Here is a 57,123-nt window from a genome sequence, read left to right as displayed (position 1 = left end):
CGGTGATCCGCGGCTCGGAGCCGAAGGTCACCGGTGCGTCGCGAAGGATGGTGTCCCCGGCGTCGAGGTCGGCCGCAGCCTCCCGGCCGGTCGCCAATTGCAGGCTTGCGGACTGCGCGTTCTCCTGTACCGGTGAGAAGCGTACGCGGAAGGCGATGTCGGTGATCGCGTCGCCGTCGGTGTCCACACCCAGCTCGTAGACCGACTCGTGGTCGACGGCGTCGTCAGTGATCGGCGAGGTCGGGTTGATATTGATCACCAGGACCGTTTTGCTCGCGTCGCTTGGCTTCTGAAAGACGTAGAGGTCGGTGATGTGGCTCCTGGGATCCATGCTCGTGGGGCTGATGCCCAGGCCGGAGACGTGGTGTGCCATGGTCGCGACTCCCCTCAGGTGGCTGTGCAGACCGAGTTGCGCGGCGGTGCGGTGGATCCTTGGCGGTTCGTCGCGGGAAACGCAGCGCCTCGACATTGCCCCCCACTGGGAACGATCACCCGTTGGCAGCCTACGCCCAGGTCGTCGCATCCCTCATGGCTTGAGGAACGTCGAGAGCAACGATCAGCCTGTCGCCGGCAGCTGTCCATCCGTCATCCGACGTACTCGCAGTGGTAGGAGCCGACCCGGTCCGGCCGTTGACGGGGCGCCATGTCCGGCGGGTGCTACAGGCCCCGAACCGCTACCTCTGCAGTCGGGACATCCTGCCGAGCGACCGCAACATAGCCGACGATCCCCGGTTGGGGTAACCGGCGATCCTGGCGGCCATGGAAGCTCCCCCAGCCCCCGAGCAGCTTCATCACGGAGAACGTGGAAAACACATCCTTCTCGCAACCCCGGAACCAGAGCCCGCTACCAGCAGTGCCCCCCTCGGAGCTTGGCGACCAATTCTGCTCGTGATCACCGACATTCGCACTGCTCATCAGATGCGGATTTCGGCGTTTTTGCAGGAGCCAGTGCTCATGAAATCGCGTTCCCTACAAGGGCGCGCCGGGCCGGGATCGTCAGCTCCCTCCCCCGGGGAGTTCGGCGGGCGGCTCAGGGGACGGGCGGAGCCGGTCCGTGGGGTCGGTGACGACGAGCGTGGTGGCCATCTTGTCCCACAGCTCCTGCCGGTTGCGGTCCCACAGCAGCCAGAAGTACGGGATCAGCAGGGTGACGGCGGCGAGCAGGCCGATGATCCCCTTGGCGATGAATTCACGGAAGAACATCCGCCACCACCGGGCCGCGCGGGCCTCCGGAATGTAGATGACCCGCAGGTGCAGCAATTGCTTGGCCGGGGTCTGCCCCCGCGGGAAGACGAGAAAGGCCCAGATGAGCCAGCACGCCGCACAGGCCGCCGCAAATCTCCACCGGCCGGGCGCCGGGCGGCGGTCACTCCGCCTTCCCCAGCACCTCTCCCGCGGTGACCCGGCGCAGCGCGGCCGCAAGGTCCCGGCCGGTGGGCATCTGGTCGGGCGTGAGCAGCGACTGGACCATGAGGCCGGTGAGCAGAGCCTGGTAGAAGGGGCCGACGACGCGGGCGGCCTCCGCGTCGACCTCGGTGTCCGGCACCCCTTCGAAGATCGCGACGAGCCCCTCGCCGCCCTCCGGGAGCACCTCACCGATCGCCTCGCGCAGGGCCGCGTCACGCGGCAGCAGCCCCAGCACCTCGACCTGCGCGGCGATGAACTCCCGCTCCGTGGCGATCCGTTGCAGGAACAGGTCCCAGACCGCGGCGAACCGCTCCAGCGGCTCGGCGTCGGCCGGCACCGCCTCGCCGCCGGCCGGCACCTGGGCGACCCCGGTCCCCCACTCCTCGCTGGACGCGATGATCGCCTGGCGCATCAGGGCGTCCTTGGAGCCGTAGTGGTATCCGATGGAGGCGAGGTTGGCGCCGGACGCGGCCACGATGTCGCGGGCGGTGGTGCGCGCGTATCCCTTCTCCAGGAGACAGCGCTTGGCGCCCTCCAGAAGATCTTCACGGTGTCCCATAGGGGCAGCCTATCGCCACACATACGCTCGTACCAGACACCCGTTTTAGACGTACGTATACGCCCTCCCTACGCCCCCTGGATGCGCTCCTCACCGCGGCCCGTCCGGCCCCTCGCGGCCGCCCCCCGTACCGTCGCCCGGCCCCTCGCGGCCGCCCCCCGTACCGTCGCCCGGCCGCCCTTCCCGCCCACGCAGGTCGGACCGGCCGCTCTCGCCCTCCTCGGTGCCGATCTCCCGCTGCTCCTGCTCCTTGCCGCGCGCGGTGTCGCCGGTCTCGCCCGCCCGCGTACCGGCTCCGGCGCCCGCCATCGGCCCGCCGACCAGCCGGTCGCGCTCGCCGGGCATGGCGGTGGGAGGTGCGGCCTCGCCCGCCGCCCGGGGACCGGTCCGCGCCGCGGGACCACCCGGCTCGCCGATGCCCGGATCGACGGCGCCCGGATCGGGGGTGCCCGGCCGGGCCATCCCGTAATGGCGGTACAGCTCGGCCTCCTCGGAGGGGTCGAGATGGCCGTCGGCGTCGATCCGCGGCGCGTGCTTGATGGTCTCCTTGGCGTGCGGAACATGCAGTTCGTCGCCGGTCCGCCGGGCCCCGGCGAGCGGGATGAAGGTCTCCTTCATGCCGAACAGCCCGGTCCGCACCGTGATCCACTCGGGCTCGTTGGTGGCGTCGTCCCGGTAGACCTGCTGGACCTTGCCCACCTTCGCGCCGTCCGCGTCGACCACATGCAACCCGGTCAGACTCTGCGGGGCATCACCCAGGGGTGCGTTCATGGCGTCTCTCTCCTTCCGCACGCACCGGCGGGGGCACGCGCAGTTCCCATTGCGCGCCGCGAACATCTCGGCTGCGAATCGGGAGGACCGTCGGCCGACGGCCGAGGCGCCGCCACAACGGTTCGGACGGCCCCCGCGCGCCCACCCCCGGATACGCCATTCGGGTGAATGCCGGAGGGGTTCGACCACGCCGGACGCCCGCGCGCGGACCGCGCCGGCGCCCGTACGATGCGGGCACGCAAACGGGCCCGGCCCCCGCGAAGAGCGGGGCCCGGGCCCGTTGACCTGCGAAGACCTGGCGGTCAGTCGCCGAGGTTCACCGCGCGCACCGAGGTCGCGCCGATCTCGTCGGCGATCTCGCTGAGCACGTTCGGCGGAATGGTGTCGTCGACGGTCAGCGCGACCAGCGCCTCACCACCGACATCCGCCCGCGAGACCTGCATATTGCCGATGTTGATGCCCGCCTCGCCCAGGATCCGGCCGACGGTGCCGACGACACCGGGGCGGTCGCTGTAGCGCAGGAACGCCATGTGATCGGCGAGCGACAGGTCGATGGAGTGCTCACCGACCGCGACAATCTTCTGGATGTTCTTGTGGCCGGCCAGCGTGCCGGAGATCGACACCTCGTCGCCGCCCGCGAGGGTGCCGCGTACGGTCACCACATTGCGGTGCTCGGGCGACTCACTGCTGGTCGTCAGCCGCACCTCGACACCGCGCTCCTGCGCGAACAGCGGGGCGTTGACGTAGGACACCGTCTCGTCCACGACGTCCTCGAACACGCCCTTGAGCGCGGAGAGTTCGAGCACCTTGACGTCATGCTGGGTGATCTCGCCGTACACCTCGACATCGAGGCGCATGGCGACCTCGCCGGCCAGCGCGGTGAAGATCCGGCCGAGGCGCTCGGCCAGCGGCAGCCCGGGCTTGACGTCCTCGGCGATCACGCCGCCCTGGACGTTGACCGCGTCCGGCACCAGCTCGCCGGCCAGCGCCAGCCGCACCGACCTGGCGACCGCGATACCGGCCTTCTCCTGCGCCTCACCCGTCGACGCACCGAGGTGCGGGGTGGCGACGACCTGGTCGAACTCGAAGAGCGGGGAGTCCGTGCAGGGCTCGACGGCGTAGACGTCCAGACCCGCGCCGGCCACCCGGCCCTCCTTCAGCGCGGTGGCCAGCGCCGCCTCGTCGACGATGCCGCCACGCGCGGCATTGACGACGCGGACCGACGGCTTGACCTTGTGCAGCGCCTCGTCCCCGATGAGACCGACGGTCTCCGGCGTCTTGGGGAGGTGCACGGTGATGAAGTCCGAGACCTGGAGCAGCTCGTCCAGGGTCAGCAGCTTGACGCCCATCTGCGCGGCACGGGCCGGCTGGACGTAGGGGTCGTAGGCGACGACCTTCATGCCGAACGCCGACATCCGCTGGGCGACCAGGACGCCGATCCGGCCGAGGCCGACCACACCGAGGGTCTTCTCGCTGAGTTCGACGCCGGTGTACTTGCTGCGCTTCCACTCGCCGTTCTTCAGGGCGGTGTTCGCCTGGGGGATGTTGCGGGCCGTGGCGACCAGCAGACCGCAGGCCAGCTCGGCGGCGGTGACGATGTTGGAGGTCGGGGCGTTGACGACCATCACGCCGGCCTTGGTGGCGGCGGAGACATCGACGTTGTCCAGACCCACGCCCGCGCGGGCGACGACCCGCAGCTTCTTGGCGGCGGCGATGGCCTCGGCGTCGATCTTCGTCGCGCTGCGCACGAGGACGGCGTCGACGTCGGCGATGGCGGGGAGCAGCTCGGCGCGGTCCGCGCCGTTGCAGTGCCGGATGTCGAAGTCCGGGCCGAGGGCGTCGACGGTGGCGGGCGACAGCTCTTCGGCGATCAGTACGACAGGTTTCGAGCTCACGTGGTCTTCAGTCCTCACTTGTCCTTCGCGGACGGCCGTCCCGACGGCCGAAGGCGGTGAAGGGGGGATGCCGCGTGGAAGACGCACGACGCTGTGAGCCTGACGCGCTTGTGCTTGGCAGTGTAGTGGCGGTGGGGGGCGCGTCCTGTGCCGATGCGGAAGGATCACCCGTGCGTGGTTCTACGCGGCGGACAAGGCGCCGCGGGGCGCCATGGACGAGGGGGCCGCGGCATCGCCGCGACCCCCTGTCACCGGGCTTACGCCTCGTCGTCCACCCAGCTCATGAGCTTGCGGAGCTTCTTGCCGGTGGTCTCCAGCAGGTGGTCCTCGTCCGCCTTCTTGTACTCGTTGTACTTCGGCAGACCGGCGTTGTACTCGGCCATCCAGTTGTTGGCGAAGGTGCCGTCCTGGATCTCGGCGAGCACCTTCTTCATCTCGGCCTTGGTGTTCTCGTTGATGATCCGCGGGCCGGTGATGTAGTCGCCCCACTCAGCGGTCTCGGAGACCGACCAGCGCATCTTCTCCAGGCCGCCCTCGTACATGAGGTCCACGATCAGCTTCAGCTCGTGGAGGCACTCGAAGTACGCGATCTCGGGCTGGTAGCCCGCCTCGACCAGGGTCTCGAAACCGGCCTTGACCAGCGCCGAGGCACCACCGCAGAGCACGGCCTGCTCACCGAACAGGTCGGTCTCGGTCTCCTCGGTGAAGGTGGTCTTGATGACGCCGGCGCGGGTGCCGCCGATGCCCTTGGCGTAGGAGAGCGCCAGCTCGAAGGCCTTGCCCGAGGCGTCCTGCTCGACGCCCGCGATGCACGGCACGCCGCGGCCTTCCTCGTACTGGCGGCGGACCAGGTGGCCCGGGCCCTTGGGGGCCACCAGGGCGACGTCCACGTTGGCCGGCGGCTTGATGAAGCCGTAGCGGATGTTGAGACCGTGGCCGAAGAACAGCGCGTCGCCGTCCTTCAGGTGGTCCTTGATGGACTCCTCGTAGACCTTGGCCTGGATGGGGTCCGGCACCAGGATCATGATGACGTCGGCCTCGGCGGCCGCCTCGGCCGGAGTCACCACGCGCAGACCCTGCTCCTCGGCCTTGGCCTTGGACTTGGAGCCCTCGTGCAGACCGACCCGCACATCGACGCCCGAGTCACGCAGCGACAGCGCGTGGGCGTGGCCCTGGCTTCCGTAGCCGATGACCGCGACCTTGCGGTTCTGGATGATGGACAGGTCGGCATCGTCGTCGTAGAACAGCTCGGCCACTTCGGGTATCTCCTTGGATCTAGCGGGTGCCCACACAGTACGTCGGGCGGGGCGGGGAAGGGCGGTGGGTCTCGCCATGCGGTCCGGTCGGACCGCGGCGGTCAGGCCGTACGGTCCAGTGCGCGCAGCGAGCGGTCGGTGATGGACCGGGCGCCGCGGCCTATGGCGATGGTTCCGGACTGCACCAGTTCCTTGATGCCGTACGGCTCCAGCATCTTGAGCATCGCCTCCAGCTTTTCACTGGATCCGGTGGCCTCGATCGTGACGGCCTCGGGCGAGACGTCCACGGTCTTGGCGCGGAAGAGCTGGACGATCTCGACGATCTGCGAGCGGGTCTCGTTGTCGGCGCGGACCTTGACCAGGACCAGTTCGCGCTGAATGGCGGAGCCGGGCTCCAGCTCGACGATCTTCAGCACGTTGACGAGCTTGTTGAGCTGCTTGGTGACCTGCTCCAGCGGCAGCGACTCGACGCTGACGACGATGGTGATGCGGGAGATGTCGGGGTGCTCGGTGACCCCGACCGCGAGGGAGTCGATATTGAAGCCGCGGCGGGAGAACAGGGCGGCGATCCGGGCGAGGATGCCGGGGGTGTTCTCCACCAGGACGGAGAGCGTGTGCTTGGACATGGTCTTCTCTCTTCTTCCGTGCGTCCGTGACGTCCTGGGCTCAGTCGTCTTCGTTGTCGCCGAAGTCGGGACGCACGCCCCGGGCGGCCATGACCTCGTCGTTGGAGGTGCCGGCGGCGACCATCGGCCACACCTGGGCGTCCTCGTGGACGATGAAGTCGATCACGACCGGGCGGTCGTTGATGGCGTTGGCCTTGGCGATCACCGCGTCCAGCTCCGCCGGGTCCTCACAGCGCATCGCGACACAGCCCATGGCCTCGGACAGCTTCACGAAGTCCGGGACGCGGGTGCCGCCGCTGGCCTTGCCCGCCGTCACGAGCCCGTTGGACTCGGGGCCGGAGTGCAGCACGGTGTTGGAGTAGCGCTGGTTGTAGAACAGGGTCTGCCACTGGCGGACCATGCCCAGCGCGCCGTTGTTGATGATCGCGACCTTGATCGGGATGTTGTTCAGCGCGCAGGTGACCAGTTCCTGGTTGGTCATCTGGAAGCAGCCGTCGCCGTCGATCGCCCAGACCGTACGGTCCGGCTGCCCGGCCTTGGCGCCCATCGCGGCGGGGACGGCGTAGCCCATCGTCCCGGCGCCACCGGAGTTCAGCCAGGTGGAGGGCTGCTCGTAGCCGATGAAGTGGGCGGCCCACATCTGGTGCTGGCCGACGCCCGCTGCGTAGATGGTGTCGGCGGGGGCGAGCTTGCCGATCCGCTCGATGACCTGCTGCGGGGAGAGAGTGCCGTCCTCCGGCAGGTCGTAGCCGAGCGGGTAGGTGTCGCGCCAGCGGTTGAGGTCCTTCCACCAGGCGGTGTAGTCGCCCCGGTGGCCGGCGTCGTACTCGGCCTGGACCGCGACGATCAGGTCGGCGATGACCTCGCGGGCGTCACCGACGATCGGGACGTCCGCGGCACGGTTCTTGCCGATCTCCGCCGGATCGATGTCCGCGTGCACGACCTTGGCGTACGGCGCGAAGGAGTCCAGCTTGCCGGTGACGCGGTCGTCGAAACGGGCGCCGAGGGTGATCAGCAGGTCCGACTTCTGGAGCGCGGTGACGGCGGTGACCGCGCCATGCATCCCGGGCATGCCGACATGCTGCGGGTGGCTGTCGGGGAACGAACCCAGCGCCATCAGCGTGGTGGTGACGGGGGCACCGGTCAGTTCGGCGAGCACCTTGAGCTCGGCGGTGGCGCCGGCCTTCATCACGCCGCCGCCGACGTAGAGCACCGGGCGCTTGGACTCGACGATCAGCCGGGCGGCCTCGCGGATCTGCTTGGCGTGCGGCTTGGTCACCGGGCGGTAGCCGGGCAGGTCGGTCTGCGGCGGCCAGGTGAAGGTGGTCTGCGCCTGGAGCGCGTCCTTGGCGATGTCGACCAGGACCGGGCCGGGGCGGCCGGTGGCCGCGATGTGGAACGCCTCGGCGATCGTCCGGGGGATCTCGGTGGGGTCGGTGACCAGGAAGTTGTGCTTGGTGATCGGCATCGTGATGCCGCAGATGTCCGCCTCCTGGAAGGCGTCCGTGCCGATCGCCTTGGACGCGACCTGACCGGTGATCGCGACCAGCGGGACGGAGTCCATGTGGGCGTCGGCGATGGGGGTGACGAGGTTGGTGGCACCCGGGCCCGAGGTGGCCATGCAGACGCCGACCTTGCCGGTGGCCTGCGCGTATCCCGTGGCGGCGTGACCGGCGCCCTGCTCGTGGCGCACCAGGACGTGCCGGACCTTCGAGGAATCCATCATCGGGTCGTACGCCGGAAGGATCGCACCGCCGGGAATGCCGAACACCGTGTCGGCCCCGACCTCCTCGAGCGAACGGATGAGCGACTGCGCACCCGTCACGTGCTCGACGGCGGCGGGCTGCTGCGGTCCGCCGGCGGTACGGGCCCGCGGCTGCGGATGGTGGGACCCGGAGGCCTGCTCGGTCATCTGCGTCTCTTCTCGAAGCTGAGGGTTTTGACGGGATTTGTGAGGTTGCTGTGCAACAAAAAACCCCCCGTGCCAGGTGGCAAGCGAGGGGAGCGCGTCGGTGCGATGAACCGGGTTCGTCAGGACCCGGCTTCAGCCGACGCGCTTTCCAAGTACGAGAATTCGGGTGCGCATGGCACTGACCCTCCCCCCGCCGTGCACCGAGTGTCAAGTGGGTGGGACGGAGGTCTCACTATTTGAGCGCAATGGCGGATGCACAAGCGATTCCGGACCCGCCGGACCGCCCTGCCGGGCCGGCAGACCGCTGCCGGTGAGCACCACCGCGCGGCCCTTGCCCGCCAGGTCCGGTACCGGGTACTGGGCGTGCGTCAGGGACCGCCGCAGCCGGTGTTCGTCGAGCGGCCCGGAGAAGGCCGTGCCCATGCCGTGCGTACAGCCCATGGAGCGCAGGGCCAGGACCTGTTCGGGCAGATCGATGCCGTCCGCGACGGACTGCATGCCCAGGTCACCGGCGATCCGCAGCAGCCCTGCGGTGATCTTGTGCAGCCGGGCGGACTCCACCACACCGTCCACCAGCCCGCGGTCCAGCCGCAGTACGTCGACCGGGAGCCGGCGCAGCGCGCTGATGGCGGCGTACCCGCTGCCGAAGCCGTCGAGGGCGATCCGTACGCCCAGTCGGCGCAGCGCGATCAGCCGGCGCTCCAGATCGTCCAGCGGGAGTCGGGGATCGCTCTCGGACAGTTCCACGACGAGCGCGCGCGAGGGGAGGTTGTGCCGGGTGAGCAGCGACTCGACGCCCTTGGGGGACAGCGCGTGGTCCAGCAGCCGACGGGCGGAGAGCCGGACCGCGACCGGCACCGGATAGCCGGCCCGGTGGCGCGCCGCGGCCTGCTCGACGGCCTCCTCCAGTTGCCAGCGGTCCAGCTCGGCGGCGCGGTCACCGTCGTCGGTGAACCGGCCGCGGTCGCCGACCCGCAGGAATTCGGCCGGGGTGAAGAGAATCCCCTGGGCGGAGCGCCAGCGGGCGTGTGCCGCGACCGCGGTGACCTGTCCGGTGGCCAGCTCCACGACGGGCTGGTGCAGCAGCGCGAAGGCGCCGTCGCTCAGGGCCGTACGCAGCTTGCCGACGAGGTCGGCGCGGTGTGCGACCTCGTCCTGCATCTGGGGTGCGTACAGCTCCACCCGGCCCTTGCCTGCCTGCTTGGCGCGGTACATCGCGAGGTCGGCGTTGCGCAGCAGGCCCGCGGGGCTCACCCCGGGCTCGGCGAAGGCGACGCCGATACTGGCCGCCACCCGCACCTCCCGGCCGTCGATGCGGTACGGCTCGGAGAGCTTGATGCGCAACCGGTCGGCGATCTCGTGGATCCGGAACTCGCGGGCGGCGAGGTCGCGGGTGCCGTCGCCGGTGATCAGCGCGGCGAACTCGTCGCCGCCCAGCCGCGCCGCTATGTCGCCGGAGCGCACCGAGTCGCCGAGCCGCCGGGCGGCCTGGATCAGCAGTTCGTCGCCCGCCTGATGGCCGATGGTGTCATTGACCTGCTTGAAGCCGTCGAGGTCGATATAGAGCACGGCGGTGTCGTGGTCGCTGGCCCGGCGGCCGGTGACGGCCTGGGTGACGCGCTCGGTGAACAGCGCGCGGTTGGGCAGGTCGGTGAGCGCGTCGTGTGAGGCGTTGTGCTGGAGCTGGGCCTGGAGGCGGACGCGTTCGGTGACATCGCGGGAGTTGAAGATCAGGCCGCCGTGGTGGCGGTTGACCGTGGATTCGACGTTCAGCCAGCCGTCACCGCCGGAGCGCCGCTCACCGGCGCGGAAGCGGCACTCGATACGGGTGGTCGGTTCGTCCTCGGGGGCCGCGGCGAGGAATCTGCGGACCTCGTGCACCACGCGGCCCAGGTCCTCGGGGTGGATCAGGGAGGCCAGCTCGGAGCCGACCAGTTCCTCGGCGTCGCGCCCGTAGACACCGGCGGCGGCCGGGCTCACATAGCGCAGCACACCGGTCGGAGCGGCGATCATGATGACGTCGCTGGAGCCCTGCACCAGGGAGCGGAAGTGGTTCTCCTTCTGCGCCAGCTCCTGGGTGAGGGTGATGTTGTCGAGCAGCATGATGCCCTGGCGGACGACCAGCGCGAGGACGACCGTGCAGCCGGTGAAGAGCACCACGCGGTCGATGCGCCGCCCGTCCAGGACGTTGGTGAGGATGCCCAGCGTGCAGACGGCGGCGGCGAGATACGGGGTCAGTGCGGCGAGCGAGCCCGCGATGGGGCGGCTGCCGTGCGGCTGGACCCGGCGGGCGGCGGGCTTGAGGTCCTCCTCGGTGCTCTCCTCCCCCGCGCGGCGGGCGACCCAGGGCGCGTAGGCGAGCAGCATCGAGCCGGCGAACCATCCGGCGTCCAGGATCTGGCCGGAGCGGTAGTGCTCGCGCAGCAGCGGGGAGCTGAACAGGGCGTCGCACAGCACCGTCAACGCCAGTGCGGCGACCGCGGTGTTGATGGCCGAGCGGTGCACCGAGGAGCGCCGGAAGTGCAGTGCGAGCACCATGCTCACCAGCACGATGTCCAGCAGCGGATAGGCCAGCGAGAGGGCGCTCTGGGCGACGCTGCGGCCCTGGAAGTGGGCGGTGTGCGCGAGCGCGAGGCTCCATGAGAGAGTGACCAGCGATCCGGCGATCAGCCAGGCGTCCAGCCCCAGGCAGACCCAACCGGCCCTGGTCACCGGCCGCTTGGCGAGCACCAGCAGGCCCACGATGGCCGGCGGCGCGAAGAGCAGGAAGCAGAAGTCGGCCAGGCAGGGGCTGGGTACCGTGACCCCTTGGACGACCTCGTACCAGCCCCATACGCCGTTGCCGAGACCGGCCATCGCGGAGGACGCGGCGAACAGCATCCAGGCGGGGCGGAACCGGCTGCGGCGCTTGCGGGCGTACAGCCCACAGGAGACGGCGGCCAGGAATGCCGCGAAGCTGAGGCCGAAGTCCCCCATGAACGCGGCTACTTCGGGCGATCCCCAGCCGAACGCGGCGCCGACGGCATAGCCGCCGCAGACCACCGCCAGCACGATCTGCGGCACGACACCCGGCGGGTTGCCGGCCGGCGCCGGCGACCTGGAGAGCATCGCCCCGGGGGCGCTCACCGGACTCTCCCGCTCACCCGCACCGGGCGCCGCCGCGAGCGATGCTCCTGGGGGCCGCGCAGTATTCCCGCGGGCGCTCGTGGATCGTGCTTCTCGCTACTCGTCCATCGGCCGTACATCGCCCGTCGCCCCCCTCGAGTCCCGGATCGTTCGCACGCGCCGCGTCGTTCCCGGCGTCGTCCCCGCTCGGACGATACACCAGTTCCGTCACTCAGGGACATAGCGTCTCTACGGAGCGTGACTACGAGCGAATGGCGAACACTCCTTGCAGTCGTACGGCCTCGTAGCGCTACGCGCAAGCGGTTTCAGTCGGCGGTGGCGACCACGTTCCGCAGGGGCTCGCCGGCCGCGAAAAGCGTCAACTGGTCCCGGATCAGCCGCTTCGCACGGGGCAGGAAGGCAGAGCTGGGGCCACCGACGTGTGGAGTGATGAGTACGCCGGGAGCGTGCCACAGCGGATGTCCGGTGGGCAGGGGTTCCGGGTCGGTGACATCGAGCGCCGCGTACAGCCGTCCGGATTCCAGCTCGGCGAGCAGTGCCTTGGTGTCGACGACGCCGCCGCGCGCGACGTTCACCAGCAGTGCGCCGTCCTTCATCTGCGCCAGGAAACGGCTTCCCACCAGGCCACGCGTGGCGTCGGTGAGCGGAGTCGCGAGCACGACGACGTCCGCTTCGGGCAGATGGGCGGACAGGTCGGAGAGTGGATGCACAGGACCGCGCACTGTGTCACGAGCGGTGCGTGCGATGCGCACGACCCGCGCACACTCAAAAGGTGTGAGCCGGTCTTCGATGGCACTGCCGATCGAACCATAGCCCACAATGAGGACCGACTTGTCGGCCAGCGCCGGCCGCAGGTCCGGCCGCCACTCCCCCGCGTCCTGGGCCCGGACGAAGCCCGGGATGCCGCGCAGCGCCGCGAGGGTCAGGGTGAGCGCCAGCTCCGCGGTGCTGGCGTCGTGCAGCCCGCGAGCGTTGCACAGCCGGGCACCGGACGGCATGTCGGACAGCCCCGGGAGCATGTTCTCGGTGCCGGCGGTGAGCGTCTGCACCACCCGTACCCGGCTCATCAGGGGCAGCGGGCGCAGGAGGATCTCCGCGCTCTTCATGTAGGGGACGGCGTAGAAGACACAGCGGGCGGGGTCGGCCGGGTACTCGGGGCCGGCGTCCCAGTGGACGTAGTGGAGCCCGTCGGGGAGTCCCTCGATCTCGTCGGGCGGGATCGGGAGCCATACGTCGTGTGCGCCGGTGTGCTGGTCCGCTGTTGCCATGCCCCGAGGCTATGCGAAGAGACGTTCTGTTCAGACGTTAGTTTGGTCAGGCCCTTGACCGGGGGCGAGGGGACGGAGGCACAACCAGGTGGAGCGCAGGACAATCGGTGCGGCGGCCCTTGACGTGGGGGCCATCGGGCTCGGCTGTATGCCGATGAGCTGGGGGTACACCGAGTCGCAGCGCAGCTTGGACAGCTCGCTGCGGGCCGTGCACACCGCGCTGGACCGGGGGTGCAGCCTGCTGGACACCGCCGACATGTACGGCCCGTTCACCAATGAGCTGCTGGTGGGGCGGGTGCTCAAGGAGCGGCGGGCGGACGCCTTCGTGTCGACCAAGTGCGGGCTGCTGGTGGGTGAGCAGCACATCGTCGCCAATGGGCGGCCCGGTTACGTCAAGCGGGCCTGCGATGCCTCGCTGCGCCGCCTGCAGACCGACCGTATCGATCTCTACCAGCTGCACCGGCCCGATCCCGAGGTGCCCATAGAGGAGACCTGGGGGGCGATGGCGGAGCTGGTGGCCGCCGGGAAGGTGCGGTCGCTGGGGCTGTGCGCGGTGGACGCGCGGGCGGTCCGGCCGGCCCGCGCGGCCCGTACGGAGCGGCGGCCGACGGGGCGGGCGCGTCCCCGGTCCCGGAAGCACGACGGGACGCTGGCCCAACTGGAGCGGATCCAGCAGGTGTTCCCGGTCAGCAGTGTGCAGGCCGAGCTGTCGGTGTGGTCGCCGGAGGCGCTGGAGGGGCTGCTGCCGTGGTGCGAGTCGCGGGGTGTCGGCTTCCTGGCGGCGATGCCGCTGGGGAACGGCTATCTGACCGGCACCCTCACCCCGGGGCAGGGCTTCGAACGGGAGGACCTGCGGGCCCGCCACCCCCGCTTCACCGCCGAGATGATGGCCGCAAACCAGCCGGTGGTGGCCGGGCTGCGGCGGATCGGTGCCCGCTACGGGGCGACGCCGGGGCAGGTGGCGCTGGCGTGGACGCTGGCGCAGGGTCGGCATGTCGTCCCGGTGCCGGGGACGAAGAAGGAGCGCTGGGCGGCGCAGAACGCCAAGGCCGTGGAGCTGAAGCTCGCCCGCGAGGATCTGGCGGAGATCGCCGCGCTGCCGCCGGCGCGCGGGTCCTGGTATTAGGGCCGGGGCGGCCCGCCCGCGGCCCGCCCGCCCGCTCGCGGCTTCGCCGTCCGCGCCGGATCATGGCAGGTGGGAGTGGCTCCGGAGCGTGTAAGGCGCGGCGCAGCGGCGCACGATGTGGTGTTCTTGTCCACGCCCTGCCGACGAGAGGACCCTGCCGTGCAACGCCGTCCCCAGACCGCCGTGTTGGCCGCCGCTTCGCTGCTCCTGGTAGCGGGCTGCTCGTCCGGCGGCGCACCGCCCGAGGGCGGTGGCGGCTCCCCGGCGGCCCCGTCGAAGAGCGCCGCCGCCCCGCCGGGCGCCACACCGGAGTCCACCGCACCGCCCGCCAAGGGCTCGGTGAAGGTGACCCGCACCCTGACGACCGGGCTGACGTCACCGTGGGGGGTGGCGGTGCTGCCGGGCGGGGATCTGCTGGTCGCCTCCCGTGACACCGGAAAGATCTTCCGGATCGGGGCGGACAGCGGCAAGAAGACCGAGCTGGGGTCGGTGCCGGGCGTGGACCCGGGGGGCGAGGGCGGGCTGCTGGGGATCGCGGTGTCCTCGACGTTCGGCGCGGACCACCAGGTGTACGCGTACTTCACCACCGCGTCCGACAACCGCATCGCCCGCATGAACTACGACGAGAAGCGCCCGCCGGGCAATCAGCTGGGCGCGCCCGACACCATCTTCAAGGGCATCCCCAAGGGCCAGATCCACAACGGCGGCCGGATCGCGTTCGGCCCGGACAAGATGCTCTACGCGGGCACCGGCGAGACCGGCGACAAGGGGCTCGCGCAGGACAAGGGTTCCCCGGCCGGGAAGATCCTGCGGATGACGCCGGACGGTGAGCCGGCGCATGGCAACCCCGAGGCGGATTCGGTGGTGTACGACTACGGCCACCGCAATGTGCAGGGGCTGGCCTGGGACAACGACAAGCGGCTGTGGGCCTCGGAGTTCGGGCAGGACACCTGGGACGAGCTGAATCTCATCGAGCCGGGCAAGAACTACGGCTGGCCGGAGGTCGAGGGCAAGGCCAAGGGCGGGTCGAAGGGCGCCGGGTTCGTGAACCCGGTCGAGCAGTGGAAGACCGCGGACGCCTCGCCCAGCGGTATCGCCTTCGCCAAGGGCTCCGTCTGGATGGCGTCGCTGCGCGGCGAACGGCTGTGGCGGATCCCGCTGGACGGGACGAAGCCGGTGGCCGCTCCGCAGGCCTTCCTGAAGGGCACCTACGGACGGCTGCGGACCGTCGTGGCGGCCGGCGACGGCACGTTGTGGCTGGTCACCAGCAACACGGACGGACGGGGCACCCCGCACAAGGGCGATGACCGGATTCTCCGCCTCAAGGTGAGCTGATCCGGGAGATCCCCTTTTCGGGTGTCCTGCCTAGACTCGGGGGCAGGGGACGGGTGCGCGCACACCGAAGAGGGGGCAGGGCACCATGTTCAACATCGCGGAAGAACTGTTCGCACCGGGGCGCAAAAACACCGACGAGGAGCGGCAGCGGATGTCGCTCGTCGTCGACGACGTGGGCGACGGCGACCCCGGGAAGGGCCCGATCGATCTCGCCTCGGGCACCGTCGTCGTCCGGACCGCGCCACCCCGGCAGGACCGGGACACCGAGCCGTCCCGGGACGGGTCCGAGCCGGGTGGCGGTTCGCCGCACGTGTCCCAGCCGGGTGCCGGATAGCCGCACGTGTCCCAGCGGGCGCCGGATAGCCGAACGGGTCCTAGCCTGCTGCCGGTTCACCGAAGAGGCGCAGGCGGTGCGCCACCGCGCCCGCCTCGCCCCGGCCGGAGACGCCCAGCTTGGCGAGGATGTTGGAGACATGGACGCTGGCGGTCTTCGGGGAGATGAACAGGGCGTCGGCTATCTGGCGGTTGCTGCGGCCGTCGGCGACCAGCCGCAGCACATCGCGTTCGCGCGGGGTCAGGCCGAGGGATTCGGCGGGGGCGGCGGGTGCGAGTGCCTCGGCGGTGGTGTGGGTGCCGCTCGCGGCGGTCCCGGCCGTGGAGTCCGGTATGAGGCCCGGCAGCGGGACCCGGGCCCGCTGCGCGAGGAGTTCGAGTTCGTCGGCGAGCGGGCGGGCGCCCATCGTCACGGCGGCGGTGTGCGCCTGGGTGAGCAGGAGGACGGCGGCCTCCCGCGGGGTACGGCCGTGCAGTCCCGCGGTGGCCCGCTCGCTGCCGTGGAGGAGTGATTCGGCCCAGCGGTAGCAGGCACGGGCGAGTTCGTGCGGGCGCTCCAGGGGCTCGAAGGCGGCGACCGCCCCGGCCCAGGCGTCGGGGGTCTCGCGGCCCTCGGCACGGCGGAGTTCGGCGTCGACCGCGTGGCCGTACGCCGACCAGACCGGGCAGAGCTGGGGCAGCCGCTTGGCCGCGTCCCGGATGCGGGCGAGGAGCGCGGCCCGGCCGGGCTCGGCGGCGGGCAGCCCGCGGGCGTCCGCCTCGGTGGTGGTGGCCGACCACAGCAGCGGCCAGGCGTAGCGGTGGGTGCCGGGCGGGAAGCCGGCGTCCAGGGTCTGCTGGAGGATGCTGCGGGCGTCGAGGAGGCGGCCCTGGCGGGCGGCGATGCGCAGGGCGTGCCGCGCCATGACGAGGGCGTGCTGCGGCTGGGGGTCGTGGGTGCCGTAGTACTCCTGGGCGACGGCCAGTTCGCGCTCGGCCTCGGCGAGGTCTCCTTCGTCCAGCGCGAGATCGGTGCGGCGGCTGGCGGCCAGTGCGATGGCGCGGGGGTTCTGCGCGAGGCGGCGGGCGTCGGCGGCGGCCCGGCCGGCCTCCTCCCAGCGGCCCAGCGACTGAAGGGATTCGGCGCGGTTGCCCAGCACCCAGCTGGTGGTGTCCTTGAGGCCGTAGCGGGTGGTGAGTGCGACGCCCTGGTCGGTGGCCTCGACCGCTTCCCGGGAGCGGCCGACGCCTTCCAGCGCGGAGGCGAGGTTGATCTGGCCGCGGCCGATGACGGCGAAGTAGCCGCGGTCGACAGCGCGCTCCAGGCTCGTACGGAACTCGGCGATGCCCTCGTCGACGGCGCCGGCGTCGACCCGCAGCCCCGCCAGGGTCACCCGGGAGTTGAGCTCGGCCTCCTCGTCGCCGACCAACTGGGCCAGCTCCACCGCCCGTTCGGCCGTCGCGAAGGTGCCCGGTCCCGGTTCGTGCAGGATCTCCCAGCTGGCGACGGCGGCCAGCACCTCGGCGTGCACGGAGGACGGCGGCAGTCCGCGGACCAGCTCCTGTGCGGTGCCGAGGTCCTCCCAGCCGTTGCCGCGGCCGGTGCTCTGGCAGAGCCGGGAGCGCTGTACCAGGAACCACGCCTTGCGCAGGGGGTCGTTCTCGCTGCGCAGTGAGCGCAGGGCGCGCTTGGTGATCGTGAAGGCCCGCTCGATGTCGCCGGACAGCCGGGCGGCCACCGCGATCTCGGCGAGCAGGTCGAGGAAGCGCAGGGCGTCGCCGTCATGGCAGCCGCAGGCCGGATACGCCTCGGCGTAGTCGACCGGGCGCACCCCCTGGCGGACCTCCGGGGGCGCGTCGTCCCACAGCTCCAGGGCGCGGTCCAGCAGCCGCAGTTGCTCGGCGTAGGCATGACGGCGGCGGGCCTGGACGGAGGCGGCGAGGACGGCGGGCAGGGCCTTGGCGGCGTCATGGGCTTTGTACCAGTAGCTGGCCAGCCGGGCGGCGCAGACCTCGGCGCGGACCAGGGAGGGGCCGGCCTCCAGGGCTTCGGCGTAGCGGCGGTTGAGGCGGGTGCGCTCGCCGGGCAGCAGATCGTCGACGACCGCCTCGCGGGCGAGGGCGTGCCGGAAGCGGTAGCCCGTGCCGTCCTCGGTGGGCACGAGGGTGTTGCTGCCGACGGCCGCCCGCAGCGCCTCGATCAGGTCGTCCTCGGGCATCCGGCAGACGGCGGAGAGGAGTTCGTGTTCGACGGTGGAGCCGCCCTCGGCGGCCGTGCGCACCACCCGCTGGGCATCCTCGGGCAGCGCCTCGACGCGGACCAGCAGCAGATCGCGCAGGGGGTCGCTGAGGCCGTGCAGCGCACCCTCGGCGAGGCCGCAGGCCAGCTCCTCGACGAAGAAGGCGTTGCCCTCGGAGCGTTTGTAGACCCGGTCGACGGTGTCTTCTTCGGGGTCGCTGCCGTTGATCCCGGCGATCTGGGAGCGGACCTCCTCGCGGTTGAAGCGGGCCAGTTCGACGCGCCGGACCGTGCGCATCCGGTCGATCTCGGCGAGGAACGGGCGCAGGGGGTGGCGGCGGTGGATGTCGTCCGAGCGGTAGGTGGCCACCAGGAGGACGTTGGCGTCGTGCAGCGCCCTCAGGAGGTAGGCGAGCAGTTCGCGGGTGGAGCGGTCGGCCCAGTGGAGGTCCTCGATGACGAGGACGAGGGTGCGGTCGGTGGCGAGCCGCTCCAGGAGGCGGGCGGTCAGTTCGAAGAGGCGGGCGCGGCCGATCTCCTCGTCGTGGGCCTCGCCGGGGGTCTCCCCCAATTCGGGCAGGATGCGGGAGAGTTCGCCCTCCAGGCCGGCGACGGCGGCGGCCAGCTCGTCGCGCAGATGCCAGTTGAGGGTGTGCAGGATCGCCGAGAACGGGGCGAAGGGCAGGCCCTCGGAGCCGATCTCGATGCAGCCGCCGCACGCGACGAGCGCGCCCCGGGCCCGCGCGGACTCGGCGAACTCCTCGATGAGACGCGTCTTTCCGACCCCTGCCTCACCCCCGATCAGCAGGGCCTGGGGTTCGCCGGACACCGCGATGCGGTCGAGCGCGTCCCCCAACGCGGCGAGTTCGGCCGCTCGGCCGACGAACACGGGACTGACGGACCTGGTCTCCACGCCGCTGAGCATCGCACAGGGGTCTGACAATCCGGCAGGGGGATTCTCTGTGGAGATCGCCGGACCCGGTACGCGGAACGCCCGGCCCGGTGCGGTGAGCACCTGGGGCCGGGCGTGCGGCGACCGGGCCGGCCGCGGGGCCGGCGTGGGGGATGGCACGGGCGCCTCGCGGTCAGGCGGTGGCACGGCGGATCCGCGCCCGCCGGCCCCAGCTACTCACCCGCCCCCCGGGTTCGTCGGCCCCGGAGCGGGCGGCGCCGCGGCGTCCGGCACGCCCGGCCCCGGTCGCCTCGCGCTGCATGCGCTGCCGGTCGGCCTCGCGGCGCAGCTCTTCGTAGCGGACCCGCAGCTCCAGTTCGGAGTGGAACATGGTGTCTCCCCTGATGGTGGTGAGGTGGTGCCCCGACGGTTTGTCGAGTGGCTCCAGCCTCGTCTCCCAGGGGGGTCCGCCACATCGGGAGAGTTCCCGATCTACCTGCCCGGCCGGTCCTTAGGAAGCGGTACCGGCGGACGGGGGGATACCTAGGGACGGCGTCCGGGGGCGTAGGGACAGGGTCCGGAGGCCGTAGAGCCCCGGACGCCCGCCGTAAGCACCGTCACCGTCAGTCGACGCAGGGCGGCCCCTGGTTCTTCTCCTTCCCCGCCTTCTGGCTGTAGGCGCCGCAGGCGACGACCGCCGTGGGTTCGCCGTCCGACTGCCTGAGGATCACCAGGGTCTTGTTCACCGGAGGACCGCTGCTGAACTCGGAGAAACGGATGAAGCCGGTGGCGCCGTCGAAGCTGATGCCGTTCTTCAGCGCGGTCACCACGGACTCCCGGCGCACGCCATTGCCCGTATGCGCCTCGTCCACCGCCCTGGACAGGACATGGAAGGCGTCATAGGAGACCGCGGAGTGGCCGTCCTGCCGCCAGGGGTCGCGCGGGTAGTTCCCGTTGTAGAGGCGGACGAACTGCTGGGTCTTCTGGCTGGCGCGCTCGTCCCCCTCGGGCAGCCGGTGCGCGGAGTGGTACAGACGCAGCCACGGCTTGTCGGCGAACTGGCCGGTGAGCGCCACATTCGTCAGCTCATTGCCGCCGAGGACGGTGAGGCCCTTCTCGGTGCAGGTCCCGTTGGCGTCCATGGCGCGGACGAAGGCGGTGAAGTCCCGGGCCCGCGCGGTCCAGAAGACGGCGGTGTCCGGCTCGGCCTGGAGGGCCTGGCACACCTGGCCGACCAGCTGGTCCGCCGTGGTCGACTTCTGGGTGCCCGGGGGCGTGGCGAAGGGCTGCGATCCCTGGCGGAAGTTGATGACGGTCTCGTCGCCCCGGAAGGACTGCTGGAACTTGTCGGCGAGGCTCTCGCTGTAGAGGTCGCCGGGGGTTCGTACGATCACCGTGTTCCGGGCGGGAGCGCATTCCATCGGCGCGTTCGGCTCCGCCTGCCCGGCCTTCACCACGATGTGGGAGCGGGCGGCGAACGCGGCCTCGATACGGGCCTCTTCGCTGTTGTCCGGGGTGAAGGGCCAGTAGTTCTCGCTCCGTTGCATCTCGTCGGCGGTCGCGGTCGTGCCGACCATCGGCATCCCCGACCCGCCCAGCAGCGCCACGGCCTCCTGCGTCTCCTTGGTGCTCTGCGCGAAGCCCAGGACGCCGACGATCTTCTCGTACTCCTCTCCGGAGTCCTCCCGCTTGACTTCCTGAATGAGGTCACGCACGGCGGGGACGACCTTGTGGAAGCCCGCGCCGACCGGCCGTACTTCCACCCGCAGCGGTACCCGGGAGGAGTCCGAGGCGGCATCGTCGATCAGCTGCTGCTGCCACATGGCCACCCCGCGCAGCTCGGGGATGGCCCCGTCGAAGATGGTGTCCACCGCGTCCGTGGGAGGGTCCGATTCGAAGAGGACGACCGTGCGCACCGCCCGGTCCTTGGCGTACTTCTCGGCCTGCCCGTTCTGCTTCTCGATCCGGCGCAGCACGTCCTGGTACCACTCCGTGGGCCTGACCTCGACCCTCTTGTTCTGACCGTCGGCCGCGACCGGCCGGTCCCCGCCGACGCACCGGGTATCCGGCGGTGTGTCCCAGAGGCTGGGAGCGGTGGCGCCGCCCACCAGGACCGCGGTCAGCGCGGCCAACTCCACCGCGGTCACGGCACGCCAGCCCATCAGAAACTTCCGCGGCTGCACCGGGGGGATATGCAGCCCGGGGCGCTCGAAGGGTTCCTCCTCCAGTGGCACCACGACCGGCCGCGGATTGCTGGAGTGGAGCAGGCTGCTCGCCCGGCGGAGGTTGGTGCGTTCCACCCCCAGGTCCGACTGGAGGGAGCCGGAGGGCCTGCCGACCGCGATGACCAGCGGGCCCGGCCCGTCCAGCCCGGCTTGCAGGGTGTGGAACGCGCGCAGCAGCCGCTCCGCCGCGTCGGCCCCCGGGGCGCCCTCCGGCGGGATTTCCACCAGCAGCACGGGGCGTGCCACCCGGCGGCGGCGCTTGGGCAGCAGACGCCCGACGGCGGGCTTCCGCAGGTCCTCCAGCAGGGCGCGCAGCAGCAGGAGTTCGAGGGCGGCGAGCCCCTCCTTGTGCCGGGGGTGGTCGGGTTCCAGGCTCAGCCGGGGCGACTGGCGGGCGCCCACCTGGTCGAGGAGTTCGAACACCGGCGCCGCACCGGCGGTCGCATTGAGGTGTTTGCCGAGCCAGCCGCTCCGTTTGGACCTGATGAGCCGCCGGTTCTGCCGGAGGGTCCAGATCCACCGGGGCAGTGCCCGGGTCAGTGAATGCCACACGAGGCCGACGAAGAAGCCGCGCACCCCGCCGATCGGTGCGGTGTCCGTGCCGCCCATGTGCCACAACAGGCCGGGGAAGCCGCCCCGTTCGGCCCGCTGCCGGTAGACGTGGTCGCGTAACTTCCGTGCCCCGAGGCCGCCGGTGCCCGGACGGCCTTCCTGTATCTGGGCGACGACATCCGCCATCAGCCAGAAGTTGGGGAGACGGTCGGGTGCCGAGCGCCGGGGGATGTCGAATCCGAGTCCCGCCCCCGCCTGCACGCTCAGGAGAGGCGTCTCGTCCTCGGCGTACAGCACGGTGTGGGGAACCCGCTTGTGTTCGGGACCGAGAGCCCAGCGCAGGGCCTCCAGGACCCGGTGGGTGTGGGACTCCGGGGCATCCGCCGGGGTGCTGAGGATGAGCAGGGGCGGCTTGTTCTCCAGAAGCTCCCGACGGGCGGGGTTCACGGCGGTGCGGTACTCACGGATGAAGTAGTCCGCACCGGCATCGTCAGGAAAGGAGGAGGGTTCGACGGAGTTGTTCGCGGATCTCACCTCAAGGTCTAACTAATGATCTACGCACGGTAGTTATCCATGCTAGATGCGTGACCGCGAGGGCTCAATCGACTTGCGGAATTTGTGGATAACGCGCGGCAGCCGCTGTGGATGACGACGCACGGCAGCCGCTGCCGATGCGCCGGGAGCGGACCCGGCGGGGCCACCGCGCCCCACCAACGCCGAAGACCCACCGGACGGACCGGTGGGTCTTCGACGGAGGTCGGTTGCGGTGCCCTACGGCGCGGCGGGTCCGCCGGGCGGGGCCTTGGGCACGGTCGGCATGCTGCCGAACAGGTCGAGGTACATGCCCGCGGAGATCAGGATCCCCAGCACGCCCAGCGCCAGTCCGCCGAAGGCGACGGCCCGCACCCAGGTGGCGCGGCTGCGGGTCAGCGCCACCGCGGCGGCGATCACGGCCAGGAGCGCGAAGACCCCGTTGACCATGGCGTTCGTGTGCCAGGAGGCGCCGTAGACGGCGGCGATCTGGTCGCTGGCCTTGCCCGACTGGAGCTTGATCTGGCCCATCAGGTTGGCCCGCTCGGCCATCGTCGTACCGAGCCAGGTGCCGGTGACGGACGCGAGGCCGAGCCCCGCGGCGACGACGGCACCGGCGCCGGCGGCGACGGTGGAGGCCGCTACGGGCGCGGTGTCCGTGCCGTGGACGGGCTCGTCGGTGCCGTCGTCCGCGTCGAGGTCACTGGCCTCGTCCTGCGCGGCGAGGGCGGCGTTGTCATCGGCCTGCTCATCGGCCTTGGCGGCGGCCTTGCCGGCCGCCTCGGCCTCGGTGGCCTCCGGAATCTCGGCGGTCTCCGTGGCGGTCTGCGCCGGCACGGTCTTCTCGTCGTCGGTTCGCTTCTCGGTCGTCCTGGTACCCATGAGCGCGACGGTAGGCGTCCCGTCTGAGAGTCGGATGAGAACCGGGGCGCCGAGCGCGCGGCGGACGGAGACACGCCGACCGCGGGGGCAGGGCCCGGAGGCGGTCCGGGGCCGGTCCGGGGCCGGTGGCTACGCCCTCACCAGCGGTTTTTCCCCGTCCTGGGGGCCGGGCAGCCGCACCGCGCCCGGCTCCGGCGGCGGCTCGATGCTGATCCGGGGCAGCCACCGGTCGAGCCAGGACGGCAGCCACCAGTTGGCGCCGCCCAGCAGATGCATCAGGGCGGGCACCAGCAGCGTACGGAGCACGAAGGCGTCCAGGGCGACGGCGCCCGCCAGGCCGATGCCGAACATCGCGATGATCCGGTCGCCGCTGAGGATGAAGGCCCCGAACACCGCGATCATGATGACCGCCGCCGAGTTGATCACGCGGCTGGTCTCGGCGAGGCCGACCCGTACCGCCCGGCGGTTGTTGTGCGTCAGCTGCCACTCCTCGTACATCCGGGAGACCAGGAACACCTGGTAGTCCATGGACAGGCCGAAGAGCACCGACACCATGATGACCGGCAGGAAGGGTTCGACCGGGCCGGCGCTGCCCAGCCCGAGCAGTTCGCTGCCCCAGCCCCACTGGAAGACCGCGACCACGATCCCGAAGGACGAGGCCACGGCGGCGACGTTCATCAGCGCGGCCTTGAGCGGGATGCCGATGCTGCGGAAGGCGAGCAGCAGCAGGACCGAGCCCAGCGCGATCACGACGCCGATGAAGAGCGGCAGCTTGCCGACGATGACGGACGCGAAGTCGTCGTAGCTGGCGGTGATCCCGCCGACCTGTACGCGCAGCGTGCTCGTGCCCCCGGCCTCCGGCAGCACCTCGGTCCGCAGGCGTTCCACCAGGTCGGAGGTCTGCCGGGACTGCGGTGAGGTGGTGGGTACGACGGTGATCACGCCGGTGCCGTGGTTGCCGTCGAACGCGGGTCGGCTGACCTGGGCGACGCCCGGGGTGTCCCGCAGCCGGTCCGGCAGGTCCGAGAACGCGACCCGGTCCTTGGCGCCGTCCAGGGTGCCGACGAGGGTCAGCGGCCCGTTGAAGCCGGGGCCGAAGCCGCTCCCGTGGCCGTCGCCCGCGAGCAGGTCGTATGCCTTGCGGGTGGTCGAGGTGGCCGGGTTGTTGCCCTGGTCGGAGCTGCCCAGATGGAGGCCGAAGGTCGGCAGTGCCAGGACGAGCATGACGGCCGCCGCGAGGGTGCCCAGCAGTTTGGGGTGCCGCTCGACGAAGCCGGACCAACGGGCGGCGATCCCGGTGGGCCGCTCGGGCCGCGGTCCGTGCTCGGCCAGCCGGCGCCGCTCGCGACGGCTCAGCGCCCGCATCCCGATCACCCCGAGCAGCGCCGGCAGCAGGGTGATGGCGGCGGCCACGGTCAGGACGACGGTGAGCGAGGCGGCGAGCGCGACGCCGTTGAGGAAGCTCAGCCGCAGGATCAGCATGCCCAGCAGCGCGATACAGACGGTGGCACCGGCGAAGACGACCGCGCGCCCGGATACGGCGACGGCCCGGGTGGCCGCCTCATCGACCGGCAGGCCCGCCCGCAGGCCCTTGCGGTGCCGGGTGACGATGAACAGCGCGTAGTCGATGCCGACGCCGAGCCCGATCAGCATGCCGAGCATCGGGGCGAAGTCGGCGACGGTCATGGCGTGGCTGAGCAGGGTGATACCGGCCGAGGCGGTGCCGACGGCGGCGAGCGCGGTGACGATCGGCAGGAAGGTCGCGGCGAGTGAGCCGAAGGCGAGGAAGAGCACCACGGCCGCGGCGCCCAGCCCGATGATCTCCGCCAGTTGGGCGCGCGGTGCCTCGGTCAGCGCGATCCCGGCGCCGCCCAGCTCGACCTGGAGGCCCCGGCCGGACGCCCGCTGCGCGGTGTCGACGACCTTGCGGACCTGGGCGACGTTCAGCTCGTCGGTGGGCCGGTCGAAGATCACGGAAGCGTAGGCGGTGTGCCCGTCCCAGCTGATCTGCCGGGTGCCGCCGCCGCCCGCGCCGTGTTTGCCGTAGGGGCCCTGCACCTCGGAGACGCCGGGCAGCCGGGCGATCTCCTTCAGGGTGTGCCGCATCGTCTTCTCGACGGCGCCGGAGCGCACCGTTCCGGAGTCCGTGTGCCAGACGAGGGTGTCGCCGTCCCCGGAGCGGTCCGGGAAGGCCTTCGCCATACGGGCGCTCGCCTGCCCGGATTCGGTCCCGGGCACCTCGTAGTTGTTCGAGTACGCGGCCCCCGTCACCCCCGCCGCGACGGCGACCCCCGCGAAGGCGGCGAGCCAGAGCGCGATCACCACGATGCGGCGCCGGAGACACCACCGAGCCAGAGCGGTCACGGACCTCGTCTGCTTCCCGGGTTGGGCGTCGATATCTCCCGGGGGCGGGCGGTGCCGAACGCGGATGTACGGGGACGGGGCGGCCGTCGCACCCGCACAAGCGGAAGCGTCCGGTCCACCCCTCGGGGCAGGATGCCAGCCGGAAAAGATCCTTTGCCCTCTTTGTGGACTTCCCCACAAGAGACGGGAATAGGGAACTCCGCCCCGCCCCGGAGCCCGCCCCGGCCTGCCCCGCCCCCGTACACCGCGTCTCAGCCGGTGACCGACTCCTTGCCGTTCTCCACGTGCCCCATGAGCCGCCGGTGGAAGGACCGGTCCTCGGCGACCGTGAGGCGGAGGTCGTACCAACCGTGCGCGGCCGCGGCGGGATACGCGACGGTGCGGCTGGCGCCGGCCTTCACCCGCACCGTGCGCGGCGCGCCGTCCGTATAGGCCAGCGGCGTGAGGGTGCAGGTCAGCTCGGTGCGGCCGGGGTTGGTGACGGTCAGATGGAGTTCCTGCCGCCCGGCGTCGATCCGCGTACTGATCTTGGCGGCCGCGGCGGCGCCCTGCCCGGTCCCGGCGAACTCCCGCCGGAATCCGTTCGGCCCGGTCACCGTGAAGCGGTACACACCGTCCTTCACCGGCACCTCCCACCGCCCCTTCCCCCGTACGTCCCGGTGCTGCGGCGCATCGAATTCCTTCGCGTAGGGATAGAGCGCCAGATGGACGGAGGCCCGGCCGGTATTACGGACGGCCATCCGGAAGACCGCCGCGCCCGGATCGAAGCCGCCGTCGGCGTCGGGCTGGTAGGGCAGCGCCCTGGCCGGCCGGACGCCGCGCTCCTGTTGCGGCAGCGACTGCCGGACCGGCGGCTGCGGTGCCCAGCGCCCGCTGAACGCCGGGATCGCGCCGGGTTGCCGCACCGACGGCTGCCGGCGCCCACGGGAGAAGTCGAAGGCGGCGGTCAGATCGCCGCAGACGGTGCGCCGCCAGGCGCTGATGTTGGGCTCCTCGATCCCCGTCCAGCGCTCCAGGAAGCGGGTGATCGAGGTGTGGTCGAAGACCTGGGAGCAGGCGTGGCCGCCGACCGTCCACGGCGAGATGACGAGCATCGGCACCCGGATACCCAGACCGGTCGGCCGGCCGTCCCAGAATTCCCCGTCGGTTCCGGCGGGCGGTACCGGGGGCGGCACATGGTCGAAGAACCCGTCGTTCTCGTCGTAGGTCAGGAAGAGCGCGGTGTGCCGCCAGACGTCCGGGTTACGGCCGAGCGCGTCCAGCACCTGGTAGACGAGGGTGGCGCTCTCGACCGGTGAGGACGAGCCGGGGTGCTCGGAGTCGGCCGCGGACGGCACGAGGTACGACACCTCGGGCAGCCCGCCCCTCGCCACATCCGCGGCGAACGCGGCCGCCAGGCTGCCCGGCTCGCCCCGCCGCAGCGCCCGCTCGAACAGACTCCGCTCCACGCGGCTCAGCCCCCTCACGCCCTCCTCCAGGAGCCCCGTGAGCCGTGTGCGCCCGGCCTCGTCGGCGCCCGCCAGCGTCATGTAGAAGGCGGTCATGTTCCGCACCCCGTCCACCTTGGCCAGGGCCTTCCTCGCGACCGCCTTGAAGCCCGCGTAGAACTCCAGGTTGTTGTCGGTGAAGTTGTCCCACTCCTGATAGACGCGCCAACTGCGGCCGGCCTTCTCCAGGCGCTCGGCGTAGGTGGTCCAGGTGTACCCGGGGTGGGTGTCCTCCTCGTAGGCGTCGTTGCCCACCGCCCGCTTCCCGTTGGGCTCGTAGCCCGTCCAACCGCTCACCAGGTGGTTGCGGTTGGGGCTGGTCGAGGAGTGGATCGAGGAGTGGTAGGCATCGCAGACGGTGAAGGTGTCCGCGAGCTCGTAGTGCAGCGGGACGTCCTGCCGGTCGTAGTGGGCCATGGTGGCCGCGGTCTTGGCGGTGACCCAGTTGTTCATCCAGCCGCCGTTCCACGCCCTGGCCCCGCCGTCCCAGCCGTGGTCCAGCGCGCCGATGTACTGCCGGTCCTTCTTCTGCGCGGCGGCCGCCTCGCGCACCGAGAACGGCAGCACGGTCCCGGCGCCCAGCAGCCCCGGCTGCTCGTAGACGCTCCGGCCACCGGGCAGCTCGATCGCATTGCGGTCGGCATAGCCGCGCACCCCGCGCAGCATCCCGAAGTAGTGGTCGAAGGAGCGGTTCTCCTGCATCAGCACGATCACATGCCGGATGTCCGCGAGCCCCCCGCCGCGCGCCGTCCGCGCCGCGTCGTCCGCCAGCGCCTGCTGCAACGACGGCGGCAGCAGCGACCCTGCCACCGCCGCGCCCGCCGCGGCCGCTCCAACTCCCAGTACGCGTCTACGAGATACCTCCGGTGCCACGCCCGACCTCCCGGTTGTCAGTCCACGGCAGCCACAGACCGTTCAATGGTCTGCAATCGGCCCATTGAGATGGTGCGACCGGGACGTTAATGGACTCCCGTGACCGGCGATAGGCAGCGGGGTGACAACTTCGGGAAACGCGCCGTGCCGACCAAGGCCGCCACCAGGGGCTGCCACTGGCCCTCAGCGGCCGCCCGCCCCCGGTCACCGTGGACCGCTCCAGAAGTCCGGCCACCACTCACACCACACGATCTTGCCCGGAGCGCGCTCCCCCACCCCCCACTTGTCCGCGAGCGCGGACACCAGCAACAGCCCCCGCCCGCACTCCGCTTCCGCCGCACCGTCCCGCACCGGAACCCGCGGCTCCCCGCCCCCGCTGTCGTGCACCTCGACCCGCAGCAGCCCGTCCTCACCCAGCACCAGCCGCAGCCGGTACTCACGACCGGGCGGCACGCCGTGCAGCAGGGCATTGGTGGCCAGTTCACTGACGCACAGCAGCACCTCGTCCGCCCGGCGTTCCAGGTCCCATCCGACGAGCGCGGTACGGGCGAACTCCCTGGCCAGCGACACGGATCGGCGCTCCCGCCGGTAGCACACCGAACGGGCACAGAGCGTCTGGATCTCCTTTTGCATGGCGCCACTGTCACAGTGCGTAACTATACTGGACCACAGTGTCAGGTCGTACAGATCCGCTGTACGACTTCTGGCTGTGTCATGCCGTCACAGGGAGGGGAAGGCAGAGCGCATGCACCCGGCGAACAAACCGAAGAAAATCACGTCCTGGCATGTGATCGGCGCCCTACTGAGTCACTTCCGCAGGGCCGCCCACATCACCCAGCCCGAACTGGCCGAACGGGTCGGACTCCACGAGGACACCATCGGCTCCATCGAGCAGGGCCGCCGACCACTCAAGCTCGACCTGGCCGAGACGCTGGACGAAATCCTCGACACCAAGGGGGCGTTGGCGGTCGCGGTGGCGAAGGTCCCGGAACGGGAGAAGCTGCCGGCGTTCGTACAGGACCTGGTGGAGCATGAGGAGAAGGCGCTGACGCTGCTGTCGTATCAGAACCAGGTGGTGCCTGGGCTGTTGCAGATCGAGGCGTACGCACGGGCAACGTTCGACTCCCTCTACCCACCGCTGGACGAGGAACAGGCCGAGGAGTGGGTCTCCGGACGCATCAGCCGACAGAAGCTGCTGGAGCGCAAACGGCCGCGCCCCATGCTCAGCTTCATCCTGGAAGAAGTGGTGCTCCACCGACCGACCGGCAGCCCGGAGATCCTGCGTGCGCAACTCCGCCATCTCCGGTCGTGCGCCGAACTCCCCTTCTTAGGGCTTCAGATCATGCCGACGGCACGACGCACCCATGCCTCCCTGGATGGCCCGCTGGTCCTGCTGGAGACACCCGACCACGAGCATCTCGCCTACATCGAAGCGCAACGGATCAGCTTCCTGATCGACGATCCAGATCAGGTAAGCGTGTATCAACAGGTATATGGGATGCTGCGGTCGCAGGCCCTCACCCCTGAGGAGACGAAGAGCCTGCTGGACGACTTGCTAGGAGAGTCATGACCAGCACAGCAGCCCAGTCCTTCTCTCACGGTCTCAACTGGTTCAAGTCCAGCTACAGCGGCAGCGCAGGCGGCGACTGCCTCGAAGTCGCCACCTGCCCTCACGCCATACACATCCGCGACTCCAAGAACCCCGGCGGCCCCATACTCACCCTGAGCGCCGCCGCCTGGTCCGCGTTCCTGGCCGACGTCGCCAACTGACGGGTATTCAAGAAGTCATGAAGCTCCGTAAGTTAGGCACCCAGGGCCCCACCGTCTCACCCCTCGGCCTAGGCTGTATGGGGATGTCGACCTCGTACGGCGTCCCGGACGACGCCGAGTCGCTCCGCACCCTCGATCGCGCGGCCGAGCTCGGCGTCACCCTGCTCGACACCGCGGACGCCTACGGACGCGGCGCCAACGAGGAGTTCCTCGGCCGCTGGCTGCACAGCCGTACGGCCTCGCTGCGGGACGGGCTCGTCATCGCGACCAAGTTCGGACTGCGGCACGACGCCGCCACCGGGCGGGTGAACGCGGTCGACTCCTCCGCCGCCTGGGTGCGCGAGGCCTGCCACGCCTCGCTGCGCCGCCTCGGCACGGACCGTATCGACCTCTACTACCTGCACCGCCGCGACCCGGCCGTCCCCATCGAGGAGACGGTCGGCGCGATGGCGGAGCTGGTCGCCGACGGTGCCGTACGCAGCCTCGGCCTCAGCGAGGTCAGCCCGCAGACGCTGCGCCGGGCGCACGCCGTCCACCCCATCAGCGCCATACAGCTGGAGTACTCCCTCTTCACCCGCGAGGTCGTGGAGGGCGAGATGCTGGCGACCTGCCGGGAACTCGGCATCGGCATCGTGGCGTACTCACCGCTGGGGCGCGGCATGCTGACCGGCGCGCTCGCCGCACGGGACGAGCTGACCGCCGAGGACACCCGACGGCGGTGGCCGCGGTTCGCCGAGGAGAACATCGACCGCAATCTGCGCCTCGTCCGGGCCGTGCGGGCCGCCGCCGAGTCCATCGGCTGCACCCCGGCGCAGGCCGTCCTCGCCTGGCTGCTCGGCCAGGGCGAGGACATCGTGCCGATCCCCGGCACCAAGCGCCGTGCGTACCTGGAGGAGAACACGGCCGCTGCCGGAATCGAGCTGAGCCCGGAGCAACTGGGCCTGCTCCGGGCGGCCGTGCCCGACGGCGCCGTGGCGGGGGAACGCTATCCGCTCGCCGCCCTGGAACGCCTGGGCCACTGAGCCGGGGGCAGAAAGCGGCCGCCCTCCCCGAAGAGTGATTCCTCGGGAAGGACGGCCGCTCACCGTCGTGCACAAGAAGTGGCGCGTCAGCCTTCGACGCCCAGCTTCTCCAGGATGAGTTCGCGGACGCGGGCCGCGTCGGCCTGGCCGCGGGTGGCCTTCATGACCGCGCCGACCAGGGCGCCAGCCGCGGCCACCTTGCCGCCGCGGATCTTGTCGGCGATGCCCGCGTTGGCGGCGATGGCCTCGTCGACGGCGGTGCCCAGGGCGCCCTCGTCGGAGACGACCTTCAGGCCGCGCTTCTCGACGACGGTGTCCGGGTCGCCCTCGCCGGCCAGCACACCCTCGATGGTCTGGCGGGCCAGCTTGTCGTTGAGGGAGCCGTCGGCCACCAGCGCGGTGACCCGGGCGACCTGCTCGGGGGTGATCGGCAGGGCGGCCAGCTCCACGCCGTCCTCGTTGGCGCGGCGGGCCAGTTCGCCCATCCACCACTTACGGGCCGAGGCGGAGTCCGCACCGGCGTCGACGGTGACGGTGATCAGGTCGACCGCGCCCGCGTTGAGGATCGACTGCATGTCGTGCTCGGAGATGCCCCACTCCTCGCGCAGCCGGTTGCGGCGGACCCGCGGCAGCTCGGGGAGCACGGCCCGCAGTTCCTCGACCCACTCGCGCGCGGGGGCCACCGGCACCAGGTCCGGCTCGGGGAAGTAGCGGTAGTCCTCGGCGTTGTCCTTGATGCGGCCGGCCGTGGTGGAGCCGTCCTCCTCGTGGAAGTGCCGGGTCTCCTGGATGATCGTGCCGCCGGACGAGAGCACCGCGGCGTGCCGCTGGATCTCGAAGCGGGCCGCACGCTCCACGGAACGCAGGGAGTTGACGTTCTTGGTCTCCGAACGCGTACCGAACTTCTCGGTGCCGTTGGGGCGCAGCGACAGGTTCACATCGCAGCGCATCTGGCCCTGTTCCATCCGGGCCTCGGAGACGCCGAGCGCCTTGATGAGCTCGCGCAGTTCGGCGACGTACGCCTTGGCGACCTCGGGGGCCCGCTCGCCCGCGCCCTCGATGGGCTTGGTGACGATCTCGATGAGCGGGATACCGGCGCGGTTGTAGTCCAGGAGCGAGTGCCGGGCACCCTGGATACGGCCGGTGGCACCGCCGATGTGGGTGGACTTGCCGGTGTCCTCCTCCATGTGGGCGCGCTCGATGTGCACCCGGAAGATCTCCCCGTCCTCCAGCTGTACGTCGAGGTAGCCGTCGAAGGCGATCGGCTCGTCGTACTGGGAGGTCTGGAAGTTCTTCGGCATGTCCGGATAGAAGTAGTTCTTCCGGGCGAAGCGGCACCATTCGGCGATGGAGCAGTTCAGCGCCAGGCCGATCTTGATCGCGGACTCGACGCCGATCGCGTTGACGACGGGCAGCGAGCCGGGCATGCCCAGGCAGGTCGGGCAGGTCTGCGAGTTGGCGTCCGCGCCGAGAGCGGTGGAACAGCCGCAGAACATCTTGGTCTTGGTGCCGAGCTCGACATGGACCTCCAGGCCCATGACGGGGTCGTACGTCGCGAGGGCGTCCTCGTACGACACCAGGTCAGTGACAGTCACGGTGAAACTTTCCCTCTCAGCCCAGCAGGACGTCGTCGTCGCCCAGGCGCTTCAGTTCGCGGTAGAGGATCGCCAGGCCGGTGACGATCGCCGCGGCCGAAACGGCGGCGTCGACCAGCCGCAGCGTGTCGCTCTCCTGACGGGCCAGCTTCGCCTGCTTCGCGACGCTGATGGCGCCGAACGCGGTGCTGCCGATCGACAGGTACAGGCCGCCCTTGGACTTCTTGAAGTTCTTGGCCTTCTTGGTCATGGCGCTCACAGTGCAGGTGCCTCCTCTAGCAGCGGGTGACCCCACTTGGCGGTGAACGCGGCCTCGACCGCGGCACCGACCTTGTAGAGCCGGTCGTCGGCCATGGCAGGGGCGATGATCTGCAGGCCCACCGGCATCCCGTCCTCGGGCGCCAGGCCACAGGGCAGCGACATGGCCGCGTTGCCTGCCAGGTTGGTGGGGATCGTGCACAGGTCGGCGAGGTACATCGCCATCGGGTCGTCGGCGCGCTCGCCGATCGGGAAGGCGGTGGTCGGCGTGGTCGGCGAAACGATCACGTCGACCTTTTCGAAGGCCTTCTCGAAGTCGCGGGTGATCAGCGTCCGCACCTTCTGGGCGGAGCCGTAGTACGCGTCGTAGTAGCCGGAGCTGAGCGCGTACGTACCGAGCATGATCCGGCGCTTGACCTCGGGACCGAAACCGGCCTCACGGGTCAGGGCCGTGACGTCCTCGGCGGACTTGGTGCCGTCGTCGCCGACCCGCAGGCCGTAGCGCATGGCGTCGAAGCGGGCCAGGTTGGAGGAGCACTCCGAGGGCGCGATCAGGTAGTACGCGGACAGCGCGAGGTCGAAGGACGGGCAGTCCAGCTCGACGATCTCGGCGCCCAGCTCCTTCATCAGCGCGACCGACTCGTCGAAGCGCTGGAGGACACCGGCCTGGTAGCCCTCACCGCGGAACTGCTTGACGACGCCGACGCGCATGCCCTCGACGCTGCCGTTGCGGGCGGCCTCGACGACCGGCGGGACCGGCGCGTCGATGGAGGTGGAGTCCAGCGGGTCGTGCCCGGCGATGACCTCGTGGAGCAGCGCCGTGTCCAGGACCGTACGGGCGCAGGGGCCGCCCTGGTCCAGGGAGCTGGAGAACGCCACCATGCCGTAGCGGGAGACGCCGCCGTAGGTGGGCTTGACGCCGACCGTGCCGGTGACGGACGCGGGCTGGCGGATGGAACCGCCGGTGTCCGTGCCGATGGCGAGCGGGGCCTCGTAGGAGGCGAGGGCGGCACTGGAGCCGCCGCCGGAGCCGCCGGGGATCTTGGTGAGGTCCCAGGGGTTGCCGGTCGGCCCGTAGGCGCTGTTCTCCGTCGACGACCCCATGGCGAACTCGTCCATGTTGGTCTTGCCGAGGATGACGACGTCGGCGGCCTTGAGCTTCTTGGTGAGCGTGGCGTCGTACGGCGGCAGCCAGCCTTCGAGGATCTTCGAGCCGACGGTGGTGGGCATGCCCTCCGTCGTGAAGATGTCCTTGAGCGCGAGCGGAACACCGGCCAGCGGGCCGAGCTTCTCGCCGCGGGCGCGCTTGTCATCCACGGCGCGGGCCTGGGCGAGCGCGCCCTCGCGGTCGACGTGCAGGAAGGCGTGCACCTTCTCGTCGACGGCCTCGATGCGCGCCAGGTGGGCCTCGGTCACCTCGACGGCGGTGATCTCGCCGGCGGCGATCTTCGCCGCGATCTCGGCGGCGGTGAGCTTGATCAGGTCTGCCATGTCGGTCACTCCTCCCCCAGGATCTGCGGCACCTTGAAACGCTGCTGCTCCTGGGCCGGGGCGCCGGAGAGCGCCTGCTCGGGGGTCAGCGACGGACGGACCTCGTCCGGCCGCATGACGTTGGTCAGGGGCAGCGGGTGGGAGGTCGGCGGTACGTCTTGATCGGCGACCTCGGAGACGCGGGCGACCGCGCCGATGATGTCGTCGAGCTGTCCGGCGAAGTGGTCGAGCTCTTCGGCCTTCAGCTCCAGACGTGCCAGCCGGGCGAGGTGGGCGACCTCCTCGCGCGTGATGCCAGGCATGCAGCGATCCTCTGCTGGTTCTCGGAGTGTTCTTGGCTGTATATGCGGGCCCAATCCTATTCGCATTCCCCTTGCGTACCTGCATGGGAATTACGCGGGGCCTTTCCGCCGCGCATCGGGCCCGCCGATGGCCCGTCGCGCGGCGGCCGGTCAGCGGTCACCGGAGGACGGGCCACCGGCCGACGAGCCGCCGGGCGAGCGCTCATCGGCCCGCGGTGCGGCGGGGCGGGGCACCTGCGGGGCGGGGCCGGGCGGCGGGGGCTGGTCGGGCGGGGGCGTGGCAGGGGCAGCGGGGTCGGGGCGTGCGTCGGTGGCCTCGGGCACGTCAGCGTCACGCTCGTCGCCGTCGGGATCGGTGGACTGCTCACCGTGATCCGGCGCCGCGGGTGGTGCCGCGGCCTCCGGGAGGGCTTCCACGGGGTGTTCTTCGGAGCGGGGACAAGGGGCGGCCGGTGGCCGGGTCAGTTCAAGACCTGTCCCGAAGGGCGCTCGGCGGCCTTCTCCGCCGCCAGGGCGGCCGTTTCCGATTCGCGCTGCCAGCCGCGTTCGCCGCGGGCTCTCAGCCAGGCCGTGGTTTCGTCCGGTGGCATCGCCGCGGCCACCAGCCAGCCCTGTACGGCGTCGCAGCCGAGGTCGCGCAGCCGCTCCCAGGTCTCGTCGTCCTCGACGCCCTCCGCGACGACCAGGAGGCCGAGGGAGTGGGCGAGGTCGAGGGTGCAGCGGACGATCTCCGCGTCCTCGGTATCGACGGCCAGCCGGGCCACGAACGAGCGGTCGATCTTGAGCTCGCTGACCGGGAGGCGTCTCAGGTGGACGAGGGAGGAGTAGCCGGTGCCGAAGTCGTCGAGGGACATCTTGACGCCGTGCGCGGTGAGCCCGGCGAGGGTGTCGGCGGCCCGCTGCGGGTCCTCCAGGAGGACATGCTCGGTTATCTCCAGTTGGAGGGAGCCCGGTGGGACCCGATGCCGGGCGAGCCGCGCGGCGACGGCTCCGGCGAAGCCCGGGGAGTGCACATCGCGCGGGGAGACATTGACGGCGACCGGCACCTCCAGGCCCATCGCGCGCCAGCGCGCCACCTGGGCGAGCGCGGTCTCCAGGACGTACTCCGTCAGCCGGGGCATCAGCCCGGAGGACTCGGCGATGGCGATGAACTCGTCCGGTGGCACCCGGCCGCGGTCCGGGTGCACCCAGCGGACCAGCGCCTCCAGTCCGGCGACATGCCCGTCGAAGCCGACCTTGGGCTGGTAGTGCAGCTCGACGTCGCCGGCATCCAGGGCGCGGCGCAGATCGCCCAACAGGCCGAGCCGGTCAGGGGTGTTGCCGTCCCGCTTGGCCTCGTAGAGCTCGACACCGCTGCGGTCGCGCTTGGCCTGGTACATCGCCACGTCGGCGCGGCGCAGCAGTCCCTCGGCGTCGAGGGCGTGGTCGGGGAAGACGGCGACCCCCGCGCTGGCTTCGAGCACGAGGGTCAGTCCGTCGAGGTCCAGCGGGGAGCCCAGGGCGGCGACGAGATGGCGGGCCGCCCGTTGGGAGCTGGTGAGGGAGTCGGTGGTGGGCAGCAGGACGGCGAACTCGTCGCCGCCGAGCCGGGCCGCCTCGGCACCGCGCGGGAGGGCGTGCCGCAGACGGTCGGCGATCTGGAGCAGCAGGCGGTCGCCGGCGAGGTGGCCGAGGGTGTCGTTGACGGAGCGGAAGCGGTCCAGGTCGATGAGGACCAGGGCCGAGCGGGCGCCGACGCGCTCGGCGTCATCCAGGGCGGTCCAGGTGCGCTCCAGCAGCCACTGGCGGTTGGGCAGGCCGGTGAGCGGGTCGCGCAGCTGCTCCTCGGCGCGGGCGCGGGCTATCCAGAGCGTGGAGTCCAGCGCGATCAGCGGGACCGCGAACAGCGGCAGCAGCAGCGGCGCGTGGATCGCGCAGACGGCGATCAGCGGCGAGATCCCGAGCAGCGCGATGCCGACGAGTGCCTGCCGGACCACGGCCGTTCGGGGAATGGCGGGCAGCTGGCCGGTGCGGGGCGTGAGGCTGACCCAGAGCAGGCCGCGGCTGACCAGGAGGTAACCGGCGGCGGTGACGACGACTTCGGGGAGGACGGCGAGGTTCCAGGACGACGGGGCCCAGGGGTGGCGGACGCTGGAGGCCACCCCGAACGCGGCGAGGCCGAGCGCCGCGGTGCCGAGACCGAGGATGTCCACGGCGCCGTGCACCACGGCCTGTCGCCAGCGGTGCCGCCGGGCGGCACCGACCAGGACGACCACGGAGAGGCTGACGAGGACGGCGGGCACCCAGCCATAGAGCAGCAGGACGGCGAGGGCGAGGGCGGCGCCGGAACCCGTGCCGCCCCACCAGCGGTCCCGGCCGAGGGCTACCAGGTGGCCGACGATGATGCCCGTGAGGATGGCCAGCGACCAGCCCACGGATCGGCCGGGGAAGAGAGCGTCACCTTCGCCGAGGGTCACGATGACGCCCGTGGCGAGCGCGAGGCCCGCCACGGTGACGATGGTCGCGGGCAGCGCGGGCACGACGAGCCGCCGGAGCCGCGACGCCGGAGCGGCGCTGTCGGTCGGTTTCATTCCGATCCCTCTCACAGCCGGCTGTGCCCGCGCCACGGCAGGCGCATTCCTCAACAGTAGGCCGCGGAAGGCCGCGACGGGCAGCCATCCACGACGGTTGCCCGAATGCGACCCGGCGTCGCGGATCAATCTGGTATGCGCCGATGAGGTGACACCTCACTCCTCCTCAGGTGGAGTGACAGCTACGTCTCGCGCTGCGTCAGGACCCTGCTCCAGCAGCACCGCGAAGCCATCATCGTCCAACACAGGGACCTTCAACTGCATGGCCTTGTCGTACTTCGAACCAGGGTTGTCGCCCACCACTACGAATCCGGTCTTCTTCGAAACGGAACCGGTCACCTTCGCTCCGAGGTTCTGGAGGGCCTCTTTCGCGCCATCTCTGGTGTGTGACTGAAGTGTGCCCGTTACCACGACGGTGACGCCTTCGAGTGGCCGCGGGCCCTCATCACCCGTTTGCTCCTCCTCCATTCGGACGCCCGCGGCCCGCCAGCTCTCGATGATCTGCCGGTGCCAGTCCACGGCGAACCACTGCTTCAGCGAGGCGGCGATGGTGGCCCCGACACCGTCGACGGCGGCCAGCTCCGTCTCGTCCGCGTCCCGGATGCGGTCGATCGAGCGGAACTCCCGCGCCAGCGCCTCGGCCGCCACCGGGCCCACATGCCGGATCGACAGACCGGTGATGATCCGGGCCAGCGGGCGCTGCTTGGCCGCCTGGATGTTCTCCAGCATGGCCAGGGCGTTCTTCTTCGGCTCGCCCTTCTGGTTGGCGAAGAAGGTGACGACCTTCTCCTCACCGGTCTTCGGGTCGCGCTTGGGCAGACCTGAATCGGGGTCGAGCACATACGACTTGATGGGCAGCAGCTGTTCGATGGAAAGGCCGAAAAGATCGCCTTCGTCCGTCAGCGGCGGCTCGGCGGGCTCCAGCGGCTGACTGAGTGCCGTCGCCGCGACATAGCCGAAGTTCTCGATGTCCAGACACTTGCGGCCGGCGAGGTAGAACAGCCGCTCACGGATCTGGGCGGGGCAGGCGCGGGCGTTGGGGCACCGCAGGTCGATATCGCCTTCCTTGGCGGGCTGGAGGGCCGTCCCGCACTCGGGGCACTCGACGGGCATCACGAACTCCCGCTCGCTGCCGTCCCGCAGATCGACGACCGGACCGAGGATCTCCGGGATGACGTCACCGGCCTTGCGGATGACGACGGTGTCCCCGATGAACACGCCCTTGGCCTTGACCACGTCCTGGTTGTGCAGGGTGGCGAACTCCACCTCGGAGCCGGCCACGGTCACCGGCTCGACCACGGCATACGGCGTGACCCGGCCCGTACGGCCGACGCCGACGCGGATGTCGACCAGCTTGGTGTTGACCTCCTCCGGCGGGTACTTCCAGGCGATCGCCCAGCGCGGCGCCCGCGAGGTCGAACCCAGCCGCCCCTGGAGCCGGATCTCGTCCAGCTTGACGACCACGCCGTCGATCTCGTGCTCGACGGCCGTGCGGCGCCGCTCGGCGTCGCCGTAGTGGTCGATGAACTCCCGTACGGCTTGCAGGGAGTCGACGACCCGGTTGTGTGTGGCCGTCGGCAGGCCCCACTCCTTGAGCAGGTCGTACGCCTCCGACTGGCGGTCGATCTCCAGGCCTTGGCGGGCGCCGACGCCATGGACGACCATGTGCAGCGGGCGGCCGGCGGTGACCTTGGGGTCCTTCTGGCGCAGCGAACCGGCCGCGGCGTTACGGGGGTTGGCGAACGGCGGCTTGCCGTCGGCCACCAGCCGCTCGTTGAGTTCGAGGAACTTCTCCATCGGGAAGTAGACCTCCCCGCGCACCTCGACCAGGTCCGGAATCCGCTCGCCCTTCAGGCGGTGCGGGATCTCGGTGATCGTACGGACGTTGGGGGTGATGTCCTCGCCCGTACGGCCGTCGCCGCGGGTGGCGGCGCGGGTCAGCCGGCCCTGCTCGTAGGTGAGGTTGACGGCGAGACCGTCGACCTTCAGCTCGCACAGGAAGTGGTACTTGGCGCTCTTGGGGTCGCCGCCCAGCTCACCGGCGATCCGCTCGGCCCAGCCCGCCAACTCCTCGTCGTCGAAGGCGTTGTCGAGGGAGAGCATCCGTTCGCGGTGCTCGACCTCGGTGAACTCCGTGGCATAGGCCCCGGCGACCTTCTGGGTCGGCGAATCGGGGGTGCGCAGCTCGGGGTGCTCGTCCTCCAGGGCCTCCAGGGAGCGCAGCAGCTTGTCGAACTCCGCGTCACTGATGACCGGGGCATCCTTCACGTAATACCGGAAGCGATGCTCCTCGATCTGCTCAGCGAGCTGCGCGTGCTTCTCCCGCGCCGCTGCGGGCACCCCGGATTCCGCTGCGTGTTCGCCAGCCACCGTCTTGTCCTCCCGTGGTCCTTGAGTGCGGTCACTCAGGGTTGTCTGCGAGTGATCTCGCCGCCCGGACGCAATGGGCGAGAGCAGAGCGGGCATAAGCGGGCGAAGCGCCCGCCAGACCGCACGACGGAGTGATCACCACGGACTCACTGAGAGTCCCCGGTGTCAGCCCCAGCCTGCGCCACAGCGTCCTGACACCCATGACGCTACCGGCAGGGTCTGACAATCGGCTGTCCACGCCCGGCACCACGCCTGCGAACAGCGTGGTACCGCCCTCGACGGCCTCCCCGATCGCCTCCTCCTCACGCTCGGTGAGCAGTGCGAAATCGAACGAGACGCCGGTGACACCGGCCCGCCGCAGCAGCCCGAAGGGCACCTCGGGCGCGCATGAATGGACGACCACGGGGCCGCCCCCCGCCGCCCCGACAAGATCACGCAGCCCGCCCTCGACGACCGCGCGGTCCACCGCCCGGTGGGTGCGGTAGCCGCTCGCCGTCTTCACCCGGCCCTGGAGCACCGCCGTCAACGACGGCTCGTCGAGCTGGAGCACGACCCGCGCGCCCGGGACCCGCCGCCGTACGTCCGTGAGATGGCCGCGCAGCCCCTCCGCCAGGGACGCCGCAAGATCCCGGCAGGCCCCGGGGTCGCCGACGGCCGCCTCGCCGTTGCGCAGCTCCAGGGCGGCGGCGAGGGTCCACGGGCCGACCGCGGAGACCTTCAGCGGGCCCTCGTAGCCCTGGGTGAACTCCTCCAGGGCGTCGAGGTCCTCGCCGAGCCAGGAGTGGGCCCGCCGGGTGTCCCGGCCGGGCCGGTCACTGATCCGCCAGCCGCTGGGCTCCACATGGCCGTAGACCTCGACCAGCATCCCGAGGGTCCGGCCGATCATGTCGGCGCCGGGCCCCCGGGCCGGGAGCTCCGGCAGATACGGGAAGGTCTCCAGCGATCCGGTGACGGTCCTGGCCGCCTCCCGCGCGTCACCGCCCGGCATCGATCCGATCCCGGTCGCCGCGCCCGCGGTCCACTTCTGCCTGCTGTTCTCGCTCACCCAGGAAGGGTATGCGCCGGTGTGCGAAGCCGGGTGCGCCAGGTGTGCGCGCTCGGGACGGCCCCGACGCCGCGGGCCGCCCCCGCCCGGATGCGTACGGCAGTCACGCTCCGGTACGTACGCCCCGCCCCACCGGTCCGGGTACGTCCCGCACGCCGGGCCGTGGACACCGCTCACGTCCGGGTGCGTATGCCCGTCCGGCCGACCACGACCGCGACCGCGAGCGCGCCCGCCGTCAGGGCGAAGGCACAGGCCGCGCCCTGGTAGCCGCCGCCCGCCCCCGTCAGCACCGCGCCCATACCGGCGATCCCCACCAGGGAGCCGATCTGGCGGTTGGCGTTGAGGGTCGCGCTGCCGATATCGGCGTGCTCCCGGCCGGCGGCCGCCATCAGGACTCCGGTCAGCGCCGGGGAGCTGACCCCGCTGCCCAGGTTGGCGACCGCGAGCACCGCCGCGAGTGCCCAGTACGGCAGGCCGGGCGCGAGGATCAGGAACAGCAGGACGTAACCCGCGGTGGAGAGCGCCAGGGAGGCGGTGAGCGCGGTCCGGTCGCCGATCCGCGGCCCGAACCGGGCGTAGAGCATGTTGCCGAACGGGAGGACCAGGACGGCCGGAAGCATCTGGAGCCCCGCCGTCACCGGACTCGCCCCGCGCGCGCCCTGGAGGAAGAGGCCGAGGACGAACAGCGCTCCGTAGAAGGCGAAGTTGAAGAGGAAGCCGACCGCATTGGCCGCGGTGAAACTGCGGTCGGCGAAGAGCGAGACCGGCAGGACCGGGGTGCGGGCGGCCCGTTCACGGATGAGGAAGCCGGCCAGTGCGACCGCCGCGACCGCGAACGCCCCCAGGACGTACGGCGCGGACCAGCCCTTTCCGGGCCCTTCGATGAGTGCGTAACTCAGCGCCCCGAGGGCCAGCAGCCCCAGGACATGGCCACTGCCGCCGAGCGCCGAACGGCGGGCCGGGACCGCCGCGATCACCCGCCGGGTCAGTAGCAAACCGGCCACCCCTACGGGGAGGTTGACGAGGAAGATGCTGCGCCAGCCGAGCGTGCCGACCAGTACGCCGCCGATCGTGGGCGCCAGCCCTACGGAGGTGGAGACGACCGCCGACCAGATGCCGAGGATCTTCGCCCGGCGCGCCGGTTCGGGGAACGCGTGCATCAGCAGCGACAGCGAGCTGGGCATGAAGAGCGCCGCGCCCGCCCCCTGGACGAAGCGGGCCGCCACCAGGACGGCACCGTTCGGCGCGACGGCGCCCAGCAGGGACGCGGCGGTGAACACGGCGAGCCCGAGGAGATAGATCCGGCGGGCGCCGAACCGCTTCGCCAGCGAGCCGGCGAGCAGCAGCAGCGCGGCGAAGGCGAGGACATAGCCGTCGACGACCCAGGTGAGGCCGGACATGGTCAGTCCGAGCCGGGCCCGCAGCTCGTTCGCGGCGACGTTCATGATGCCGGTGTCCAGGCTCGCCATCACGAACCCCAGGGCCAGGACGAGGAGTTGGGCGGCGTCGTGGGGGCGGCGGGGTGGTGGTGTCCGGTTGTGGGCTTGGCCTTGGGGCTGGGCCCGTCCTTGGGGCTGGGCTTGGTCCTGCGGCCGGCCCTGGCCCAGGGCGACCGTCCCGTCCTCGCGTGCCGGCGCATGCGGCGCGGCCTTCTCACTGATCATGGATTTAGTTAAAGCTGTAGCTATCGCTGCGGACCATAGTTACAGCTATAACTTTGCTGAACGCATACGAAAACGCCGGAGCCCCGGGATGCGTCGTTGCACATCCCGGGGCCCCGGCGGTGGCTCAAATAAGTCCCCGCGAGCGGTCAGTCGCCGCGCCCCAGCGCCCTCAGCAGGTCGTCGCGCAACGCGGCCCGCTCCTCGTGCGAAAGATGATCGAGCGGCGAGGCGGTCCCCATCCGCCGCAGCAGATCGAGCCGCAACTCCCGTCCCTCCTCGGTGAGTACGAGCTGTTTGGCGCGCCCGTCCAGAGGGTGCGGCCGGCGCACGACCATGCCCTGCTTCTCCAGCTTGGAGATGACGTAGGTGACATTCGGCGGCTCACAGCACAGCACCGCGGCCAGCTCCCGCGCCGTCTTCGGCTCGCCGAGCTCCTCCAGCGCCTTGGCCTGCGTCGGCGTCAGATCGAGCTCGGCGACCCGGCTGCGCTGATGGGCGTCGAGCCGGCGGCTCAGCTCCGTCACGAGCCCCCGTATCTCCCGGAACCCGCACCCCGCCGCCGCGGTCGCCTTCGCTTCAATGGTCACTCATGCAGCGTACGTCGCCGTGGCGGAAAGCAGCGGTGCGCGGACGAAAGCTGTGGACAACCGCCGGCGAGGCGGCCCCGGACCTCAGCGGCCGGGCCGCACCGACACATCGTTGATCTCCGCGTCCCGCGGCAGATCGATGGCCGTGAGGATGGCCGTCGCGACCGACTCCGGGTCGATCCAGCGGGCCGGGTCGTACTCCTTGCCCTCCTGCCGGTGGGTGCTCTCCTGCATCGGCGTGGCCGTACGCCCCGGATAGACCGAGGTGACCCGGACGCCGTTGTCGTGCTCCTCCGCCCGCAGCGAGTCGGCCAGCGCCTTCAGACCGTGCTTCGTCGCCGCGTACGCACCCCACTGGGCACGCGCACTCAGCCCGGCACCGGAGTTCACGAAGACGACATGCCCCTCGGCGACCCGTACCAGCGGCAGCAGCAGCCGGGTGAGTTCGGCGGGCGCGACCAGGTTGGCGGCGAGCTGCCGCTGCCAGGACTTGGCCGGCAGATCGGCGACCGCGCCCAGCTCGATCACGCCCGCGCTGTGCACCAGGGAGTCGATCCGGTCCGGCAGCGGCTGCTGGCCGAAGGCCCAGGACAGCTTCTCGGGGTTGGCGAGATCACCGACGAGCGTACGGGCGCCGGGGAACTGCGCGGCCAGCTCCTTCGCCCGGACCGCGTTGCGCGCCAGCAGCCACAGGTCCTCCCCGCGGTCCGCGAGCCGCCGTGCGACCGCCGCTCCGATGCCCGACCCTGCGCCCGTGATCAAGTGCGTACCCATGGGTCCGATCCTAACGAGCGGGACGGCCGGACGCGGGGCCCGGCGGCTCAGCCCTGGATACCCGCCTTCTCCTCCAGATAGGCCAGCGTGCCGACGCCGTCCTCCGCGAAGAAGACCAGGTCGGTGAGCGGAAGCGGCAGGAAGCCCTCCGACTCCATCCGCTGGAACTGCTGCTTCAACCCGTCGTAGAAACCAGCGGTGTTGAGGAGCACCACCGGCTTGCTGTGCATCCCGTGCTTACGCAGCTCCAGGATCTCGGTGGCCTCGTCGAGGGTGCCCGTACCGCCGACCATGATGACGACGGCGTCGGCGCGCACCAGCATCTGCGCCTTCCGCTCGGCGAGATCCTTGGTGACGACCATCTCATCGGCGCCTTCGCGCACCTTGTGCGCCAGGAACTCCACGGAAACGCCGATCAGCTTTCCGCCGGCCTCCTGCACCCCGTCGGCCATGACCTTCATCAGGCCGGTGTCCGAACCGCCCCAGACCAGCGCGTGCCCACCCCGGCCGATCAGCTCGGCGAACTCACGAGCAGCGGTGACATAACGGTCGTCGAGATCGGCGGCGGAGCAGAAAACGCAGATATTCATGCGGTCACTTTACGAGTCGGCCGGCCGGGCCGGCCGCTGCGGGACCGCCCGGCCGGACACGGCCTCCGGCTAGATCAACCCTTGATCCAGCATCGCCTCCGCGACCCGTTCGAAGCCGGCGATGTTGGCGCCCGCGACATAGTCGCCCGGCTGCCCGAAGCGCTCCGCGGTCTCGTAGCAGCGGTGGTGGATCCCGCGCATGATGGCCGCGAGCTCGCCCTCCGTGCGTTCGAAGGCCCATGCCTCACGCGCGGAGTTCTGCCGCATCTCCAGCGCGCTGGTCGCCACCCCGCCCGCGTTGGCGGCCTTGCCGGGACCGAACGCCACACCGGCCGACTTGAGGAGCGTCACCGCGTCCGGCGTGGTCGGCATGTTGGCGCCCTCGGAGACCGCCTTGACGCCGTTGCGGATCAGGATCCGGGCGGCGTCCGCGTCCAGCTCGTTCTGGGTCGCCGACGGCAGCGCCACATCGCACGCGACATCCCACACCCGCCCGCCGGGCACGTAGGTGGCCGACACCCCGCGCCGCTCGGCGTACGCACTGATCCGGCCGCGCTCGACCTCCTTGATCTGCCGCAGCAGAGCCAGGTCGATGCCCTTCTCGTCGACGACATAGCCGCCGGAGTCCGAGCAGGTCAGCACGTTGGCGCCGAGTGCCTGGGCCTTCTCGATGGTGTAGATCGCGACATTGCCGGACCCGGAGACCACCACCTGCTGCCCGTCCAGCTCCTCGCCGCGCTGCTTGAGCATCTCCTCGGTGAAGAGCACATTGCCGTAACCGGTGGCTTCCGTACGGGCCTTGGAGCCGCCCCAGGACAGTCCCTTGCCGGTGAGCACCCCGGCCTCCCAGCGGTTGGTGATCCGCCGGTACTGGCCGAAGAGAAAGCCGATTTCGCGGCCGCCGACGCCGATATCGCCGGCCGGTACGTCCGTGTGCTCGCCGAGATGACGGTGCAGCTCCGTCATGAACGACTGGCAGAATCGCATGACTTCGGCGTCCGACTTGCCGTGCGGATCGAAATCGCTGCCGCCCTTACCGCCACCGATGCTGAGCCCGGTAAGGGAATTCTTGAAGATTTGTTCGAAGCCGAGGAACTTGACGATCCCCAGATTCACGGACGAGTGGAAACGCAGACCGCCCTTGTACGGGCCGAGGGCACTGTTGAATTCCACCCGGAAACCGCGGTTGACGTGAATCGCCCCGGAATCATCCTGCCAGGGGACCCGGAACATGATCTGCCGCTCCGGCTCGCAGATCCGCTCCAGGATCTTCGCCTCGGCGAACTCCGGGCGGGCCGCCAGCACCGGGGCCAGCGTCTCCAGCACCTCAAGTGCCGCCTGATGGAACTCGGGCTCCCCGGGGTTTCGCCGGACCAGCTCGGCGTACAGGGATGCCGCCGGCCCGCCCGTATGAATACCCGGCTTGACCTCAGATTGAACAGTCGACATTGACTTCCGATCCCTTCGTGGCCGCGGAAAGGGCCGCCTGCGGTCCGTACCCTGACGAGCCCTCACAAGGTCTACAACTCCTTGCCAGTCCTTATCGTCACCGCTTCTCGCCCGGCAGCCGCCGCGTTCCTTCGCTTTCCCGACCCTATTTGGCGACACCCCGCTGATCGACTGTGGGATATACGACACGTCGTCCCCGTACGCAATCGCCCGACTCCTCCTGGACACCCCTCCCCCGCGCCATGCCCGCAGGTCAACGCACCGGCACCACCCATCGGGCACCCGCCATCCACACCGCACGCTGTGCGGCACCTCACAGTTGACCAGCGGTCTTTTCGCACCTCAGGCGCCTCACTCGTCCCGGAAGCGAGGAACGCGGACCGTCATTTCCGTCCCGATGGAGAGGGCGGGCACCGGGAAATGGCAGACATCGGGAGCAATTCGTCATCTGTAAGTCCCAGCGATCGCGATCACCCTTCCGCCGTGGCCGACACGGCGACTGTGGGACGCGCCTCCGCTTCGCCACGGGAGTCGTCGGTGCCCCGTTCCTGTTCGGCCTTGACCATCTTCTCCATCGGGTCCGCGCAGCTTCCCCCCGCGACGACCATCGCCAGCAGGATGGCCACCAGCATCAGCACGGTCCCCAGCCAGACCATCGTGTGCACCGGGATCGTGTACGCGCCGATCACCTTGGCCATGCACTCGACCAGCAGCACGGTCCCCCATATCAGCGAGAACCTCCGTTCGGCCCCGCGGAACGGTGCGGACCCTGCCATCAAACGGTCCCAGGCGGCGATACCCGCCGCGCTCCCCTTCGTGACGAACGGCTTGAGCCCGGCGGTCATCAGGGGCTTCCCCAGGAACACGGAGACGATCACCGCTATCCCGATGACGCTGCTCACCGCACCGTCCTTGGCGAGCATCAGCCGCGGATCACCGGTCACCGCGCTGGTGGCCAGACCCACGGCATTGACGACGAGGATCAGCAGCGCGAGGGCGTTGACGCCGGTGCGCCGCAGCAGGCTCCAGACCGTACGCAGCGCCGGCACCACACTGCTCCAGCCCAGCGCGGCGACGTCGCTCAGTCCGAAGCCGACGCTGAGGAGGTAGTACGAGGCCAGCGGAATGCCCGCGTCCACGACCAGCGGCGTCAGGCTCTGCACCAGGGGGTGGGGGCCCGTCCCGTCGACGGCTTCGCGCCCCCCGTCCCGCCTCTGGTGCCGCTTACGGCGCTGACGCCCACTCTCGCTGTTGCTCTCGCTCTCGCCCTGGATCCGGTTCATGGCGGCCCCCCGAATTGCTCTGTGCACGACGTCTTCCTTCGACACCTTCAGCTTCGGGCACGGCAGTGCGCTGCAACAGTTCCGACTGTCCTCGCTTCCCTGTGACATTTGTCAGTTGCGGGCCACGCGCAGCGCATCGCCCAGCGCTTCGGCCAGCCGCCGCGAGAGGAAGCGGAACTCGCGGTCCGGCACCTTCGGATCGGCGTGCATCGCCCGTGCGTACCGCAGCAGTTCCTCGCCGATACCGAGCTGCATCTGCTCGATGCTGTCGGCGAGATCGGACACCGGGCCGCCCTCACCATCCGTGATGAGAAAGCAGGGCCGGTCGTCCGGAGTGCTCCAGGGCAGCAACCGCATCTGTGGTGCGTCCGGTTCGGACGGCTTGGCCGGTTCGGACCGCTCGATCAGTTCGGACGGCTCGATCAGCTCGGGCCGCTCGGCCGGTTCGGAGGATGCGGAAAGTTCGGATCCTGGCGGTTCGTTCATCATGCGGACAAGCTTCGCCGCGCGCATCTAGCCTGGCCACAGAACGGCGCCTACTGTGCGCTACCACGCCGCAACTGTGCGAGGTGTGCGATGCCCCACAACAACGAGCCCCCTGTCAGTCTCAAGATCTTCGGGAAACAGTCCCGGTTCTTGCGGGAACAACGGGGCATGACGCGCCGCGAACTGGCCGCGCTCATCCCCTACTCCGAGTCCCAGATCGCGATGGTCGAGCGAGGCGAACGGCCACCGAAGCCCGGATACGTCGACACGGTGGACGCGGCGCTCGGCGCGGGCGGCGTGCTGCGCGTACTGATCCCCGATGTCGCGGAGAAGCACCATCCGGCGTGGGCCGAGGAATATGTGAAGTTGCAGGCGGAGGCGTTGGCGCTGCATTCCTACTGCACGCACTTTCTCCATGGGTTGCTACAGACGGAGGAGTATGCGGACGCGGTGTTCGGGTCCGTGCGGCCGAGCATGGAGGCCAACGAGATCGAGCGATCCGTGCAGGCCCGTCTGACGACACAGATTCTGCTGACCCGCAAGCCCGCCTGTCGGATGACGTTCGTCCTGGAGGAGCCCGTACTCCGACGGAAAATGGGCGGACAGGCCGTGTGGGAAGGCCAGTTGAGGAACCTGCTCAAGCTCTCCGAGCTGCACAATCTTCAGCTCCAGGTCATGCCACTCGCCCGCGAGACCCATGCGGGCATGGATGGCCCGATGACGCTGCTGGAGACGCCGGAGCATCACACCATCGGTTACGTGGAAGGCCAGAGGGGCAGCTACTTCCTCACAGAGCCGGACGACATCAGTGTGCTGAGCCACCGCTACGGCACACTGCGATCACAGGCCCTCGACGCCGAGGCGTCGCGAGCCCTCATTCAGCGTCTGCTGACAGGAGAGGCATGAACACCGAACTGGCGTGGTTCAAGAGCAGCTACAGCGGCGGAACGGGCGAAGCCTGCGTCGAAGTAGCCATCGCCTGGCGGAAGTCCAGCTACAGCGGTGGCGAAGGTGAAGCCTGCATCGAGATATCCGCCTGCCCCCACACCGTCCACATCCGCGACTCCAAGGACACCTCGCTGCCCTCGCTCGCGGTCTCACCCGACTCCTGGACTTCCTTCCTCGCATACGCCCAGGTCGCGCCGGAAGCCGGCTGACCGGACACCGGTGGGGCGGCACCAGGTTCCGCCCCACCGTCCGCCGGTGATCCGGCCGACCAACCAAAGAACCCGGGCAGAGAACCCCACCCACCTACCGCCGCCCAACTCCTCACCCCATCGGGTGACTTGGGCGCGAAGGCGTCCGGAATGCGGTTAGGCTCACCGCAGTTCCACTGCGACGGCAGCAGCACAAACGCTGCACAGCCACTACAACCGCACACAGAACGGCCCCCGGCGGGACGGCAATCCCGGTCCGAGGGCCTGATCACAAGGAAGAAGAGCCTTCCCGATGACTTCAGCGCATTCTAACGCGCCCTCAGCCGCGCCCTCGCGCGTTTCCGGCGGCGTCATCCACATCCGTACGCGCCATACCTCCCACTTCACCGTCCTCGCCAACCGCCTTGCGCAGCGCGCCGGTAGCGCGGTCACGGTCGGGGTCGCCGCGTACATCCTGTCCCTCCCCGATGGCTCACCGATCACCATCGACGCGCTCTGCACGCACTTCGCCGAGGGCAAGACCGCCATCGCCGGGGCATTACGCGAGCTGGAGGCCGAGGGCTGGCTGGAGCGCCGCGTCGAGCGTGGGCCGCACGGCCGGATCGTCACCCGCACGTTCGCGTACGACCTGCCGAGAGCGGCAGCGGAACCCGCTGGTACCTCCGCCCCGGAACCCGAGTCCACCGGCGAGTCGGAGCCCGCCATGCCCTCGCAGCCGGCGCCGGAACCCGTCCCCGAAGCTGTCGACCTGCTTACCCGCCTCCCCCACCGCGACCGCCGTCTGCTCCTCTCCGAGCGCGAGATCACCGCACTGGCCCCGGCCGTCACGGACTGGCTCGACCGTGGCGTGCCCCCTCAGGAGGTCACCACAGCTCTGACCAGCGGCCTCCCCGCCCGCATCAACCGCCGCCCGGCCCGCCTCCTGGCTCACCGCCTGGTCGCCCTGCGCCCACCGGCCCGCACGAGCCCGCCCCCGCAGCCCGACCGCCCACCCGTCGTCCCGCTCCAGAACTGCGACGGCTGCGAGCGCGCCTTCCGCGCCGACCGCCCGGGCCGCTGCCGCGGCTGCCGTGCCTCGTCCGAAGCGCGACCTGCCGCCTGAACGGGCCATACACCGACCATCGTCCGACCACGTCACTACCCAAGGCCGTAGCCTGAAAGGACAGAGATGAGTTCCGCACTCGCCGAGAAGGGGTCGCCCATGACGTCTTCACCGCCCCATGACGAGCCACACCCCACCAGCGCCCGCAAGGACACGCATCCGCTGCGCACCATTCGCGAAATCCGTGAGGCACTGCCGGAGCATCAGCGGCGCCACTTCGACGCCGAGCTGGCAGAAACGGAGATCGGCGCTCTGCCCGAGATGCTCCACCGGTGGATCACCTTGGGGTTTGACGGATTCGAGGAATTCCTCCTGTCGACCCCGTTCGAGGGGCTGGAGTTCGGCGCCCGGTCCTATGACGAGCAGGAGGAAGGCGAGTGAGCTTCCTGTTCGACACGAATGTGATCGCGGAGTTGACCACCCGGGCTAAGCCCGACGAGCGCGTCCTCGCCTGGTTTCATACGACGCCACGCCCTCTGCGCTACGTCAGCGTGATCACGATCGGGGAGATCGAGGCAGGGGTCGCGGCTGCACCCGATGCCTTCCGGCAAGAACGCTACGCCCAGGCTCTGGCCGAGGTACGGCAGGAGTACCGGATGCGCATCGTCCCCATCGGTGAGCCTGAAGCGATCACCTACGTCGCGCTGCACCGCCAGCTGAAGGCCGCCGGGACGAACATCGACCCGGCCGACGCACTGATCGCGGCGACAGCCCTGGCCAACGACTGGACCGTGGCCACCCGGAACGCCAAGCATTTCGAGCGCACCGGCGCCGCAGTGGTCAACCCCTGGGAACCCGCCGCGTAAGCCCCGGCCCCGGCTATGTCCCCGCCCGAACCCGTCGCTCTGTAGTCGCGATCGTCGCGGCTACAGAGGTGCAGTGTGTGCCGCCTGAGCCCGCTAGCGCCAGACCACAAGGCGGGAATCCCGTACTACCTCATCGTCAATCCCATAGAGGGCGCGTGCCTGCTCTACTCACTGCCGAGCCGTGAGCACTACAAGGCGTCCCTGGAAGCCGAATTCGGTGAGCCGGTGCCGATCGGAGCCCCGATTGACGCCGAGCTGGACACCACGGCGCTCTACACCTACTGACCGGCCGCCTCTTACGCCTCCGTCCGAGCCCGCCGCTCCGTAGTGGCGATGGTGGCCGAGCCGACCACACGGGTGCCGTCGTAGAGCACGATCGCCTGGCCGGGTGCCACGCCCCGTACCGGCTCCGTGAACGAGACGAGCAGCTCGCCGCCGTCCACCAGCTCCGCCGTCACCTCGGTCTCGCCGCCGTGGGCGCGGAGCTGGGCCGTGTACGTCGCGGGCCCGGCCGTCGGGGGGCGGCCGCACCAGCGCGGGCGGATCGCGGTCAGCCCCATGACGTCGAGCGAGGCGGCGGGGCCGACGGTGACGGTGTTGTCGACCGGGGAGATGTCGAGGACGTAGCGCGGCTTGCCGTCGGCCGCCGGGTGGCCGATCCGCAGGCCCTTGCGCTGGCCGATGGTGAAGCCGTACGCGCCCTCGTGCGTCCCGAGGCGGTTGCCGGACTCGTCGACGATGTCGCCGGGGGCCGCGCCGAGCCGCTTGGCCAGGAAGCCCTGGGTGTCGCCGTCGGCGATGAAGCAGATGTCGTGGCTGTCCGGCTTCTTGGCGACGAACAGACCGCGGCGGGCGGCCTCTTCGCGGATCTCGGCCTTGGTGGTGAGGGTGTCGCCGAGCGGGAACATGGCGTGCGCGAGCTGGCGGTCGTCGAGGACACCGAGGACGTACGACTGGTCCTTGGCCATGTCGGAGGCGCGGTGCAGCTCGCGGGAGCCGTCCTCGCGCAGCACGACCGTGGCGTAGTGGCCGGTGCAGACGGCGTCGAAGCCCAGGGCCAGCGCCTTGTCCAGCAGCGCGGCGAACTTGATCTTCTCGTTGCAGCGCAGGCAGGGGTTCGGGGTGCGCCCGGCCTCGTACTCCGCGATGAAGTCGTCGACGACGTCCGCACGGAAGCGTTCGGCGAGGTCCCAGACGTAGAAAGGGATACCGATGACGTCGGCGGCGCGGCGGGCGTCGTGGGAATCCTCGATCGTGCAGCAGCCGCGGGCACCGGTGCGGAACGACTTCGGGTTCTCGGAGAGCGCGAGGTGCACGCCGGTCACGTCATGGCCGGCCTCGGCGGCGCGGGCGGCGGCAACGGCGGAGTCGACGCCGCCGGACATGGCGGCGAGCACACGGAGGCGGCGGGGGGCGTCATCAGTCATAGCCAGTCCAGGGTAGACGGAACCACCGACAGGGCCGAAAGCGTTATGCAGCGCATGGGGAAGAGGGACGGGGAAAAGGACGGCGGCCAGGCAGCACCGGCCGGGATCACGCGCCGACGGGCCTTGTGGATCGGGGGCGGCGGGGCGGTGGCCGCCGGGGCCGCGGCGTTCGCGGGGCGCGAGGGGCTGGCCCACTTGTGGTGGCGGCTGCCGGGGAACGAGAAGCCGCGCACGCCCGGCGCGGTCGACCACCGGGGCGCGCAGTGGGTCGCGGCGTCCCCGGCGAACTACCGCCTGGCCGACCGGCCGGCGGACTACGGGATCGACCGGGTGGTCATCCATGTCGTCCAGGGCAGCTACGCGACCGCGCTCGACGTCTTCCGGGACCCGGAGCACGAGGCCGGCGCGCACTACGTCATCCGCAAGGACGGGCATATCGCCCAGATGATCCGCGAGCTGGATGTGGCCTTCCACGCGGGCAACCGCGGCTACAACGAGCGGAGCATCGGGATCGAGCACGAGGGCTTCGTGGACCGGCCGGAGTCGTTCACGGACGCCATGTACGCGTCGTCGGCGCGGCTGACGGCCGGGATATGCCGGCGGTACGGCTTCCCCGCCGACCGGGAGCACCTCGTCGGGCATGTGGAGGTGCCGGGGACGGACCACACCGATCCGGGGCCGCACTGGGACTGGGACCGCTATCTGCGGCTCGTACGGGCCGAGCTGCGCAAGCCCGTACGGCCGCGGGAAAGCCCGCCCGTACGGAAGGCCTGAGGCGCGCGCCGGGCTACGGGCGCGGTGGCTCCGCCGGACGGGCGGCCCTAGGGCGTGTCTTTTGGATCAGCCCGGATCAGGCCGCGGCGTCTGGTGCGGTGCATCGCAAGGCGGAGCCTCTGCCGCGTACTGGGCGTACTCGGGTGAGGCGACAACGCCGCGAGGTGCCGTGCCAGACGTCGCGGCCCCGGGGTGATCCGAAAGACACGCCCTAGCTCAGCCCCGCGCTCCGCGCCCGTTCCACGACCGGCCCGATGGCGTCCGCCAGTGCCGCCACGTCCTCCGCGGTGGAGGTGTGCCCCAGGGAGAACCGCAGGGTGCCGCGGGCGAGGTCCGGGGACATGCCGGTGGCCAGCAGGACATGGCTGGGCTGGGCGACGCCGGCGGTGCAGGCGGAGCCCGTGGAGCAGGCGATGCCCTGGGCGTCCAGGAGGAGCAGGAGCGAATCGCCCTCGCAGCCGGGGAAGGAGAAGTGCGCGTTGGCGGGGAGGCGGCCGGCGGGGTCCGGGTCGCCGCCGAGGACGGCGTCCGGCGCGGCGGCCCGGACGGCCTTGACCAGGTCGTCGCGGAGTGCGCCGATGTCGCGGGCGAAGTCCTCGCGGTGGGCGACGGCGTACCGGCCGGCGGCGGCGAAGGCGGCGATGGCCGGGGTGTCGAGGGTGCCGGAGCGGACGTGCCGTTCCTGGCCGCCGCCGTGCAGCACCGGCACCGGGGCGTACTCCCGGCCCAGCAGCAGCGCGCCGATGCCGTACGGGCCGCCGATCTTGTGGCCGGAGACCGTCATGGCGGCGAGCCCGGAGGCGGCGAAGTCGACCTCCAACTGGCCGACGGCCTGCACCGCGTCGGCATGCAGCGGAATATCGAACTCCGCGGCGACCTCGGCCAGTTCGCGCACCGGCTGGACGGTGCCGATCTCGTTGTTGGCCCACATGACGGTGGCGAGCGCGACATCGGCGGGGTTGCGGGCGATGGCCGTACGCAGCGCCTCGGGGTGCACCCGGCCATAGCTGTCGACCGGCAGCCACTCGACGCGGGCGCCCTCCTGCTCGGCGAGCCACTCCACGGCGTCGAGCACCGCATGGTGCTCCACGGGGCTGGCGAGAAGGCGGGTACGGGCCGGGTCGGCGGCCCGGCGGGCCCAGTACAGGCCCTTGACCGCGAGATTGTCGGCCTCGGTGCCGCCCGCGGTGAAGACGATCTCGCTCGGGCGGGCGCCTAGGGAGGCGGCGAGGGATTCGCGCGCCTCCTCGACGGTACGCCGGGCCCGCCGGCCGGCAGCGTGCAGCGAGGACGCATTGCCGGTGACGGTCAGCTGGGCGGTCATCGCCTGCACCGCCTCCGGGAGCATCGGGGTGGTGGCGGCGTGGTCGAGGTAAACCATGGTGCGCACGATTCTACGAGTCGGCGCGGTGGGCTCCGGGGGCGCATGCGCAGCGCGCGGGAGCGCCCGTCCGCGGGAATGCCGGGAGCGGGCCACCGGCCGCCTCCCCCGGGCGGCCCGCGGGACGGTCCGCCCGCTCCCTCGACACCCCGGTAAGGAGTCACTAGCCTGACGGTCATGACACGGTGGCTGCTGGACCGAACGTTCCGCACTGCGTCGGGCGACGAGGTGCGCTGGGCCGCACTCGGGGAAGGACGGGCGGACGCCCCGACGGTCGTCCTGCTGCACGGGACGCCCTTCTCCTCGTACGTCTGGCGGGGTGTAGCCCGGGCCCTGGCCGCCCGGCACCGGGTCTTCGTCTGGGACATGCCGGGCTACGGCGCCTCCCAGAAGCGAGCCGGCCAGGACGTCTCCCTCGCCGCCCAGGCCCGCGTCTTCACCGAGCTGCTCGCCCACTGGGACCTGGCCACCGAGGCAGCCCGCCCGGCCGTGGTGGCACACGACTTCGGCGGCTGCGTGGCCCTGCGGGCCCATCTGCTGCACGGTGCGCACTACACACGCCTGGCACTCGTCGACCCGGTGGCGCTGGCCCCCTGGGGCTCGCCCACCTACCGGCTGCTGGCCGCGCACCCCGACGTCTTCGGCCGGCTGCCACCGGACCTCCACCGCGCCCTGGTGCGCGAGTACGTATCCTCGGCGAGCCACCCCGGCCTGCACCCGGCGGTCCTCGACCGGCTGGTCGAGCCCTGGTGCACGGACGAGGGACGGCCGGCGTTCTACCGGCAGATCGCACAGAACGACCAGCGCTTCACGGACGAGATCCAGGAACGCTACGGCGAACTCGCCCTCCCGACACTGGTCTGCTGGGGCACGCAGGACACCTGGATCCCGCCCGCGAAGGGGCACGACCTGGCCTCCCGTATCCCCGGCGCCCGTCTCCACCTGATCGAGGACGCGGGCCATCTGGTCCAGGAGGACGCACCGGCCGAACTCGCGGCGGTATTGGGGGAGTTTCTGGCGGGCGGTGGGTGAGGCGTGGGGCTCATCCCTTAGGTGTGCCGCCTCAGGACGTTAGCGCCCCGAACTCGGCCGTGCGCCGCGTCCCCGTCACCGTCCCCTGTCCCCGCCACCATCACCGTGCGAACTTCTCGATGGCCGCCGTGGTGACCGGGGTGAAGAAGTTGACGAGGTTGCCGTCCGGGTCGCGGAACAGCAGCGACCGGTTGCCCCAGGGCATCGTGGTGGGCTCGGTGACGAAGTCGGTGACGAAACCGGACAGGTGCTGGTGCACCTGGTCCACGTCGTCGACCAGGAACTCGGTGATCACGCTGCGGTTCTCCGCCGGGCGGGCCGAGCCCGGAGCGAACAGCGGGACGGTGCGGGTGCCGGCGATCGCGAGGGTGGCGTGCGGGGTCTTGAGTTCGGCGAAGTCCTCGGTGGCCCACGTCGCCGGCACTCCGGTGGCGCGGTCGTAGAACGCGACGAGGCGCGCGACGTCGCCGGTGATGATGCGGATCGAGACGAAGTCCATGGTGTTCTCCTCAGGTTGCCGGGTGTGGCGGGACTTCGCAGGTTAGGAGGAATAGGGGACAGAATCGGTCCTCTATTCGCCGTAACCTGCGGACATGTCTCGACCCACCGGCCGCGTGCTGACACTCCTCGAACTGCTTCAGTCGGGCGGCACCCGGACGGTGGCCGAACTCGCCGACCGGCTCGGCGTCGAGGGGCGCACCGTGCGGCGGTATGTGAACCAACTCATCGACCTCGACGTGCCCGTGGAGTCGGTACGCGGCCGGTACGGCGGCTACCGGCTCGCCCCCGGGTACCGCTTGCCTCCGCTCATGCTCAGCGACGACGAGGCGCTGGCCGTACTGCTCGGCCTGATCGCCGGCCGCCGTACAGGGCTGCGGACGACGGAGCGCACGGCGAGCGAGACGGCGACGGCCAAGATCCGGCGGGTGCTGCCCAAGCACCTCGCCCGCCGGCTCGACACACTCCTGGAGTCGCTCGCCTTCACGGACCAGCCCGGCGAGTTCGCCGCCCCGGACGCCGGGGTCCTGCTCACCCTCGCCGATGCGGTACGCCACCGCCGACCGGTCTCCCTCAGATACACCGACCGCAACGGCCGGCGCAGCGAACGCACCCTGCACGCCTACGGGATCGTCGCCCACGCGGGCCGGTGGTACGTCACAGGCACCGACCCCGGCATCGGCGAGGACCGCACCTTCCGGCTCGATCGCCTCACAGACGCCAGAACCCTGCCCGGCTCGTTCGAGGTGCCCGAGGGCCCCGGTCCGGCCCAGCGCGTGCTGTCGGGGTTCGCCACGGCGGAGTACCGGCACGAGGTGACCTTGCGGATCCATGGGACCGTCGAGCAGATCCGCGCCCACCTTCCCGCCAGTGTCGCGAGCCTGGAGGAGTACGAGCCGACGGCAGACCCGGCCCCGGCCCCCGAGCGCTGGCTACGCGTCCACCTACGGGCCGAGCGACTCGACTGGCTGCCTCCCACACTCGCCTCGATCGACCGGCCGTTCGTCATCGAGCGCCCCGCTGAATTGCGCGACCTCGTCGTCGCCCTCGCCGATCGCCTCACGTCCTGCGCCCGCGGAGGCTGATGGCTGGGAACCGAGACCGTCAGCGGGCACACTCGCGGTCATCCGGTGAGGCTGCCGTCGGTCGCGGGGGCGTCCGCTCCGGGGTGGCGTTCCCGGGGACCTCGGCCTCGGTGGCGGTCCATCTCACGCCATTCCGGTCGCAGTCCGGCCAGGTTCGTCGTGAGGAAGTACGCCGCTCCGCCGAGCAGCAGCACCGGCACGAGTCCGAACGAGGTGACCGCCGCTCCGGCGATCAGCCCGCCGAGCGGAACACCGGCCCAGGCCAGCGCATCGCCCAGCGCGTTGACCCGTCCCAGCAGCGGACGGGGCACCCGCTCGAAGGAGAGCGCCGCCAGGATCGGGTTGAGGAAGCCCGCTCCGAACCCGCCGGCGGCGAATACCAGGAGCACCGCCCACATCGGCGCGTCGCAGGCCAGGACCAGGAACCTCGGCGCCCCGGCGAGCAGGAACCCGGCGAAGAACACCACCCGGCGCCGCATTCTGTGCCCGATCGCCGCGGCGACCAGGCTCCCGGCGACCGCGGCCGCCCCTCCCACGCTGCTGTTCACCCCGATCACGGCCGGTCCGTTGCCGGACTCGTCGGCCCACACGGGCACGAGCACCGTGGTGAACGCCGCGTCCAGCAGGTTGGTGACTCCGACCATGACCAGGATGGTGAGGAGCAGCGGCTCGCCGCGCAGGAACCGGAAACCCGCACCGAAGCGTCGCCAGTAGCCCGGCGCCACCTCGCCCTCAGCAGGCGGGACTTCCAGGGCCGCCCGACCCATCCCGCGGGGCAGCGTCAGGGCGATGATCACCGAACCGAGCGCAAAGCTCGCGGCGTTGACGGCGAGTCCCGCCAGGGGCCCCAGCAGCGCCACCAGGGCGCCGCCGACGGCGGGACCGAGGGTGCCCGCCAGCCGCTCGGTCACACCGGACAGGCCGGTGGCCCGCTCCAGCGGCACCCGGCTGCGCTCGGCCGCCTCCG

Annotated in this window: 51 protein-coding genes (2 of these 51 only partly in view); 15 read left to right on the top strand and 36 right to left on the bottom strand. The window is 70.8% G+C overall.

What is annotated here, in order from left to right:
* The 10 genes from QT196_RS28250 to QT196_RS28205 all read right to left on the bottom strand — a co-directional run.
* Positions 1 to 373: the start of a DUF4331 family protein gene (locus QT196_RS28250; protein WP_168481516.1), read on the bottom strand. The gene continues 584 nt to the left of window position 1, outside the view; the window shows 373 of its 957 coding nt (coding positions 1-373); its start codon is at positions 371 to 373; its stop codon lies beyond the left edge, outside the window.
* Positions 374 to 996: 623 nt separating this feature from the next.
* The gene (locus tag QT196_RS28245) at positions 997 to 1,422 is read right to left on the bottom strand and encodes an RDD family protein (RefSeq protein WP_290355946.1); all 426 of its coding nucleotides are present in this window, start codon (positions 1,420 to 1,422) and stop codon (positions 997 to 999) included.
* Positions 1,367 to 1,966 carry a TetR/AcrR family transcriptional regulator gene (locus QT196_RS28240; RefSeq protein ID WP_168481515.1) on the bottom strand — a complete coding sequence of 200 codons (600 nt, stop codon included), beginning with the start codon at positions 1,964 to 1,966 and terminating at the stop codon, positions 1,367 to 1,369. Before QT196_RS28240 ends, QT196_RS28245 begins: the two co-directional genes overlap by 56 nt.
* 90 nt (positions 1,967 to 2,056) lie before the next feature.
* Entirely contained in the window at positions 2,057 to 2,737 is a 681-nt protein-coding gene (locus QT196_RS28235; protein ID WP_290355945.1) for a PRC-barrel domain-containing protein, read from the bottom strand.
* Positions 2,738 to 3,039: 302 nt separating this feature from the next.
* Complete coding sequence (gene serA / locus QT196_RS28230; protein WP_168481513.1) at positions 3,040 to 4,632, bottom strand: phosphoglycerate dehydrogenase; 1,593 nt, start codon at positions 4,630 to 4,632, stop codon at positions 3,040 to 3,042.
* 257 nt (positions 4,633 to 4,889) lie between these two features.
* The gene (ilvC, locus tag QT196_RS28225) at positions 4,890 to 5,888 is read right to left on the bottom strand and encodes a ketol-acid reductoisomerase (protein ID WP_085925153.1); all 999 of its coding nucleotides are present in this window, start codon (positions 5,886 to 5,888) and stop codon (positions 4,890 to 4,892) included.
* A 101-nt stretch (positions 5,889 to 5,989) separates the two neighbouring features.
* Complete coding sequence (ilvN, locus tag QT196_RS28220; RefSeq protein WP_018087233.1) at positions 5,990 to 6,514, bottom strand: acetolactate synthase small subunit; 525 nt, start codon at positions 6,512 to 6,514, stop codon at positions 5,990 to 5,992.
* Between the two features lie 40 nt (positions 6,515 to 6,554).
* Positions 6,555 to 8,426 carry an acetolactate synthase large subunit gene (locus QT196_RS28215; protein ID WP_168481512.1) on the bottom strand — a complete coding sequence of 624 codons (1,872 nt, stop codon included), beginning with the start codon at positions 8,424 to 8,426 and terminating at the stop codon, positions 6,555 to 6,557.
* Positions 8,427 to 8,633: 207 nt separating this feature from the next.
* Entirely contained in the window at positions 8,634 to 11,534 is a 2,901-nt protein-coding gene (locus QT196_RS28210) for an EAL domain-containing protein (RefSeq protein ID WP_211117616.1), read from the bottom strand.
* A gap of 323 nt (positions 11,535 to 11,857) precedes the next feature.
* The gene (locus tag QT196_RS28205) at positions 11,858 to 12,820 is read right to left on the bottom strand and encodes a 2-hydroxyacid dehydrogenase (RefSeq protein WP_168481510.1); all 963 of its coding nucleotides are present in this window, start codon (positions 12,818 to 12,820) and stop codon (positions 11,858 to 11,860) included.
* A gap of 88 nt (positions 12,821 to 12,908) precedes the next feature.
* On the opposite strand from QT196_RS28205, the gene QT196_RS28200 reads away from it, so the two are divergent.
* The 3 genes from QT196_RS28200 to QT196_RS28190 all read left to right on the top strand — a co-directional run bounded on the left by QT196_RS28200 (position 12,909) and on the right by QT196_RS28190 (position 15,615).
* Entirely contained in the window at positions 12,909 to 13,946 is a 1,038-nt protein-coding gene (locus QT196_RS28200) for an aldo/keto reductase (RefSeq protein ID WP_168481509.1), read from the top strand.
* Between the two features lie 159 nt (positions 13,947 to 14,105).
* The gene (locus tag QT196_RS28195) at positions 14,106 to 15,281 is read left to right on the top strand and encodes a PQQ-dependent sugar dehydrogenase (protein ID WP_290355944.1); all 1,176 of its coding nucleotides are present in this window, start codon (positions 14,106 to 14,108) and stop codon (positions 15,279 to 15,281) included.
* 85 nt (positions 15,282 to 15,366) lie between these two features.
* Positions 15,367 to 15,615: a DUF6191 domain-containing protein gene (locus QT196_RS28190; RefSeq protein ID WP_266733292.1), complete on the top strand. Its 249-nt coding sequence runs from the start codon at positions 15,367 to 15,369 to the stop codon at positions 15,613 to 15,615.
* 40 nt (positions 15,616 to 15,655) lie between these two features.
* On the opposite strand, the gene QT196_RS28185 is transcribed toward QT196_RS28190, so the two are convergent.
* The 7 genes from QT196_RS28185 to QT196_RS28155 form a co-directional block, all read right to left on the bottom strand.
* On the bottom strand, positions 15,656 to 18,757 hold the full coding sequence (locus QT196_RS28185) for an AAA family ATPase (protein ID WP_356948486.1): 3,102 nt from the start codon (positions 18,755 to 18,757) through the stop codon (positions 15,656 to 15,658).
* Positions 18,758 to 18,917: 160 nt separating this feature from the next.
* Positions 18,918 to 19,115 (bottom strand): hypothetical protein, encoded by a 198-nt coding sequence (locus QT196_RS28180; protein ID WP_168481506.1) that lies wholly within the window; start codon positions 19,113 to 19,115, stop codon positions 18,918 to 18,920.
* Positions 19,116 to 19,347: 232 nt separating this feature from the next.
* The gene (locus tag QT196_RS28175) at positions 19,348 to 22,035 is read right to left on the bottom strand and encodes an ABC transporter substrate-binding protein (RefSeq protein ID WP_290355942.1); all 2,688 of its coding nucleotides are present in this window, start codon (positions 22,033 to 22,035) and stop codon (positions 19,348 to 19,350) included.
* Between the two features lie 237 nt (positions 22,036 to 22,272).
* On the bottom strand, positions 22,273 to 22,914 hold the full coding sequence (locus tag QT196_RS28170) for a hypothetical protein (protein ID WP_168481504.1): 642 nt from the start codon (positions 22,912 to 22,914) through the stop codon (positions 22,273 to 22,275).
* Between the two features lie 129 nt (positions 22,915 to 23,043).
* Positions 23,044 to 25,278, bottom strand: a complete 2,235-nt coding sequence (locus tag QT196_RS28165) for an MMPL family transporter (RefSeq protein ID WP_290355940.1) — start codon at positions 25,276 to 25,278, stop codon at positions 23,044 to 23,046.
* 251 nt (positions 25,279 to 25,529) lie between these two features.
* Complete coding sequence (locus QT196_RS28160) at positions 25,530 to 27,638, bottom strand: phosphocholine-specific phospholipase C (RefSeq protein WP_290355939.1); 2,109 nt, start codon at positions 27,636 to 27,638, stop codon at positions 25,530 to 25,532.
* 204 nt (positions 27,639 to 27,842) lie between these two features.
* Positions 27,843 to 28,271 (bottom strand): ATP-binding protein, encoded by a 429-nt coding sequence (locus QT196_RS28155; RefSeq protein ID WP_290355938.1) that lies wholly within the window; start codon positions 28,269 to 28,271, stop codon positions 27,843 to 27,845.
* A 112-nt stretch (positions 28,272 to 28,383) separates the two neighbouring features.
* Between QT196_RS28155 and QT196_RS28150 the strand changes: the two genes are divergently transcribed.
* Genes QT196_RS28150 through QT196_RS28140 form a run of 3 tightly spaced genes read left to right on the top strand, consistent with a single transcriptional unit; the run spans position 28,384 to position 30,430 of the window.
* Positions 28,384 to 29,208 carry a helix-turn-helix transcriptional regulator gene (locus QT196_RS28150; protein WP_290355937.1) on the top strand — a complete coding sequence of 275 codons (825 nt, stop codon included), beginning with the start codon at positions 28,384 to 28,386 and terminating at the stop codon, positions 29,206 to 29,208.
* Positions 29,205 to 29,408 carry a DUF397 domain-containing protein gene (locus QT196_RS28145; protein ID WP_290355936.1) on the top strand — a complete coding sequence of 68 codons (204 nt, stop codon included), beginning with the start codon at positions 29,205 to 29,207 and terminating at the stop codon, positions 29,406 to 29,408. Before QT196_RS28150 ends, QT196_RS28145 begins: the two co-directional genes overlap by 4 nt.
* A gap of 17 nt (positions 29,409 to 29,425) precedes the next feature.
* The gene (locus QT196_RS28140) at positions 29,426 to 30,430 is read left to right on the top strand and encodes an aldo/keto reductase (RefSeq protein WP_266733308.1); all 1,005 of its coding nucleotides are present in this window, start codon (positions 29,426 to 29,428) and stop codon (positions 30,428 to 30,430) included.
* An 86-nt stretch (positions 30,431 to 30,516) separates the two neighbouring features.
* On the opposite strand, the gene gatB is transcribed toward QT196_RS28140, so the two are convergent.
* From gatB to QT196_RS28065, 15 genes are all read right to left on the bottom strand, one after another.
* Entirely contained in the window at positions 30,517 to 32,025 is a 1,509-nt protein-coding gene (gatB, locus tag QT196_RS28135) for an Asp-tRNA(Asn)/Glu-tRNA(Gln) amidotransferase subunit GatB (protein WP_168481497.1), read from the bottom strand.
* A gap of 16 nt (positions 32,026 to 32,041) precedes the next feature.
* A complete protein-coding gene (locus tag QT196_RS28130) occupies positions 32,042 to 32,275 on the bottom strand; it encodes a hypothetical protein (RefSeq protein WP_168484043.1) in 234 nt (77 codons plus the stop codon).
* A 5-nt stretch (positions 32,276 to 32,280) separates the two neighbouring features.
* On the bottom strand, positions 32,281 to 33,783 hold the full coding sequence (gatA, locus tag QT196_RS28125) for an Asp-tRNA(Asn)/Glu-tRNA(Gln) amidotransferase subunit GatA (RefSeq protein WP_211117440.1): 1,503 nt from the start codon (positions 33,781 to 33,783) through the stop codon (positions 32,281 to 32,283).
* On the bottom strand, positions 33,780 to 34,076 hold the full coding sequence (gatC, locus tag QT196_RS28120; RefSeq protein WP_006602950.1) for an Asp-tRNA(Asn)/Glu-tRNA(Gln) amidotransferase subunit GatC: 297 nt from the start codon (positions 34,074 to 34,076) through the stop codon (positions 33,780 to 33,782). Before gatC ends, gatA begins: the two co-directional genes overlap by 4 nt.
* Before the next feature lie 150 nt (positions 34,077 to 34,226).
* Positions 34,227 to 34,493 carry a hypothetical protein gene (locus tag QT196_RS28115; protein ID WP_266733312.1) on the bottom strand — a complete coding sequence of 89 codons (267 nt, stop codon included), beginning with the start codon at positions 34,491 to 34,493 and terminating at the stop codon, positions 34,227 to 34,229.
* A gap of 44 nt (positions 34,494 to 34,537) precedes the next feature.
* Entirely contained in the window at positions 34,538 to 36,646 is a 2,109-nt protein-coding gene (locus QT196_RS28110) for a bifunctional diguanylate cyclase/phosphodiesterase (protein ID WP_168481495.1), read from the bottom strand.
* Positions 36,647 to 36,802: 156 nt separating this feature from the next.
* The gene (ligA, locus tag QT196_RS28105; protein ID WP_266733314.1) at positions 36,803 to 39,016 is read right to left on the bottom strand and encodes an NAD-dependent DNA ligase LigA; all 2,214 of its coding nucleotides are present in this window, start codon (positions 39,014 to 39,016) and stop codon (positions 36,803 to 36,805) included.
* 31 nt (positions 39,017 to 39,047) lie between these two features.
* Positions 39,048 to 40,061: a methionine synthase gene (locus tag QT196_RS28100; RefSeq protein ID WP_290355935.1), complete on the bottom strand. Its 1,014-nt coding sequence runs from the start codon at positions 40,059 to 40,061 to the stop codon at positions 39,048 to 39,050.
* Positions 40,062 to 40,234: 173 nt separating this feature from the next.
* On the bottom strand, positions 40,235 to 41,725 hold the full coding sequence (locus QT196_RS28095) for an MFS transporter (RefSeq protein ID WP_266733316.1): 1,491 nt from the start codon (positions 41,723 to 41,725) through the stop codon (positions 40,235 to 40,237).
* Between the two features lie 146 nt (positions 41,726 to 41,871).
* Positions 41,872 to 42,249 (bottom strand): MarR family transcriptional regulator, encoded by a 378-nt coding sequence (locus tag QT196_RS28090; protein ID WP_168484041.1) that lies wholly within the window; start codon positions 42,247 to 42,249, stop codon positions 41,872 to 41,874.
* Between the two features lie 147 nt (positions 42,250 to 42,396).
* Positions 42,397 to 43,086, bottom strand: coding sequence for an SDR family oxidoreductase (locus QT196_RS28085; RefSeq protein ID WP_168481492.1), 690 nt, complete (start codon positions 43,084 to 43,086; stop codon positions 42,397 to 42,399).
* A 47-nt stretch (positions 43,087 to 43,133) separates the two neighbouring features.
* On the bottom strand, positions 43,134 to 43,676 hold the full coding sequence (locus QT196_RS28080) for a TIGR00730 family Rossman fold protein (protein ID WP_168481491.1): 543 nt from the start codon (positions 43,674 to 43,676) through the stop codon (positions 43,134 to 43,136).
* A 69-nt stretch (positions 43,677 to 43,745) separates the two neighbouring features.
* Positions 43,746 to 45,125, bottom strand: coding sequence for an NADP-specific glutamate dehydrogenase (gdhA, locus tag QT196_RS28075; RefSeq protein ID WP_290355934.1), 1,380 nt, complete (start codon positions 45,123 to 45,125; stop codon positions 43,746 to 43,748).
* 470 nt (positions 45,126 to 45,595) lie between these two features.
* Entirely contained in the window at positions 45,596 to 46,435 is an 840-nt protein-coding gene (locus QT196_RS28070; protein ID WP_248001333.1) for a VC0807 family protein, read from the bottom strand.
* Between the two features lie 84 nt (positions 46,436 to 46,519).
* Positions 46,520 to 46,897, bottom strand: a complete 378-nt coding sequence (locus tag QT196_RS28065) for a hypothetical protein (RefSeq protein ID WP_248001332.1) — start codon at positions 46,895 to 46,897, stop codon at positions 46,520 to 46,522.
* 87 nt (positions 46,898 to 46,984) lie between these two features.
* On the opposite strand from QT196_RS28065, the gene QT196_RS28060 reads away from it, so the two are divergent.
* The 6 genes from QT196_RS28060 to QT196_RS28035 all read left to right on the top strand — a co-directional run bounded on the left by QT196_RS28060 (position 46,985) and on the right by QT196_RS28035 (position 50,244).
* Positions 46,985 to 47,800, top strand: a complete 816-nt coding sequence (locus tag QT196_RS28060) for a helix-turn-helix transcriptional regulator (RefSeq protein ID WP_282189774.1) — start codon at positions 46,985 to 46,987, stop codon at positions 47,798 to 47,800.
* Positions 47,797 to 48,051, top strand: coding sequence for a DUF397 domain-containing protein (locus tag QT196_RS28055; protein WP_168481489.1), 255 nt, complete (start codon positions 47,797 to 47,799; stop codon positions 48,049 to 48,051). Before QT196_RS28060 ends, QT196_RS28055 begins: the two co-directional genes overlap by 4 nt.
* Positions 48,052 to 48,343: 292 nt before the next feature.
* Positions 48,344 to 49,153, top strand: a complete 810-nt coding sequence (locus tag QT196_RS28050; RefSeq protein ID WP_290355933.1) for a hypothetical protein — start codon at positions 48,344 to 48,346, stop codon at positions 49,151 to 49,153.
* A 99-nt stretch (positions 49,154 to 49,252) separates the two neighbouring features.
* Positions 49,253 to 49,534 (top strand): hypothetical protein, encoded by a 282-nt coding sequence (locus QT196_RS28045; RefSeq protein ID WP_241745878.1) that lies wholly within the window; start codon positions 49,253 to 49,255, stop codon positions 49,532 to 49,534.
* Positions 49,531 to 49,959 (top strand): type II toxin-antitoxin system VapC family toxin, encoded by a 429-nt coding sequence (locus QT196_RS28040; protein ID WP_168481487.1) that lies wholly within the window; start codon positions 49,531 to 49,533, stop codon positions 49,957 to 49,959. Before QT196_RS28045 ends, QT196_RS28040 begins: the two co-directional genes overlap by 4 nt.
* 75 nt (positions 49,960 to 50,034) lie before the next feature.
* Positions 50,035 to 50,244 carry a hypothetical protein gene (locus tag QT196_RS28035; RefSeq protein ID WP_168481486.1) on the top strand — a complete coding sequence of 70 codons (210 nt, stop codon included), beginning with the start codon at positions 50,035 to 50,037 and terminating at the stop codon, positions 50,242 to 50,244.
* 11 nt (positions 50,245 to 50,255) lie between these two features.
* Here QT196_RS28035 and mnmA read toward each other — a convergent pair whose 3' ends face one another.
* Positions 50,256 to 51,386 (bottom strand): tRNA 2-thiouridine(34) synthase MnmA, encoded by a 1,131-nt coding sequence (mnmA, locus tag QT196_RS28030; protein ID WP_168481485.1) that lies wholly within the window; start codon positions 51,384 to 51,386, stop codon positions 50,256 to 50,258.
* A 54-nt stretch (positions 51,387 to 51,440) separates the two neighbouring features.
* On the opposite strand from mnmA, the gene QT196_RS28025 reads away from it, so the two are divergent.
* Entirely contained in the window at positions 51,441 to 52,160 is a 720-nt protein-coding gene (locus tag QT196_RS28025) for an N-acetylmuramoyl-L-alanine amidase (RefSeq protein WP_211117438.1), read from the top strand.
* Between the two features lie 211 nt (positions 52,161 to 52,371).
* On the opposite strand, the gene QT196_RS28020 is transcribed toward QT196_RS28025, so the two are convergent.
* Positions 52,372 to 53,541, bottom strand: coding sequence for a cysteine desulfurase family protein (locus tag QT196_RS28020; protein WP_168484037.1), 1,170 nt, complete (start codon positions 53,539 to 53,541; stop codon positions 52,372 to 52,374).
* Between the two features lie 177 nt (positions 53,542 to 53,718).
* On the opposite strand from QT196_RS28020, the gene QT196_RS28015 reads away from it, so the two are divergent.
* Entirely contained in the window at positions 53,719 to 54,573 is an 855-nt protein-coding gene (locus QT196_RS28015; protein WP_290355932.1) for an alpha/beta fold hydrolase, read from the top strand.
* Between the two features lie 100 nt (positions 54,574 to 54,673).
* Here the strand turns inward: QT196_RS28015 and QT196_RS28010 are convergent, their stop codons facing one another.
* Entirely contained in the window at positions 54,674 to 55,072 is a 399-nt protein-coding gene (locus QT196_RS28010; RefSeq protein WP_290355931.1) for a VOC family protein, read from the bottom strand.
* Positions 55,073 to 55,166: 94 nt separating this feature from the next.
* Here QT196_RS28010 and QT196_RS28005 point away from each other — a divergent pair, with 94 nt between their 5' ends.
* The gene (locus QT196_RS28005) at positions 55,167 to 56,156 is read left to right on the top strand and encodes a YafY family protein (RefSeq protein WP_290355930.1); all 990 of its coding nucleotides are present in this window, start codon (positions 55,167 to 55,169) and stop codon (positions 56,154 to 56,156) included.
* A gap of 38 nt (positions 56,157 to 56,194) precedes the next feature.
* Here QT196_RS28005 and QT196_RS28000 read toward each other — a convergent pair whose 3' ends face one another.
* Positions 56,195 to 57,123 carry the 3' portion of an MFS transporter gene (locus QT196_RS28000; protein ID WP_266733333.1) on the bottom strand. The gene runs 409 nt beyond the window's last position, so 929 of the gene's 1,338 nt are visible here — the last part of the coding sequence; the start codon falls outside the window, past its right edge; the stop codon is at positions 56,195 to 56,197.

The organism is Streptomyces sp. P9-2B-2 (genome assembly GCF_030406865.1).
Lineage (GTDB): Bacteria > Actinomycetota > Actinomycetes > Streptomycetales > Streptomycetaceae > Streptomyces > Streptomyces platensis.
The sequence above is the reverse complement of the archived record's forward strand: the minus strand, read 5'-3'. Positions and strand labels throughout refer to the sequence as shown.

What these genes read in the sequence shown, in the direction of transcription:
- mnmA (WP_168481485.1), bottom strand. Translation starts at nt 51,386, where the DNA reads ATGACTGATGACGCCCCCCGCCGCCTCCGTGTGCTCGCCGCCATGTCC.
- QT196_RS28015 (WP_290355932.1), top strand. Translation starts at nt 53,719, where the DNA reads ATGACACGGTGGCTGCTGGACCGAACGTTCCGCACTGCGTCGGGCGAC.
- QT196_RS28055 (WP_168481489.1), top strand. Translation starts at nt 47,797, where the DNA reads ATGAACACCGAACTGGCGTGGTTCAAGAGCAGCTACAGCGGCGGAACG.
- QT196_RS28170 (WP_168481504.1), bottom strand. Translation starts at nt 22,914, where the DNA reads ATGGGTACCAGGACGACCGAGAAGCGAACCGACGACGAGAAGACCGTG.
- QT196_RS28050 (WP_290355933.1), top strand. Translation starts at nt 48,344, where the DNA reads ATGACTTCAGCGCATTCTAACGCGCCCTCAGCCGCGCCCTCGCGCGTT.
- QT196_RS28155 (WP_290355938.1), bottom strand. Translation starts at nt 28,271, where the DNA reads ATGCAAAAGGAGATCCAGACGCTCTGTGCCCGTTCGGTGTGCTACCGG.
- QT196_RS28140 (WP_266733308.1), top strand. Translation starts at nt 29,426, where the DNA reads ATGAAGCTCCGTAAGTTAGGCACCCAGGGCCCCACCGTCTCACCCCTC.
- ilvN (WP_018087233.1), bottom strand. Translation starts at nt 6,514, where the DNA reads ATGTCCAAGCACACGCTCTCCGTCCTGGTGGAGAACACCCCCGGCATC.
- QT196_RS28240 (WP_168481515.1), bottom strand. Translation starts at nt 1,966, where the DNA reads ATGGGACACCGTGAAGATCTTCTGGAGGGCGCCAAGCGCTGTCTCCTG.
- QT196_RS28205 (WP_168481510.1), bottom strand. Translation starts at nt 12,820, where the DNA reads ATGGCAACAGCGGACCAGCACACCGGCGCACACGACGTATGGCTCCCG.
- QT196_RS28080 (WP_168481491.1), bottom strand. Translation starts at nt 43,676, where the DNA reads ATGAATATCTGCGTTTTCTGCTCCGCCGCCGATCTCGACGACCGTTAT.
- QT196_RS28095 (WP_266733316.1), bottom strand. Translation starts at nt 41,725, where the DNA reads ATGATCAGTGAGAAGGCCGCGCCGCATGCGCCGGCACGCGAGGACGGG.
- QT196_RS28190 (WP_266733292.1), top strand. Translation starts at nt 15,367, where the DNA reads ATGTTCAACATCGCGGAAGAACTGTTCGCACCGGGGCGCAAAAACACC.
- QT196_RS28215 (WP_168481512.1), bottom strand. Translation starts at nt 8,426, where the DNA reads ATGACCGAGCAGGCCTCCGGGTCCCACCATCCGCAGCCGCGGGCCCGT.
- QT196_RS28010 (WP_290355931.1), bottom strand. Translation starts at nt 55,072, where the DNA reads ATGGACTTCGTCTCGATCCGCATCATCACCGGCGACGTCGCGCGCCTC.
- QT196_RS28110 (WP_168481495.1), bottom strand. Translation starts at nt 36,646, where the DNA reads ATGAAACCGACCGACAGCGCCGCTCCGGCGTCGCGGCTCCGGCGGCTC.
- QT196_RS28150 (WP_290355937.1), top strand. Translation starts at nt 28,384, where the DNA reads ATGCACCCGGCGAACAAACCGAAGAAAATCACGTCCTGGCATGTGATC.
- QT196_RS28025 (WP_211117438.1), top strand. Translation starts at nt 51,441, where the DNA reads ATGGGGAAGAGGGACGGGGAAAAGGACGGCGGCCAGGCAGCACCGGCC.
- QT196_RS28210 (WP_211117616.1), bottom strand. Translation starts at nt 11,534, where the DNA reads ATGCTCTCCAGGTCGCCGGCGCCGGCCGGCAACCCGCCGGGTGTCGTG.
- QT196_RS28130 (WP_168484043.1), bottom strand. Translation starts at nt 32,275, where the DNA reads ATGACCAAGAAGGCCAAGAACTTCAAGAAGTCCAAGGGCGGCCTGTAC.
- QT196_RS28180 (WP_168481506.1), bottom strand. Translation starts at nt 19,115, where the DNA reads ATGTTCCACTCCGAACTGGAGCTGCGGGTCCGCTACGAAGAGCTGCGC.
- QT196_RS28060 (WP_282189774.1), top strand. Translation starts at nt 46,985, where the DNA reads ATGCCCCACAACAACGAGCCCCCTGTCAGTCTCAAGATCTTCGGGAAA.
- gdhA (WP_290355934.1), bottom strand. Translation starts at nt 45,125, where the DNA reads ATGTCGACTGTTCAATCTGAGGTCAAGCCGGGTATTCATACGGGCGGG.
- QT196_RS28005 (WP_290355930.1), top strand. Translation starts at nt 55,167, where the DNA reads ATGTCTCGACCCACCGGCCGCGTGCTGACACTCCTCGAACTGCTTCAG.
- QT196_RS28020 (WP_168484037.1), bottom strand. Translation starts at nt 53,541, where the DNA reads ATGGTTTACCTCGACCACGCCGCCACCACCCCGATGCTCCCGGAGGCG.
- QT196_RS28235 (WP_290355945.1), bottom strand. Translation starts at nt 2,737, where the DNA reads ATGAACGCACCCCTGGGTGATGCCCCGCAGAGTCTGACCGGGTTGCAT.
- QT196_RS28045 (WP_241745878.1), top strand. Translation starts at nt 49,253, where the DNA reads ATGACGTCTTCACCGCCCCATGACGAGCCACACCCCACCAGCGCCCGC.
- QT196_RS28185 (WP_356948486.1), bottom strand. Translation starts at nt 18,757, where the DNA reads ATGCTCAGCGGCGTGGAGACCAGGTCCGTCAGTCCCGTGTTCGTCGGC.
- gatC (WP_006602950.1), bottom strand. Translation starts at nt 34,076, where the DNA reads ATGCCTGGCATCACGCGCGAGGAGGTCGCCCACCTCGCCCGGCTGGCA.
- QT196_RS28065 (WP_248001332.1), bottom strand. Translation starts at nt 46,897, where the DNA reads ATGATGAACGAACCGCCAGGATCCGAACTTTCCGCATCCTCCGAACCG.
- QT196_RS28085 (WP_168481492.1), bottom strand. Translation starts at nt 43,086, where the DNA reads ATGGGTACGCACTTGATCACGGGCGCAGGGTCGGGCATCGGAGCGGCG.
- QT196_RS28145 (WP_290355936.1), top strand. Translation starts at nt 29,205, where the DNA reads ATGACCAGCACAGCAGCCCAGTCCTTCTCTCACGGTCTCAACTGGTTC.